Genomic DNA, 57,101 nt, shown 5'->3' on the forward strand with positions numbered 1-57,101 from the left:
CGGCACTGCGTGTCCTCACTGCCCCCCGAGGGGGTGCAAGCTTGCTTGGGGCGGCCCGGCGCGGCGCTCCGAGGCCCCCACGTTCGGCACTGCGTGTCCTCACTGCCCCCCAAGGGGGCGCAAGCTTGCTTGGGGCGGCCCGGCGCGGCGCTCATGGCCCGGTCCGCACCGCCAGCGACACGGTGAAGATGCCCCACTCGTCCACCCGCTGCGTGATCTTGCGAAAGCCCGCGGCCTCGACGAGCTGGTCCATCTCGGCCTGCGTACGGCGTCGCATCACCCAGGCCTCGCCCTGGCGATGGCTGGTGAGCGCACGCGCGATCATCTCGAGCTGCGGATGCCATGGCTGGCCGGTGTAGACGAGGTAGCCACCGTCTTCCACCGCATCGCCGACGCCCGCCAGCGAGCGGCTCACCATCTCGTTGTCGGGGAACAGTTCGTACAGACCCGAGACCACGGCGAGCGTCGGGCGCGGGCTGACCGCCGCCAGGCTCATGCGGTCGAACGCATCGGCCTGCACGAACCGGGCGATGTCCTGGAGTTCTTTTTCGGCAATGAGGACGCGGCCGTCGCGCACGTTGATGTCGCTGTAGTCGCGCAGCAGGATCGACGCGACCTTGATCGGGCTCGCCACGACGGCATCGAGCACATAGCGGCCATGCCCGGCGGCGATGTCCATGAGGCGCACGTCGCGATGCTTGTCGGCCAGCCGCTCCATGGCTTCGCGCAGCAGTTCCTCGACGTGGATCTTGCGTTGGCGAATGCCGCGCCAGCCGATGGAGTCGAGGTACGTTTTGTCGATGGACCGCCCGAACGGGCCCTTGCCTTGCGGCGTATTGCGGTAGACATAGTCCAGCGTGCTGCCGGAATCGAAGCCAGTCTTGTGACCGAGCGCGACGCCGCTGGACAGCATGCCGCCCAAGCGCAGGCCGGCGCGCGTCATGGCCCAGTAGGCACCGCGCGGCGACATCGGCGACAAAGGTTCTGCCAGCGCGCGCGATTCGTCGGCGGTTTCGCCGCGCAAGTGGGCGTCGTGCAGGTCGACGCGCATCAGGGGCTGGTCGAACAGTTGCAGCACGAAGGCCCGGATGGCGGCTACGGCCGGTGCGCGGTCCTTCTCGCCGAGCGTGTCATGGAAGAAGCCGGGCAGTTCCATCTTGGTCTTGGTGGCGCTGCCGAGCCGCTTGAAGAACTCATGCTGCGGCTTGTGGTGCACCACCCAGTCGGCGCCGGAAATCAGCAACTGCACCGGCTGCGTGATCGCATTGGCATCGGCCACCACACGGTCGGCGGCTTCATACAAGCCGAGCAGGATGTTCACCGCGATGGGCCTTGCGATCAGCGGGTCGTTGTTGTAGCTGGCGATGCGTTCCGGGTCGTGCGTCAGGAACTTGGCCTTGACGTAGCTGTTGACGAAGAACAGGCCGCGCAGCTTGTGCATCAGGCTCAGTCCGGCGCGCGCGAAGGGCACGTACAGCTTCACCTTGAACGCCGGCGAGGCCAGTGTCAGGCCGCGCACCTTCGGCGCATAGTCATGCGCCCAGGTGGCCACCAGCACGGCGCCGACGCTTTGCGCGATCACGTGGATGTCTTCGGGCGGTACGCCGTGCGCCTTGCCGATGTGGTCGATGAAGGTTTGCACGTCGCGCACCGAGGTGGCGAAGCTCGGGCTGTAGCCGCGCTGGCCCGGTGATTTGCCGTGGCCTCGTGCGTCCCAGGCGTAGAAGTCGAAATCGGGCAGGTCGAGTTCATCGACCAGGTGCGCCATGCGCGCGCCGTGCTCATGGCCACGGTGGAACAGCACGATGGCGCCGCGACGCGTCGCACTGGTGGCGGGCCAGCGACGGTAGAAGAGCGAGACACCGTCGTGTGTGAGGAAGTGCTGCTCTAGCGCAGCGCGTGGGGTGGTCATGTGGTCGTCAATTCGAGGGCTGCACCCGCACAAGACGCGCGAGGAGGCGGAATTCTCATGGATTCTCTTGCGGTGCCTGGGCCTCGGCCAGCGCACGTCGAACGCGATTGACGATCGTCCACGCAACGCCTGCCGCAAGCAAGGGAATCAGCCACGAAACGGGTTGCGGCCTCGGCCATCCGAGCGCCACGTACAGGCCCAGCGCGCCGAAGACAAACGCCCGGTCGCTCTTGCCCATCGGGCCGTCGTAGCGGCGCGAGGCGCCCACGGTCGGGCCAAGGGCGCCGGCGAATTCGCTCAGGCCGGCGAGCACGATCACCGTGCCGACCCAGAACGGGCTGAACGGGGCGACGAGCGCAAAGGGCAGGTACAGCGCCGCATCGGACAGCACATCGGTCAACTCGTTGAGGAAGGCGCCGAGCCTGCTTTGCTGGAGGTGTTCGCGAGCCAGCATGCCGTCGATGGCATTGAAGGCCATGCGAATCAGCATCCACGCCGGCACCAGCGCGAAAGCGGCCGCGGCGGGCTGCGCGAAAAAGAGCCAGAGCCCCAGCGCCAGCGAGATCGCGCAGGCGATCAGCGTGACCTGGTTGGCCGTTGCGCCCGATGCATGCAGTCGCACCACCAGTGGGCGCAGCAAGGCCTGAAATCGCGGTTTCAGTTGATAAATCGACACGCAGCCAGCCCATCCTCTCCCTTGATTGGAGCGGCATTCTGCCAGTTGGTCATCTGGCTAAACTGCCGTACCCGCCCTATGCATTATGACCATCCAGACCGATGACTTCGCCCCGGCCCCGCAACGCGTGGTCTCCGCCGCCCCGGCTTCGCCGAACGAAGAGGCGATCGAGCGGGCGCTGCGGCCCAAGCTGCTGCAGGAGTATGTCGGCCAGGCCAAGGTGCGCGAGCAGCTCGAGATCTTCATCGGCGCGGCGCGCAAGCGCGAGGAGGCGCTCGACCACGTGCTGCTGTTCGGCCCGCCCGGATTGGGCAAGACCACGCTGAGCCACATCATCGCCGCCGAACTTGGCGTCAACCTGCGCCAGACCTCCGGGCCGGTGCTGGAGAAACCCAAGGACCTGGCCGCGTTGCTGACCAACCTCGAGCGCAACGACGTGCTCTTCATCGACGAGATCCACCGCCTGAGCCCGGTGGTCGAGGAAATCCTCTACCCCGCGCTGGAGGACTACCAGATCGACATCATGATCGGCGAAGGGCCGGCCGCGCGCAGCATCAAGCTTGACCTGCAGCCCTTCACGCTGGTCGGCGCCACCACGCGCGCCGGCATGCTGACCAATCCGCTGCGCGACCGCTTCGGGATCGTGGCGCGGCTGGAGTTCTACACGGCGGAAGAACTGGCCCACATCGTGCGGCGCAGCGCTGGCCTGCTGAAGGTGGCGATGGACGAGGCCGGCGGATTCGAGATTGCACGCCGATCGCGCGGCACGCCGCGCATCGCCAACCGGCTGCTGCGGCGCGTGCGCGACTATGCCGAAGTCAAGGGCGACGGGCGCATCACCGAAGCCATTGCCCACAAGGCGCTGGCGATGCTCGACGTCGACCCGCAGGGCTTCGACCTGATGGACCGCAAGCTGCTCGAAGCCGTCATCCACCGCTTCGACGGCGGCCCGGTCGGCCTGGACAACGTGGCGGCCAGCATCGGCGAGGAGCGCGAGACCATCGAGGACGTGATCGAGCCCTACCTGATCCAGCAGGGCTACCTGCAGCGTACGCCGCGCGGGCGCATTGCCACGCTGGCGGCGTACCGGCACCTGGGCGTGGCGCCGCCTTCGCGCGATGGGGACATGTTCGCAGCCTGAGTCCATGCACACCCTCACGACCTCGGCGCCTGGCGCCATGACCACGACTTCGCCGACGACAACGTGCGCGCCGAGCGCAGCACGCGGCTGGTGATGTGGATCACCGCCGTGGCGATGGCACTCGAGATAGGTGCGGGAGGGTGGTTCAATTCGATGGCCCTGCTGGCCGACGGCTGGCACATGAACTCGCATGCGGTGGCGATCGGGCTCAGCACCTTCGCGTATGCCGCCGCACGCCGCTACGCGCACGATCCGCGCTTCGCCTTCGGCACCTGGAAGATCGAGGTGCTCGGCGGCTTCGCCAGCGCGCTGTTCCTGCTGGGGGTGGCCGTGCTGATGGTGGTCGGCTCGATCGAGCGGCTCTGGTCGCCGGCGCCGATCCACTACCGCGAGGCGATCATCGTCGGCGTGCTGGGGCTGGTCGTGAACCTCGTGTGTGCGCGCTTGCTGGGCACGGCGCACCACCACGACCACGATCACTCTCACAAGCATGGCCATGACCACTCTCATGCCCACGGCGAGGACCTGAATCCCAAGTCGGCCTACCTGCATGTGCTGGCGGATGCCGCCACCTCGGTGCTGGCGATCATCGCGCTGGCCGGCGGCTGGCTCCATGGCTGGGCCTGGCTCGATCCTTTGATGGGCATCGCCGGCGCGGTTCTGGTGGCGCTCTGGGCCAAGGGACTCCTCCTGGAAACCGGCCGCGTGCTGCTCGACCGCGAGATGGACCATCCGGTGGTCGACGACATCCGCGACGGCATCGAGCAGACGCTGGCCGCGTCCGAGACCCGCGTGGCCGACCTGCACGTCTGGCGTGTCGGCCGCGGCGCCTATGCCTGCGCCGTCGCAGTGGTCACGCACTCGCCGACCTTGAACGCCGACGAGGTGCGCGCCTGCTTCTCGAAGCACGAGGAGATCCGGCACTCCACGGTGGAAATCCAGCGCTGCAGCGCTGAGGCGCTGCTTTCCGCGCCAGGGTCGTAGCCGCTGAGTTGCCTCAGCGCCGCGCCACCCAGTAGATGGCGCCTTCGGGGCCGTACACCTCGGCGTGCGGCGTTCCCGCTGCAAGGTTGAAACGGCCGCCGGGCCGCAGGTGCTCGGTTGACCCGCCCACGGTGAGCCACATCTCGCCTTGCACCACCAGCGCGGCTGCTTCGAAGGGATGGGTGTGTTCGGCCACTACCTGGCCCGGCTCCCATCGACGCTCGAGCACCTCCTGGAAGCCCCGTGCCAGGGCGTCGGCGCGAAAGGTCGTGAAGTCGGGCAGTGTCATGGCGTCTGGTCTGGCTTGCGGCGTGGGGAACGCGTAGTGTTCATGATTCCCGTCTCGTCGTGGTCAATACCCACGACTCCATCGATAGGAACGCGCAGGCCACCCCCCGGGACGGGCCCTCCGCCGCGGCAGGCCAGGACGGCCGGCCATACCACCGGCGGCCATGCATGCCGCACGATCAGCATCTGCGCGGCGTAGTAGGTCGCCAGCACCCACAGCGAGGCCAGCGGCAGCGGCATGACGAAGCGGTTGGTGGCCAGCAGCGCGTCGCTGAGCATGAAGAAGCAGGCGCCTGCCGCAACCCAGCGCGATGACGCGTCGCCCCGGACCGCCGCGCGGCCCAGCGCCTGTGCCGCCATGCAGGCGATGACGACCACATAGAGCCCGACCGGCACGCGCAGCGCAGCGGGCAGCCCGCCGAACCACAGCATCGCGTACATCGCCGCTCCCACGCCCAGCGTGGCGGCGAGTGCGCCGCGCCGGGGAAGCAAGCCCACGCCGATGCGTAACAGCGCGATGTAGGCCAGGTGCGCGAGCAGGAAGCACACCAGCCCCGGCACGAACAGCCCCGGCCACATCAGCAGCACGTCCCCGGCGAGCGATGCGCCGAGGCCCGCCAGCAGCAGCGTGTCGAAGCGGCCGATCGCACCGGCGCGGCGCGCGCGAACCACCGCGACGCCGATCAACAGCAGCAGCGCCAGCGGCTTGCAGACGAAGTGCAGGCTGGCTGGGCCGAGCGCGCCGCTCGCCGCCGCCAGCGCTGCGGCTTCGATGAACAGCACTTCGGCGATCGACAACCGCCCCTGCAAGGCGCCGCCGATGGCCCAGAGTGCGGCCGTCAATGCGGCCAGCCAGACGCCGCTCTGTGCGAGTGGCAGCGCGTCGGCGTACCAGAGGAAAGTTGCCACGCCGCCGAGCAGCACCCCGAACTGGACACCGGCAAACCACTGCACGCGGCTCGAAACCGGCGGCTCGTAGCGCTTGACCTGCGCGATGTCGAAGGCTGGTTTCGGGAAGCGTGCCGCCACGTCGGCCGGCCGCCAGCCCGGCGGCTTGAGCCACACGCGCAACTTGTCGGTCCAACTGCGCGCGTGCCACGAATCCTTTGCCAGCACCCAGTACACCTCGGCATTGGCCCACAGCGGATCCCAGCTTTGCAGCGGACTGCGCGTGCCGTAGACACAGGGCTCGCCTTCTTCCTTGAAGCTCCCGAATATCCTGTCCCACACGATCAGGATGCCGCCGTAGTTGCGGTCCAGGTAGCCGTCGTTCACGGCATGGTGGACGCGGTGGTTCGACGGCGAGCAGAACCAGCGGTCGAACCAGCCGAGCTTGCCGACCTGCTCGGTGTGCACCCAGAACTGGTAGAGCAGGTCGACCAGCGCCACCACCCCGAACACCAGCGGCGGCACGCCGGCCACCGCCATCGGCAGGTAGAAGATCCAGCCCAGCAGCGCGCCGCTCGAGGTCTGCCGCAACGCGGTCGAGAGGTTGTAGTGCTGGCTCTGGTGGTGCACCACATGCGCCGCCCAGAGCACGGCCGACTCGTGGCCCATGCGGTGCAGCCAGTAGTAGCAGAAGTCGTAGAACACCAGCGCCAGCAGCCAGCCGTACCACTGCGTCCAGAAGTCGGTGTCGGGAAACAAGGCCACGGCCGAGTAGACGGCCGTGTAGATGCCGATGCGCAGCAGCCCGGTCAGCACGGTGGTGATCTGGCTCAGCATGCCCAGGCCGATGCTGTTGACCGCATCGGCCAGCCGGTAGGTGTCGTGTCCGGTACCGCGGCGTGCGCGCACGCGGCCCACGGCGAACTCGATCGCAATCAGCAGGAAGAAAACAGGAGTCGCGAGAACAATGATCTGGCCGGGTCGCATAGTCCGCCATTGTCGTGTTTGCCTGGGGGCGACGGTCACGTGGGTGTCACTCCATTGCCATGGCGGCGTCATGCCGTCCTGCGAGCCTATGCATCCATGCAAAGAGAAGACGCATTCCTGCGCGCATGGCGCGACACGGCCGGCCCCGACATCGATCCGGCAACGCGACCGCGCGGGCGTTACCGCTCCCTGTGGATATCGGACCTGCACCTCGGCACACCCGGGTGCCAGGCCCGCGCGCTGCTCGACTTCCTCAAGCACACCGAATGCGACACGCTGTTCCTGGTCGGCGACATCATCGACGGCTGGCAACTGCGCCGCCACTGGTACTGGCCGCAGGCGCACAACGACGTGGTGCAGAAGCTGTTGCGCAAGGCGCGCAACGGCACTCGCGTGATCTTCATACCTGGCAACCATGACGAGTTCGCGCGCAAGTACCTCAACCACAACTTCGGCGGCATCGAGGTTGCCGAAGAATGGATCCACGAAACCGCCGATGGCCGCAAGCTCTGGATCATCCACGGCGACCTGTTCGATGGCGTGATCCAATGTGCCAAATGGCTGGCCCACGTCGGCGACTCGCTCTACGAATTCACGCTCAAGCTCAACCGCCACCTGAACTCGTTGCGCGCACGCATGGGGCTGCCGTACTGGTCGCTATCGAACTACCTCAAGCAGAAGGTCAAGCGCGCGGTCAGCTACGTCGGCGACTTCGAGATGGCAGTGGCGCGAGAGGCCCGCAAGCGCGGCGTGCAGGGCGTAGTCTGCGGGCATATCCATCATGCGGAGATGCGCGACATCGACGGCATCCTGTACTGCAACGATGGCGACTGGGTCGAGAGCCTGACGGCGCTGGCAGAGCGGGCGGACGGCACGCTCGAAATCATCCACTGGGCGGAACACATGCCCGCCCTCACGCAGGTGCCCCCGAGGGCGCGGCGTCGGAGCACCGAGGTGGCTTGAGAAGCCGCCAGGCAAGTCGGCGCAAGGGCCGATGCGGTCACTGAATCCTGTTTCGGATGACCATCTGCTTGCCGTTCATCGTGATCTCGAAGTGGGACAGAAAGCTCTGACCGAGCAAGACATCGTCCCCCAGGCCGATGGTGCCGACCGCGACTGCGACACCATCCGGCACGCCAAGAGATCCGGCCATCACGTTGACGCCCTGCACCACCCGGCTGTCCCGCACCCCATTCGCGGTGCGAAACTGGACAGCCGCGCCTCCCAGCAGATTGGCCCGGCGCGCGAGTTCGTCCGAAATGCCGACGAAGGTCGCGCCGGTGTCGACGAGGAAAACCGCTGGCTGGCCGTTGACGGTGCCCCGCACGCGAAAGTGTCCGTCGTCATCGACCGGAACCGTCACCTCTGAAAGCTTCATCGAAGTCGAGCCCCCGAGCTTGCCCAGGCCGGTGTCCTTGCATCCCCTCTGCCGGGCGATGTTCACATCGTTGATGAATTCGGAGCCGCACCGCCAGATCCGATCCTGAGCGGATGCTGCGCCTGCGCACAGCAGCGCGATGACCAAAGGCAAATACTTCATGGTTCTTCTTTTGTGGCTGTCCACCGAATGCTGCTTGAATGGAGCGGCCAGCCCGCCTTGGCCGGCTGCGGTGAGTGTGTCGAACCCTGCGAGCGCGACGTCCCCTCCTGTTGCAACATTTTAATGCTGTCTGAAACATGTAATTACATTTCTTGGGTCGTGCGGTGTGACGAAAGCCCGGCCTGAGCGAGGTTCGTCGCCTATCGCGCGATGGTGTCGAACAGAACTGACCATCGCTGGCCGTCGTCGCGCCATTGCTCCGAGGCAGAATGCAATCACCAGATTACGCACTGGCTTGGGCGGGTCAGCGGCTCAGCTCAATCAAGGGAGTTTTCGTGTATGTGCCAAGAGACCATGCGCTGCCTGACATCAATGAAGCGCATGCATTGATAGAGACCTATCCATTGGGTGGCTGGGTCGCACCCAGCGAAGGCGGGCTCGTCGCCAATCACATTCCCTTTCTGCTGGACAGGTCGCGCGGCGAATTCGGGACGCTCGTCGGTCACGTCTCGCGGGTCAATCCGGTGTGGAGGCAACTCCCGGATTCCGAGCCGTCGGTCGTCATGTTTCAAGGCCCGCAGTCGTACGTCACGCCGGGGTGGTACCCGAGCAAGCTCGAGCACGGCAAAGTGGTCCCGACCTGGAACTACGCCGTTGCCCACGCGCACGGCGTTGCTCGGGCCGTCGACGACCGGGATTGGCTGTACGAGATGCTGGTCCGTCTTACGGCGGTCAATGAATCTACGCGGCCATCGCCCTGGAAGGTGACGGACGCGCCAGCGGATTACGTAAATAAGTTGATTCGTGCCGTGGTGGGCATCGAGATCCCGGTTGATCGTCTCGTCGGCAAAGTGAAGGCCAGCCAGGATGAAGCCCTGCAGGACAGGTTGGGTACCGTCACCAGGCTCGTTGCCGAGGGAAGCGATAACGCTTCAAGAATGGCCTCCCTCGTGAACAAGGCAATTGGTCGATGCGAGGGTGCCTGACAGGGTCGTACAACGTCCAGCGCTCACGCACGGACGGCGCAACAGGTCTTGCACGATGAGACGAACGCACGCGGACCAATCGAGCAAGCGCGCATGAAAAAGCCCCGAGTACTTGATTTCCTTGGGGCTTATGAACGTCAGCGATTTCTCGCGAGGCACTGTGGGTGCTATTCGCGGATTCGAACAGCGGACCTGTCGAAGCATGGATCCTCGAACAGGCAAACGTGCCGTTCAAGCCTGAGTCCGGCGGCGCGCGCCTGCAGGTTGTCGGTTGATCGAAAAAGCGTCAGTCTCTATCGTTCCAGGCGCGGCGGTCCTCGCGGTGCTCATGTTCGCGACGATCCCAATCTCGGCGCTCCCAATGGCGACCACCACCCCAGCCGGCACGATAGACCCGTCGTTCTTCATCGCGATACCGCGGCTCGTAGTAAACGGGGGCGGGAGCGTAGGCAACGGGCGGTGCAGGGCGGTAGTACACGGGCGCGGGTCGATACGCCGGAGCAGGCTGGTACACGGGCGCAGGACGCGAGTACACGGGCGCGGGCTGGTAGTAGACGGGCGCCGGGTCGGCCACGCCGACTTCCACACCGGGCAGGGAGATGCCAACGGACCAGTTGGCGCCGGCGCTTGCGGCAGCGGCACCCGTGAGTGCTGCGACGGCTACGACCCCGACAGCTGCCAACTTGACCAATACCGAGTGACTTGCGTGCATTTGAAATTTCCTATGCGAAGGCAACTGCTGCCTCGTGTCCATCAAACGCCGTTGCTGAGAACGGGGTGCACGCAGCGATTGCAAAGTTGGCGTAAACGCAGGGCGACGGTGGCATGTGAATTGAAGGAACCGGAGCTGGCGAGTCGGTCGCGGCAGTGCAGGAGCTGGCGCCAGGCGGCCGCGAAGATCAGGGGTAGAACCAACTTTCACGTCTTGATTTACGCCGCAAAAGAAAAAGCCTGCTACCAAATTGATAGCAGGCTTTCCTTATGTAGTCTGGTGGCTCTTCACGGATTCGAACCGCGGACCTGTGGATTATGATTCCATCGCTCTAACCGACTGAGCTAAAGAGCCGAGCCATAAATTATAGCCCGACTCGCAACTGTTCTCCAGTTACAAGTGTCCTTAACCCCGACCGGTGCCGCCGCCCGTAGAAGCCCGGGTGAAAATCGCTTCATGTCTCCGGTTTCCCCCGACAGTTCTGACAACCAGCCCGACGAGGGCCCTGTGCCGGACGACCAGTTGATGCTTGCCTACGCCGGCGGCGACAAGGCCGCGTTCGATGCGCTCTACACCCGCCACGAGAGCGGGCTGTACCGCTTCGTGCGGCGCCTGCTCGGCGTGCGCCTGTCGTCGGAGGTCGACGAGGTGTTCCAGGAAACCTGGGAGCGGATCGTCAAGGCGCGGGCGAGCTTCTCGCCGGAGCGGGCCAGCTGGCGGACCTGGGCCTTCACCATCGCGCACAACCTGGCCATGGACCGCCTGCGCCTGAGCGGGCGCGAGGTGTCGTTCTATGCGCACGACGAAGATGGCGATGGCCTGGAGGCGGGCGTTCTGTTCAGCCGCGGCCTGCTCCGTGCCGGCGCCGCGCAACAGCCGTCGACCGAAGAAGTCGCCTTTTGGCGTGCCGCAGGTCGCCGCCTGCTGGCCTGCCTCGACGAACTCCCGGATGAACAGCGCGCGGCCTTCCTGCTGCAGCAAGAGGAAGGCTTCACCATCGAAGCGATGTCCCTGAGCCTGGACGTCGGCTTCGAGACCGTGCGCAGCCGGCTGCGCTACGGCCTGCAGAAATTGCGCATCTGCATGGAACGCTACCTGTCGGCATTGGAACGCGTGTCATGAACGACGAACACGCCTTGCTCGAGGACGACGACCTGCCCGATCCGGCGTTGCGCCGCGCGCTGGAAAACGCGCCGGACCATGCTGCCGTGCCCAATTTCCACCTTCGCAAGACGATTCGGCAGATGGCACACCGCGCCGTGGGCCCGAGCGATGCGGAGCTGACCGAATTGCTGGACCGGTCGTGGTGGCGTCAACTGCTCGGCCTGGGTGCGCCCAAGAAATCGCGCACGCCGTGGCGCGCGGCCTTCGCGACTGTGCTGGTCGGCGTATTCGTGACTGTGTTGTGGCAACGACAACCGGTGCCGGGCCCGCAACTCGACAGCCAGGCGCCAGGGAAGTCGGCGACATCTGCGCCCACCGCACCCACCGCACCCACCGCACCCGCCGCACCCGCCGCACCATCCGCCAAGGACGCGGCATCCGCGCCAGCCAGTGCTGCGGGCGCTACTGCCGCAAACGAAAGCGCGCCGCAAATCGCGCTACCACCGACCGTGCCAGCGGCTCGGGAACTGCCACCGGCGCCACCCGAGGCTCCCACTGCACTGCCGCAGCCGACGGCGCGCGACATCGCGATCCAGGCTGCGCTGAGGAAGGCCCAGGAAGCCGAGCGGGAGGCACGAGAAGTTGCCAGCAAAGCCGTGCCGATTCCAGGTATGGGTGTTGCGCGTGCTCCGAATCCCGCAGGGGTCGCACCGCCGGCTGCTGCATCCCGGCGCGCGGACGAACGCGCGCCTGCATCCGCCTCAGCTGCCACGGCGGATCGCCGGAGTGCGCGCGCACGCGACGAGTTGGCCGCGGCTGAACCGCCGCCCATGGCAGCACCCGCTCCCGCCCCGATGATGGCCGCGCCCCAAAAGGCTGCCAATGCCACCGCCGGCGCGACTCCATCGTCGCCGGTGCGCACCGATGCAAGCGAGCCGCCGACTTTTGCGGCGCTCGGCCAATGGACGCGCATGACAGTGATCGGGCCGAACGGCCAGAGCCGGACCTATTCGCGCTCGGAAGCGACCGACCTCGGCACGTTGGTCGGGTCCGCCGCGCTCGCTGCCGTGGGACCGCAGCCCTTGCGCAACAAGGTGGAATGGCGGGTCATGCTCGAACGCAACGGCAAGCCGCTGGCGCAGTTCGAGTTGGCGCGCGGCGAGGTGCGCTGGCGCGAAGGCGGATCGACGCCCGCCACGGGCCAGCCGCCGGAAGGCGCGCTCGATGGATTGCGGGAGGCGCTTCGGGATGCCGTGGCCCCGTTGCCCGCCGCGTCGAATCAACCCGCGCCCGCCCAACCGGCCGTGCCGCCTGCCGAGGCACCGCCGCCTGCCGAACCCCAGGCGCCTCAAGGCCACGCCACCCCGCTGCGGCGGCCGTAGCAGCAGCGAGCGCGAACTCAGAGGTGCGTGAACACGGGCTCGCGCTTGTTCACGAATGCGTCCATGCCTTCCTTCTGATCGGCGGTTGCGAACAACGAATGGAACAGCCGGCGCTCGAACATCACGCCGTCGCTGAGCCCACCTTCGAAGGCGCGGTTCACCGACTCCTTGGCCGCCATCACCGCGATGCGCGAGAAGCCGGAAATCACCAGCGCTGCGCCAAGTGCCTCGTCGGCCAGCTTGTCGAACGGCACCACGCGGCTGACCAGTCCCGCGCGTTCGGCCTCGGCCGCGTCCATCATGCGGGCGGTCAGCGCCATGTCCATCGCCTTGCTCTTGCCGACCGCGCGCGGCAGGCGCTGCGTGCCGCCGGCACCGGGAATCACGCCGATCTTGATCTCGGGCTGGCCGAACTTCGCGTTGTCCGCCGCGATGATGAAGTCGCACATCATCGCCAGCTCGCAGCCGCCGCCGAGTGCAAAGCCGCTCACCGCCGCAATGACGGGCTTGCGGATCGAGCGGACGGTTTCCCAATTGCGCGTGATGTAGTCGCCCTTGTAGACGTCGGCAAAGCTGTAGTTGGCCATCGCGCGGATGTCGGCGCCGGCGGCAAATGCGCGTTCGCTGCCGGTCAGGATGATGCAGCCGATGGATTCGTCGGCATCGAAGGCCTTGAGTGCGGTGCCCAGCTCGGTCATCAACGCATCGTTCAGCGCGTTGAGCGCCTTCGGCCGGTTCAGCGTGATGATGCCGACCGTGCCGGCCTCGGTGCGGACTTCGATGTTTTCGTAGCTCATGGCTATCTCCGTTGAAGTGGGGAATGGAAGGATGGGGAAATCGGGGGTCGAACGACTATAGCGAGACGAGGCCGCCGGCCCGGTGCACACTCGGCGCCTGCAAAGGGTGTCCACGATGAGCTTCATGCCAGCTGTTCTGTTGTTTCTTCACTTGGCGTCGGCCGCTTTCTGGGTGGGCGGCATGGCGGTGATGCACTTTGCCGTGCGCCCCGCAGCAGTGGCCCTGCTGGAGCCGCCGCTGCGCCTGCCCCTCATGGGCGCGGCGCTGGGCCGCTTCTTCGTGGGGGTGAACGTGGCGATCGTGTTGTTGCTGCTGAGCGGGTTCGCGATGATCGCCATTTCAGGTGGCATGGGTGCGATGCGCTGGAACGTGCATGCGATGCTCACCGTTGGCCTCGTCATGATGGCCGTCTACGGCCACATCCGGTTTGGTGTCTATCCGAAGCTGAAGCGCGCGATCACCGCCAGGGAGTGGCCCGTCGCGGCCGGGCGGCTCAACCTGATTCGCAAGCTCGTCGCGCTGAACCTCTCGTTCGGCGTGCTGGTGTTCGCGCTGGCCGCGCTCGGTCGCGCGATTTGAGCTTCAGTTCGTCGGCGCGAGCCAGGCTGCGATCAACGCCGGGTCTTGCGCAAACAGGCGCCAGGTCGTCAAGCCCGTCGGCAGCGTGAGCGGCAACCGCAGCATGCGGCGGTCGCGCGCGACGATGGCGGTCATTATTTTCTGCGGGCCGAGGTAGAGCGCCAGGTCGTCCAGCTTGGTGATGCGCCAGGCTTGGGCGGGGTGGCCCTTCTTCGCGGGCACTTCAACGCCGATCCATTCGTCGTTGGCGGCAAAGCCGGCCTGCTCGGCCGCGCCGCCGCGCAGCACGACCTTCACTTGAACGCTGCCGTTGGTCTCGCTCACGCGCACGCCCAGTTCCTGCGCGCGCTGCGACGGGTCGTCGAGCGCGGCGACGCCATGGGCGCGCAGCAGGTCCGACAAGGGCAACTCGTCGGTGCCATGCACCCAGGCCGCAATCTCCTTGTCGTAGGTGCGCCCGCCGATCGCCAGCAATGCGCTGGCAAAGTCGGCCTCGGTGATGGGGCCTCCCGCGCTCACGTTCCACAGCAAGCGCATCACGTCGTCGAGCGAACCATTGCCTTCGCGGCGCAGCGTGAGGTCGAAGCACAGCGCGACCAGCGAGCCCTTGGTGTAGTAGCTGATGGTGCTGTTGGGCGTTTGCTCGTCTTGCCGGTAGTACTTGACCCAGGCATCGAAACTGGCCCGCGCCACCGACTGCACCAGCCGTCCCGGCGACTGCAGCACGCCGTTGATGGTCTTGTTGATGAGCTTCAGGTAGCCGGCGTTGTCGATGCGTTCGGCGCGGCGCAGCAGCAGGTCGTCGTAGTAGCTGGTGAAGCCTTCGAACAACCAGAGCAGTTCGGTGTAGTTTTCCTGCGCGTAGTCGTAGCGCGCAAACTCGGCGGGTCGAAGCCGCTTCACGTTCCAGGTATGGAAGTACTCGTGGCTGATCAGGCCCAGCAGCGTGGTGTAGCCCTCGGGCTGTTTGCGGGCGTCCAGTTGCGGCAGGTCGCGGCGGGTGCAGATCAGCGCGGTGGAATGGCGATGCTCCAGCCCGCCGTAGCCATCGTCGACCGCATTGAGCATGAACACATAGCGGTCGAACGGTGCGGCCGGGCCGCCGCGCTTGCCAACCTTGTCGCCGTGCCAGAAGCGCATCTCGGTCTCGCAGATGGCACGGGTGTCGGCGATCAGCTTGTCGCCGTCGAACGATGCCGTTGCGCCTGCGACCACGAAGCGATGCGGCACGCCGCACACGGAGAAGTCCGCACTCCAGAAGGCACCCATCTCGACGGGCGAGTCGGCCAGCTCGTCATAGTTGGCGGCCCGGTGGATGCCGAAGCCTTGGGCATCGGTATCCACGCCGTGCAAGGCCGTGGCGCAGGACCAGCGCGCATTGCCCGGGACTTGTTCGGGCGCCACGATGTCGATGCCATGCGGATCGTCCGCTTGCCCTTCGACGCGCAGGCACAGGCTGGTGCCGTTGAAGAAACCCCGGTCGGCATCGAGCCAGGCGGTGCGCACCGAATGGTCGTAGGCGCAGACCTCGTAATGCAGCACCAGCGGCCTGCCCGCGGCGCAATCGACTTGCCAGCTGTGCTTGTCGAGTTGCTGGATCGCCAGCGCGCGGCGGCTTTGCGAGGCGGTCAGTTTTTGCAGGTTCCTGGCGAATTCGCGAACCAGGTAGCTGCCCGGTATCCACACGGGCAGCGACACGCGTTGATGCGCGGCCGGATTGTCGATGGTGAGCGTGACGGCAAACAGGTGGGCATTGCGGTCGGCGCATTCGATGCGGAACCGCAGCGCCGGCGCTTTGCGGCGCTTCGTGGCAACAGCCGTCGCCATCAGTTGGCCGCGGCGAGTTGCTTTTCGACCTGGGCGGCGGGAATGGCGCCCGGTGTACGGGAGCCATCGGCAAAGATCAACGTGGGCGTGCCGGTGATGTTGTACTTGCGGCCGAATGCGATGTTGCGCTCGAGTGCGGCCGCGTCACAGCTTGCGGCGGCGGTCTCGGGCTTGACCTCGCTCGCCATCCAGTCGTTCCAGCTCTTGGCCTTGTCCTTGGCGCACCAGATGTTGCGCGCCTTGACGTTCGAATCAGGGCCCAGCACCGGGTACAGGAAGAGGTAGACGGTGACGTTGTCGACGTTCTTCATGTCGCGCTCGAAATGCTTGCAGTAGCCGCAGTTCGGGTCTTCGAACACCGCCAGCTTGCGCTTGCCGTTGCCGCGCACGATCTTGAAGGCATCGTTCATGGGCAGCTTGTTGAAGGCCACTTCGCTGAGCTTCTCGACGCGCTCCTCGGTCAGGTTGCGGCGCTCCTTCACATCGATCAGGTTGCCTTGCAGCAGGTAGTTGCCGTCGGCATCGGTGTAGAAGATCTCGAAGCCGTTGATGCGCACTTCGAAGAGGCCCGGCATCGGTGACTTGGTGACCTCGTCGATCCTGGCGAACTGCGGAATGCGCGCAGCCAGGTTCTTGCGGATTTCGGCTTCGCCGGCTTGTGCTTGCAGCGATACAGCAAGGACGCTGCCGAAGGCCAGGGTGGCGAGGAGGTTGCGAGCGAGCTTCATCATGGTCGGGATTCGTCGTAGTGATCAGCGAAGGCCCATGGCCTGCCGCGCGATCCAGTTCTTGAGGAGTTGGGTCTGGTCGAAGCCGCGCATGCCCCAATTGCGCAACGCGGGGATTGGATCCACGGTTTGCGCAAAAAGTTGCTGGAGACCGTCGGTGGTCAGGCTCATGGCCAGAACGTCGGCGCGGCGGGCGCGTTCGTAGCGGCGCAGCAGGCGCGGATCGCCCACGCTGCGCCAGTATTCGCGATCCCTCAGGACGCCGGCCAGCGCGGCCGCGTCGGCCAGGCCCAGGTTCAGGCCCTGGCCGGCGAGCGGGTGCACCGTGTGCGCGGCATCGCCCGCCAGGGCCCATGAGCTGCCGTCCGGCAGGGTGCCGGTCCAGCGGTCGGCCATGGCGCGCTGCAGCGGCCAGGCTGCGCGTTCGCTGATGAGTGCGAGTGCGCCGAGGGCTTCGTGCGTGGCCTGGGCCAACGCGGACGCAAACGGGGCAGGTTCCTGCTTCATCAGTTCCTGTGCGTGGAACTGGTCGGCCGACCACACCAGCGCAAGCTGCCGGCCGGCGGCACCGTCCAGCGGCAGCAGCGCAAGTACCTCGCCCTTGTCGTTGAACCACTGGCGGGCGATGCCATCGTGGGGTCGCTCGGCTTCCAGGCGGGCCGCGATGGCCTGCTGCGGATATCGGGTGACGTCGTAGCGCACGCCCAGTCCTTCGCGGGTTGCGCTGCCCTTGCCTTCGCACACCACGGTCAGCGGCGCAGTCACCGGCGCTTCCCGCACCTCGATCATCGGCTGGAAGCGCACGGCGTCGGCCAACTGCCTTTCGAGCGCGGGCACATCGACGATCCAGGCCAGCGCGTCGACCTTCTGGCGCTGGGCATCGAACTGCACGCGTCCGCCATCGTCGCCATGGACGTGCATCGCGCGCACCGCGGTGGCGTGCACATCGTCGGGCCAGGCGCGCAGCGACTCGAGCATCGTGCGGGAGGTGGCGTTGAGCGCGTAGGCGCGCACGTCATCGTGGGCGGACCGCGCCGCGGGCGCAACGAGCGCCACGCGCACCCGCTCCCGCGCCAGCAGCAGTGCCAGGGTGCGGCCGACGATGCCGGCGCCGCGAATGCAAACTTCGGGGGGAAGAGCCATCGCGGGATTGTAGGAGTTGGTGCCCTGCGGCGCGGGCTGCGGGACAATCCGGTTACTTCCCCAAGGACCCATTCGTGACATCTGCCTCCTTCGACCTCCAGGCCACCATCGCCCGCCTTCTTGTCTACCCGGTCAAATCGTGCGCCGCGGTCGACTTGCCGGAGGTGCTGCTGACGGAAACCGGCCTGGAGTTCGACCGCGCCTGGATGGTGGTCGATGCGCAAGGCGAGTTCGTTTCCCAGCGGGAATTGCCGCGCATGGCGCTGGTCAAGCCGCAACTCAAGCAGTTCGAGATGGTGCTGCGCGCGCCCGGCATGCTGGCGCTGCACATTGCGTATGACCGCGTCGAGCAGCCGGTGCGTGCCAAGGTGTGGGACGACGAGGTGGCGGCCTACGACATGGGTGACATCGCGGCGCAGTGGTTCAGCGATTTCCTGTCCGAACCAGGCCAGCCGCAAAAGCTGCGCATGGTGCGCTTCGACCCGGAGTACAGGCGACTGTCGAGCCTGAAGTGGACGAACGGCATCGAGGCGCAGAACCAGTTTTCCGATGGGTTTGCGCTGCTGGTCGCGAGCGAGGCGTCGCTGGCCGAACTCAACGAGAAGCTCGTGGCGGCGGGCCATGAGGCGGTCGGCATGGAACGATTCCGGCCCAACATCGTCTTGGCCGGCGTCGAGGCGCAGGACGAAGACCGTCTGGAAATCATGCACATCGCGACGGGCGAGGGCGAGGCGCAGCTGCAGCCGGTGAAACCGTGCCCGCGCTGCCCGATGCCGGACATCGATCCGAAGACGGCTGTCAGCAGTCCTGAGGTTGGCGACATGTTGCGCACCTATCGGCAGAACGCGCGGGTCGATGGCGCCGTCACGTTCGGCATGAACGCCATCGTGCTGCAGGGTGTGGAGCACACGCTGAGGGTGGGGCAGGCGGTGAGCGCCAATTACCGCTTTGAATAGCGGGAGGGAGGCCCGGAAACCCCGGCCGCTAAAATGCGCGGTTGATTCCAGAGGACCTTCATGAGTTTGCAATGCGGCATCGTCGGCCTGCCCAACGTCGGTAAATCCACCCTTTTCAATGCGTTGACAAAGGCCGGCATCGCAGCGGAAAACTATCCGTTCTGCACCATCGAGCCCAACGTCGGCGTGGTGGAGGTGCCCGACCAGCGGCTCGCGCAACTGAGCGACATCGTCAAGCCCGAGCGCGTGGTGCCAGCCATCGTCGAGTTCGTCGACATCGCGGGCCTGGTGGCCGGCGCCAGCACCGGCGAAGGCCTGGGCAACAAATTCCTCGCGCACATCCGCGAGACCGATGCGACGGTGAATGTCGTGCGCTGCTTCGACGACGACAACGTGATCCACGTGGCGGGCAAGGTCGATCCGATCTCCGACATCGAGGTGATCCAGACCGAGCTGTGCCTGGCCGATCTGGCCACGGTCGAGAAGGCGCTGCACCGTCACACCAAGGTGGCACGTTCGGGCGACAAGGATGCGCAGAAACTCGTCGGCCTGCTCGAACGCTGCCAGAAGGCGCTGAACGAGAACATCCCGGTGCGCGCACTGGAGTTCACCAAGGAAGAGATGCCGCTGGTCAAGTCGTTCACGCTGATCACCGCCAAGCCGGCGATGTTCGTGGGCAACGTGGCGGAAGACGGCTTCGAGAACAACCCCTACCTCGACCGCCTGCGTGAATACGCCGCGAAGCAGGGTGCGCCCGTCGTCGCCATCTGCGCCAAGATCGAAGCCGAACTCGCCGACATGGACGAAGACGACAAGAAGATGTTCCTGGCCGAGATCGGCCAGGAGGAGCCGGGCCTGAACCGCCTGATCCGCGCTGCTTTCCAACTGCTGGGCCTGCAGACCTACTTCACCGCAGGCGTGAAGGAAGTGCGCGCCTGGACCATTCACATCGGCGACACCGGCCCGCAGGCGGCCGGCGTGATCCACACGGACTTCGAGAAGGGCTACATCCGTGCCCAGACCATCGCCTTCGCCGACTACATTGCCTACAAGGGCGAGCAAGGCGCGAAGGACGCGGGCAAGATGCGTTCGGAAGGCAAGGAATACGTCGTCAAGGATGGCGACGTGATGAACTTCCTGTTCAGTTCCTGAACACTCGACGCGGGCACGCCTTGCTCACCGTCCACCACCTCAACAACTCGCGCTCGCAGCGCGTGCTGTGGCTGCTTGAAGAACTCGGGCTGACTTATGAGATCGTGCACTATCAGCGCGATCCGCAGACGATGCTCGCGCCGCCCGAGTTGCGCCGTGTGCATCCGCTGGGCAAGTCGCCGGTAGTGACCACCGGCGATGGCCTGGTGCTGGCCGAATCGGGCGCAATCGTCGAGACCCTCATCGAGCGCTTCGGCCAGGGCCGGCTCGCACCGCCCGCGGGTTCGGCGGAGGCCCTGCGCTACCGCTATTGGCTGCACTTCGCAGAAGGCTCGGCAATGCCGCCGCTTTTGATGAAGCTCGTGTTCGACAAGATCGAAAGCAGCAAGATGCCATTCTTCGTCAAGCCCGTTGCGAAGGCCATCGCCGGCAAGGCGAAGCGCAGCTTCATCATGCCGAACATCACGGCGCAGCTCGACTTCATGGAAGGCGAGTTGGGCAAGAGCGAATGGTTTTCCGGTGATGCGTTTACTGGCGCGGACATCCAGATGAGCTTTCCGGTCGAGGCCGCACAGGCGCGTGGCGGCCTCGATGATTCGCGGCCGAAGCTGATGGCATTCCTGTCGCGCATCCACGTTCGCCCGGCCTACCAGCGTGCCCTGGAGCGCGGCGGGCCGTATGGCCTGTTGAGCTGAAGCGGGTGCGAGGGACGAAGGACTGGTACCGCGTTCTCCAGATTGTTCAGTTCGGCCAGATGTGCAGCATGGCGACGGTCATCGTCACGTAGCGGGCGAACTTGCCGACCGCCATGTAGGCCAAGCAGGGCCAGAACGGCAGCTTGAGCCAGCCTGCCACCGCGCACAGCGGATCTCCCACCGCAGGAAGCCAACTCAACAAACAGGCCTTGGGGCCGAGCCTTTCGAGCCAACCGAGCACCCGCATGTGGTGTTTGGAGTGTGAGTACTTATCTGCAATTTGATGCGCACCATAGCCCATCCACCAATCGACGGCGCCACCCAATGTATTGCCGATGGATGCGACGCAGATGGCGGGCCAGAACAGTTCGGGGCTGAGCTTGAGCAAGCCGAATAGCGCCGGCTCCGAGCCCAGCGGAACCAACGTAGCAGAAACGAACGAAACAAAAAACAGCGTCGACAGGCCGTACTGAGGGAGCGCCAACAGCGCCATGAGTGAGTCGAACCAAGCTTGCATGTGCGCACGAGTATAGGAACCTGTCTGGACATGGCGCCAGAGAAAAGGCGATCGAAGTGTTCCAGGTGAATGCGTGAAAGCCCTCGTGTGCAAGCGCATTCTGTTTCAGCCCCTGAAATCGCACCTCGGTACAATCGTGCCTCATTTTTCAGCAGCCCTCGCTCGCTCTCGTTCTTCTCCCCATCATGCAGATCGGCCCCATCGCGCTGGAAAACCGCCTGTTCGTCGCGCCTATGGCCGGCGTGACAGACCGGCCCTTCCGCATGCTGTGCCGCGAGCTTGGCGCGGGCTATGCAGTGAGCGAGATGGTGACCTCGCGCAAGGAACTCTGGAACACGCTGAAGACCTCGCGCCGCGCCAACCACGAAGGCGAACCCGGGCCGATCGCGGTGCAGATCGCAGGCACCGACGCGGCCATGATGGCCGAGGCCGCGCACTACAACATCGACCGCGGCGCGCAGATCATCGACATCAACATGGGCTGCCCGGCCAAGAAGGTCTGCAACAAGTGGGCGGGTTCCGCGCTGATGCGCGACGAGCCACTCGCGCTGGAAATCGTCCAGGCGGTGGTCGACGCTGCCGCGCCGCATGGCGTGCCCGTCACATTGAAAATGCGGACCGGCTGGAGCCAGGACCACCGCAACGCTGTCAAGCTGGCGCGCGACTTCGAGTCGGCCGGCGTGCAGATGCTCACGGTGCACGGCCGCACGCGCGAGCAGGGCTACAAGGGCGAAGCGGAGTACGACACCATCGCTGCGGTCAAGGCCGCGGTGCGCGTGCCGGTGGTGGCCAATGGCGACGTCACGACGCCGCAAAAGGCGCGCGATGTGTTGGCGCTCACTGGCGCCGATGCGGTGATGATCGGCCGCGCCGCCCAGGGCCGGCCCTGGATCTTTCGCGAAATCGCGCATTTCCTGGCGACCGGCCTCGAACTCGCGCCGCCGCTGGTGGCCGAGGTGCGGCGACTCATGCTCGACCACCTGCAGGCGCACTACGCGCTGTACGGCGAGTTCAGCGGCGTGCGCACGGCACGCAAGCACATCGGCTGGTATGTGCGTTCGCTGCCCGATGGCGAGGCCTTCCGTGCCCGCATGAACACCCTGGACGACTGCGCGTCGCAATTGCGCGCCGTCGCCGACTTTTTTGATGCGCTTGCGGTGCACACCGACCGCATGCCCAGCCGGAGCGCAGACGCGGAGCTGCCGACGGACGAGGAAGCGGCCATTGCCGCTGGATGAGAGAGAAAAGCAAAGAAGCCCAGTATGAGCAAGAAACAAATAGAGGACTGCGTGCGCAGCAGTCTGGACAGCTACTTCCGCGATTTACGTGGCACCGAGCCCGACGGCATGTACGACATGCTGGTGAAGGTGGTCGAGAAACCGTTGCTCGACATGGTCATGACCCGTGCCGAAGGCAACCAGTCGCGCGCCGCGCAATGGCTCGGACTCAACCGCAACACGCTGCGCAAGAAGCTCGTCGAACACAAGCTCCTTAAATAAACAAGACTGCACCGAAGCAATTCATGGCACTGACCGCACTCCTTTCCGTTTCCGACAAGACCGGCATTCTCGAATTCGCGCAGGCGTTGAACGCGCTGGGCGTCAAGCTTCTTTCCACCGGCGGCACCGCCAGGCTGCTGGCCGACGCCGGCCTGCCCGTGACCGAGGTAGCCGACCACACCGGCTTTCCGGAAATGCTCGATGGCCGCGTAAAGACGCTGCATCCCAAGATCCATGGCGGCCTGCTGGCGCGTCGCGACGTGCCCGAGCACGTGGCCGCCATCCAGGCGCACGGCATCGACACCATCGACCTGCTGGTGGTCAATCTCTACCCGTTCGAGGCGACGGTGGCCAAGGCGGGCTGCACGCTCGAGGATGCCATCGAGAACATCGACATCGGCGGCCCGGCCATGGTGCGCAGCGCGGCCAAGAACTGGAAGGACGTCGGCGTACTGACCGACGCCTCGCAATATGCCGGCGCGCTGGCCGAACTCAAGGCCGACGGCAAGCTCAGCGACAAGACGCGCTTCGTCCTGTCCGTGGCCGCGTTCAACCGCATCGCCGACTACGACGGTGCCATCAGCGACTATCTTTCCGCCATCGACTTCGACGCCAGCCACGGCCGGCCGGCGCCTGCCCGCGCGCTGTTTCCGGCGCAGAGCAATGGCCGCTTCGTCAAGCTGCAGGACCTGCGCTACGGCGAGAACCCGCATCAGCAGGCCGCGTTCTACCGTGACCTCTATCCAGCGCCCGGTTCGCTCGTGAGCGCCAGGCAATTGCAGGGCAAGGAACTCAGCTACAACAACATCGCCGATGCCGATGCAGCCTGGGAATGCGTCAAGAGCTTCGACGCCCCGGCCTGCGTCATCGTCAAGCACGCCAACCCCTGCGGCGTGGCTGTCGCAGCGAATGCGCTCGAAGCGTATTCCAAGGCCTTCAAGACCGATCCGACCTCGGCCTTCGGCGGCATCATTGCGTTCAACCGCACGGTCGACGTCGCCGCCGCGCAGGAAGTCAACAAGCAGTTCGTCGAAGTGCTGATGGCGCCCGGCTACACGCCCGAGGCGCTCGAAGTGTTCAAGGCGACCAAGGCCAAGCTCAACGTTCGCATCCTCGAGATTGCGCTGCCGCCCGGTGGCGCGACCGACTGGGACAACGGCCGCAACGCGATGGACGTCAAGCGCATCGGCTCGGGCCTGCTGATGCAGACCGCGGACAACCGCGTGCTGCAGGCCAGCGAACTCAAGGTCGTGAGCAAGAAGCAGCCGACGCCGGCGCAGCTGGAAGACCTGTTGTTCGCCTGGAAGGTGGCCAAGTACGTGAAGAGCAATGCCATCGTGTTCTGCGCGGGCGGCATGACGATGGGCGTGGGCGCGGGCCAGATGAGCCGGCTCGACTCCGCACGCATCGCGAGCATCAAGGCCGAGCATGCGGGCCTGTCGCTGCAGGGTACGGCGGTGGCGAGCGATGCGTTCTTCCCGTTCCGCGACGGGCTCGACGTGGTGGTCGATGCCGGTGCCACGGCCGTGATCCAGCCGGGTGGCTCGATGCGCGACCAGGAAGTGATCGATGCCGCGGACGAACGCGGCGTGGTGATGGTGCTGAGCGGCATCCGTCACTTTCGCCACTGAAATAGAACACCCCCGATGCGCCTTCGGCGCCTCCCCCTCGAGGGGGCGCACCCGGCGGCCCGGCAAAGCCGGTTCCGCGGGTGCCCACGAACAGACTTCGCCGTGCTCGTCCTGGGTTTCATGCGTCCCGGGTCCCGCGATAGCGCGGCGGAAAACTGATATGAGGTCCTCACATAAGCAGGCGCCGGCTGCCGCTCACAAGGTGTGCGAGCGATCTCCCTGCGCGAATCCGATCGCCTCCCACGGCTCGCCGACCGCCAGGCCGATTTACCTAGAACAGCTCTCCCATCGGCCTCCCCTCGAGGGGCCTCGAGGGGGCGCACCCTGCGGCCCGGCAAAGCCGGTTCCGCGGGTGCCCACGAACAGACCTCGCAGTGCTTGCACCGGTTCATGCGTCGCAGAAGACGCTCGGTGTCGTGGAGCGCTGGAATAAAAGTGCGGCGGACTATCCGCGCGTGCCGGGTACCGGCGAGGAGTCGCCGATAGTCGTCGAGCGCGCTACAGCGTCTTGAAGATCTGGCGAGCCGCCTCGATGGTGGCCGCGATGTCCTCGTCGCTGTGCGCGGCGCTCACAAAGCCGGCTTCGTAGAGCGCGGGCGCGATGTAGACGCCTCGGTCGAGCAGGCCGTGGAACAGCGTGTTGAACTTCTTGTTGTCGGTGCTCATCACCGTGGCGTAGTTCTGCGGCAGTTCGTCGAACAGGAAGAAGCCGAACATGCCGCCTTCGCTATCGGCGCTGAACGGCACGCCCTCGGCCGCGGCGGCCGACTTGAGGCCGTCGACCAGCGAGCGCGTCCGTGTGCCCAGAGCCTCGTAGAAGCCGGGCCTTGCGATCTCCTTCAGCGTCGCGAGGCCGCAGGCCGTGGCTACCGGATTGCCTGACAAGGTGCCGGCCTGGTAGACCGGGCCCAGCGGCGCCAGCTGTTCCATGATCGCTCGCGGCCCGCCGAAGGCCGCGAGCGGCATGCCGCCGCCGATGACCTTGCCAAGCACCGTGAGGTCGGGCGTGATGCCGAGCACGCCTTGCGCGCCGTGCAGGCCGACACGGAAGCCGGTCATCACCTCGTCGAACACCAGCAGCGCGCCGTGCTGCGTACAGAGCTCGCGGCAGCGCCTGGCGAATTCGGGCGTGGCGCGCACGAAGTTCATGTTGCCCGCGATGGCCTCGATCATCAGGCAGGCCAGCTCGTGGCCGTGCAGCGCGAAGGCTTCCTCGAGTTGCGCGAGGTTGTTGTACTCGAGCACCAGCGTGTGCTGCACGACCTCGGGCGGCACGCCGGCCGAGGTCGGGTTGCCAAAGGTCGCGAGGCCGGAGCCGGCCTTGACCAGCAGTGCGTCGGCATGGCCGTGATAGCAGCCTTCGAACTTGATGATGTATTTGCGGCCGGTTGCGCCGCGCGCCAAGCGCAGCGCGCTCATCGCGGCCTCGGTGCCCGAACTCACGAGCCGCACCATTTCCATCGACGGCACCAGCGCCAGGATGGCCTCGGCCAACTCGATCTCGCGCTCGGTTGGCGCACCGTAGGAGAAGCCCTCGAGCACCGCCTTCTGCACCGCCTCGACGACGGCCGGATGGCCATGGCCCAGGATCATCGGCCCCCAGGAGCCGATGTAGTCGATGTAGCGCTTGTCGTCGGCGTCCCAGAAGTACGCGCCCTGGGCGCGCTTCACGAAGCGGGGCGTACCGCCGACGGCCTTGAAGGCGCGCACCGGCGAGTTCACGCCGCCAGGAATTACAGCGCGGGCGCGCTCGAAAAGAATATCGTTGCGATCAGTCATCGCCCGAATTGTCTTTCACGCCGCGCAAGACACCTGAGGCCGCCCCCTCCAAATCCGAGAAACACCGGAGAACCGGCTTTGCCGCGCCGTTGGTGTTGCCCCGGCAGGGGGGAGAAGCGCACGTAGCGCGCGGAGCCTGGGGGCGAGCCACAAGCCTTCCGGGTCACTGATGTTGCCCCAGGTAGGGGGAGGGAGGAGGGACACGAAGTGTCGCGGAGCCCTGGGGGCGAGTAATACTCAATGTCTCGTATCGTGTGGCGGCAATGCAAAGTCGGCCGGATCGGCATTGCTCGGATCCTCGTCTTCCGCTTCGTCTTCCTCCGTCTGCGCCCAGAAAAGCCGATCGGGCAGTACGTGGCCCATGCCGGGGCGAAAACCGGAGTCGAGGCAGCGGTCCATGTAGCTCAGCGCCTCGGCGGTGGCCGCGGTGAGGTCGGTGCCACTTGCGAGCAGCGCCGCCAGCGCGGCCGACAAGGTATCCCCGGCGCCCGAGAACACGGCTTCGAGCCTTTCATATTTCTCATTGGCCAGCACGGCCTGTGGAGAGGCCAGCACGTTGTCGAAGAACTGGTCGGGCAGTACGATGCCCGTGACGAGCGTGTAGGGGACGCCGTGTTCGCCAGCCGCCCGCGCGATGTCGCGTGCCGTGGGGCTGCGATCACCGGTCCAGTCGGGCAGCAGCCAGCGCCACAAGGTGCTGTGGTTGCCGACCAGCACCGTGGTCTGCGGCAGCAGCAGGTCGCGAAAGGCGTCGTGGTAGGGCTCGATCTGGTTTTCTTCCCACCAGGAGAGGTTGGGCATATAGGCAACCAGCGGCACGTCAGGGTAGTCGCTGGCCGTTTCGGCAATCGTGCTGAGGTTCTCGGGGGTGCCGACGAAACCGACCTTGATCAGTCGCACTTCCACATCTTCAAGAATGGCGCGGGCTTGTTCGGCCACGGCCTCCTCGTCGAAGGGGAAGTGGTCGAAGATTTCCGCGGTGTCGCGCGCATAGGCGCCGGTGACCACGGGCAGCATGTGCGCGCCGACGGATCCCATGGCCAGCGCGTCGCCAGCCAGGCCGCCGGCACCGCTGGGATCGCTGGCGTTGAAGACCAGCACGCAAGGCGGATTGAGGTCGTCTTGCGAGGCCAGGTTTTCGTCGTCCGACGCCCCGGTAAGATCAGCCGCATCACTGGCGGCGTGTGAAGGTAATAGGTAAGTTTTCATGCGCCGAAGTGAGTCACCTCGATGGTGGCATAAGTGAGACGGTTGTCACAGGGAACTGTGAAACGTCTAGATACAATCGTTGCATTCTATGAACAGGGACACTAAGCTGCGATGAACACGAAAACCTGGATGTGCCTGATTTGCGGGTGGATCTACGACGAAGCGACAGGGGTGCCGGAGGACGGTATTGCGGCTGGTACGGCCTGGGCCGATGTCCCTATGAATTGGACATGTCCCGAGTGTGGAGCTCGCAAGGAAGACTTTGAAATGGTTGAAATCTGAAGCATGGCATAACGCTGCGCTTCATCATGCGCCGAACGCAACGGCGAGGGTTTGATCGAAGTCCCTATATGAGGAGCGCGCGCCATGAGCAGCCATGCATCCGGTTACAAAGTGCTTGTCATTGACGACAGCAATACGATTCGGCGCAGCGCCGAAATCTTCCTCAAGCAGGGCGGCCATGAGGTGCTCCTCGCCGAAGACGGCTTCGATGCACTCTCCAAGGTCAACGACCACAAGCCGCACCTGATCTTCTGCGACATCCTGATGCCGCGCCTCGACGGTTATCAAACCTGCGCCATCATCAAGCGCAACGCGCAGTTTTCTTCCGTTCCGGTCGTCATGTTGTCTTCGAAGGACGGCGTGTTCGACAAGGCGCGCGGGCGCATGGTCGGTTCGCAGGACTATCTCACCAAGCCTTTCACCAAAGACCAGTTGCTGCAGGCTGTGCAGCAGTTCGGCATTGTTCAATCGGAAGTCTCCTGATGGCCATTCACAAAGTACTCGTTGTCGACGACTCGAAGACGGAATTGATGTTCCTCTCCGACATGCTGCAGAAAAACGGCTTTGCCGTGAAGACGGCGGAGAACGCCGACGATGCCATGCGGCGCCTCGAAGAAGAATGTCCCGACCTGATCCTGATGGACGTGGTGATGCCGGGCCAGAATGGCTTCCAACTCACGCGTGCGATTGCCCGCAATCCGAAGTACGAGCAGGTGCCGATCATCTTGTGCACGAGCAAGAACCAGGAAACCGATCGCGTGTGGGGCATGCGACAAGGCGCGCGGGACTACATCGTCAAGCCCGTGGTTGCGGCAGAGTTGATGTCGAAGATCAGCGCGCTCGCATGACCAAGGCATTTTTCAGCGTCACAGACATGAAGGGCTGAAAAATGGCCAATCGCGACGCCTTGCGCGCATTCCAGTCCCGCCTTGCGGGTCGCCTGCAGGCGGCGCGCAGCACCGGCGTTTCGGCCTCCTGGCTCGCGGTCGAGGCGGGGGACGTCAAATATCTCTTTCCGCTCGGGCATGCGGGTGAAATCTTTCCATGGACGCAGCCGCAGCCGGTGCCTTACACCGAGCCGTGGTTCCTGGGCGTCGCGAACCTGCGTGGCGGGCTTTACGGCGTGGTGCAGTTGTCGACGTTCGCGACCGGCCAGCGCAGCGCCGTGGCGGTGACAGACGCGACCCGCGCGCAGTCTCGGCTGGTTGCGCTCAACGAACTGCTCGAAGTCAATTGCGCGCTGCAGATCGATCGCCTGATCGGCCTGCGCGGCGTGGAGGCCTTTACCGATGCAAGGGCGCCCGCTGCCGACTCGCCGGGGTGGATGGGCCATTCATACGCTGACGCCGAAGGCGGCCAGTGGCAGGAAGTCAACCTGCAGGCGCTCTCGCAACAAACCGAATTCCTGAGCATCGGTACTGCCTGAGGGCTGGCCGGAAATTGAATACACAGAAGGACTGACCGTGAGCCCCATCGCCGAAAAGTTCAAGAAATTCCTGCCCGCCCGCGATGAAAGCGTGGCGATTCGCGCCGATGGCGCCGCAGCCCTGATGCTCGACGAGGTCGAGACCGTACAGCCGTTGGAGGAAAAAACCGTGCAAGTGCAACGTGAATCCTTTACCCCGAAAACGCACGATGCAGTGGACGGGTCGATGGTGGCCGCCAATGACGCGCCCGTGACCGATGAGCCGGCGCAGATCGAGCCGACGATGGAGCCACGGGTGGAGGCAGCCCCGGTCAGCGCGCCGGTCGCAGTCGCTGCTGCTGGCGCTGCTGCCGGCGCTGCCGCAGCGGGCGAACCGCCGCGTTCCAACTCGGCGCGGCAGCAGCGCATTCTTGCCGCGGCGCTCGCCGCAGTGGTGCTGTTGCTGCTGCTGGTTGCGGGATCCTCGATTCTTCGCGCCGAACGGCTGGCGCAGCAGGTGGCTGCCACGGGCCAGTCGCTGATGCAGTCGCAGCGTCTTGCCAAGTCGGTGTCGCAGGCGCTGGTGGGCAGCGTGCCGGCCTTTGCTGAAGTGAAGGACAGCGCCGACGACTTGTCACGGCGCGTGCAGGGTCTGTCCAACGGTGACGAGGCGCTCAAGCTGGAGCGCGTGGGCAGCCAGTACGACGAAGAACTCGCCAAGATCACGCCGCTGGTGCAGCGCGCCGATGCCAGTGCCAAGTCGGTGCTGGCCCAGCAACAGATCCTGACCCAGGTGGGCACCGCGCTGCGCGGCATCAATCGCCAATCGTCCGATCTGCTGGAAATGGCCGAGACGGTGGCGTCGCTCAAGATGCAGCAAAACGCGAGCATTCCCGAGATCTCGGCCGCCGGCCAACTCGTGATGCTGACGCAGCGCATCGGCAAGTCGGCCAACGAATTCCTGACGGTCGAAGGCGTGAGCCCCGACGCGGTGTTCCTGCTCGGCAAGGACCTGAACACCTTCCAGGAAGTGACCAAGGGCCTGCTCGACGGCAATTCGCAACAGCGCCTGCCTGCCACACGCGACGCACAAACGCGCCAGCAACTCGAGCAGATCCTCAAGACCTTCGAACAGACGCGTGCCCAGGCCGGTTCCATCCTCGGTAACCTGCAAGGCCTGGTGACGGCGCGTGAAGCGCAAACGGCGATCCTGAACGACAGCGAGCCACTGCGCGCCCAACTCGGCGAACTGCAAGACAAGCTGTCGGCCCGCACCGGCCTCGGCGCGGGCACCATCGTGATGCTGCTGGTGTTGTCGGTCGCTGCGCTGGCACTGGCTGGCGCCATCGGTTTCGTTCAGGTGCGCGAAGGCCGCGAGCGCGCTGCCATCGCCGAACAGGAGCGCATCGCCGCCGACTTGCAGCGCGAGGAAGCCAGCCGCGTGAACACCGCCAACCAGGCGGCCATCTTGCGCCTGATGAACGAACTGCAGACTGTGGCGGAAGGCGACCTGACCCAGGAAGCGACGGTGACCGAAGACATCACCGGCGCCATCGCCGACTCGGTGAACTACACGGTGGAAGAACTGCGCCTGCTGGTGGGCAACGTGCAGAACACGGCCACCCGTGTGGCCTCCACGACGTCGCAGGTGGAAAACACCTCGACCGAACTGCTGGCCGCATCGACTGAACAGCTGCGCGAGATCCGCGACACCGGCCAGTCGGTGCTGACGATGGCGGAGCGCATCAATGGCGTGTCGTCGCAAGCGCAAGAGTCCGCCTTGGTGGCGCGCCAGTCGCTGGAGGCCGCATCGTCGGGTCTGCAGGCCGTGCAGAACGCCATCGGCGGCATGAACTCGATCCGCGACCAGATCCAGGAAACCTCCAAGCGCATCAAGCGCCTGGGCGAATCGTCGCAGGAGATCGGCGAAATCACCGAGCTGATCTCGGATATTACCGAACAGACCAACGTGCTGGCCCTGAACGCCGCCATCCAGGCCGCGTCCGCCGGTGAAGCCGGCCGCGGCTTCTCGGTGGTGGCGGAAGAAGTGCAACGTCTGGCCGAACGGTCCGCGGACGCGACGCGCCAGATCTCGGCGCTGGTGAAGGCGATTCAGACCGACACGCAGGATGCGGTGGGCGCCATGGAGCGATCCACGCAGGGTGTGGTCGAAGGGGCCAAGCTCTCCGACAACGCGGGTACGGCCCTGTCGGAGATCGACCGCGTCTCGCGCCGTCTTGCAGAACTCATCGAGCAGATTTCGCAGTCGGCGTCCCGCGAGGCCAATTCGGCCAACGTGGTGGCGGCCAACATCCAGCATATTTTCGCGGTGACGGAACAGACCGGCGAAGGCACGCGGACCACGGCTGCCCAGGTGCGCGAGTTGTCGCACATGGCCGAGGAGTTGCGCCAATCGGTGTCCCGCTTCAAGATCGCCTGATTCACTGCCCAGGGTCCAATCCGTGCCGACCTCCCTTGCCACCGCCCCCGTTGCCGGCATCGCGCCGGCCACCGAAGACCTGGGGCCGTTGGCCTGGGTGCTCGAAGAGATCCAGAAATCGGTCGACGCCACGAGCAAATCGCTGCGGCGGTTCCTGCGGGAGTCCAATGGCGCTCCTGACGTCGACATTGGTCCGTTGCGCGTTGCACGACAGCAACTGCACCAGGCCGTCGGCGCCTTGCAGATGGTTGACCAGCGCACGTCGGCGCTGGTGCTGGGCGCGATGGAATTCGCCGTTCAGAGCTTTGTGCAGGAGCCGTCGCGGTGCAGCGAGGCCGCCGTCCTCAAGATGGACCGTGCGGGCTTTGCCGTCTCGGACTTCTTGAACGCGATGCTCTCGGGCAAGACGGTGTCGTCCGTGGCGCTGTTCCCGCAGTACCGCGACGTGCTGGAACTGGTCGGCAACGAGCGCGTGCATCCCGCCGACCTGTGGGACATGTCCTGGCACTGGGCCAACATCTCCCTGCAGAGCCACAAGCCGGCGCTCGTGTACGACCCGGCCGTGCGCTCGCGGCTCGATCGCGAGGTGCTCAAGGTCGTCAAGACGGGAGACGACGAATCCGCACGCCGGCTGCAGGAAATCTGCGTCGGCCTGTCGCGGGGTTCGGGGGTGCCGCATGTGGCCGACTTCTGGGCGATTGCCGCCGGTTTCTTCGAGGCGTTGGGCCTGGCGCTGTTGCCGGCGGACGTCTACGTCAAGCGCGCGGCGTCGCGCGTGCTGCTGCAATACGCCACGCTGGCACGCAGTGACAACGCCGTATCGGAGCGGCTGGCGAACGACCTGCTGTTCTTCTGCGCGCAGGCCGTGCCCGGTCCGCGCGATGAAGCCAGGACATTGCGTGCCGTGCGCGCGGCATGGGGCATCGCCGGCGAGCGCGCGGTCGACTACACCACCGAGCAATTCGGCCGCTTCGACCCGGTCGTGCTGGCGCAGGCGCGCAAGCGCATCGAGTCGGCCAAGGAAATGTGGTCGGCACTCTCGGGTGGCGATGTGGGCCGCCTGCGGCAGGTTGCGGACACCTTTGCCCAACTGGCCGAGTCGCTGCAGAAGTTGCATCCGCCTAGCCTGCCGATGGCGCAGGCGTTGACCAATGCGGTCGAGGCTTCCATCAAGTCCGGCAAGCCGCCGAAGACCGAGCTGGCGATGGAAGTCGCGACCTCGGTGCTGTACCTCGAGGCCGCGTTCGAGGATCTCGATCCGCACGACCGGCAGCTCACCGCACGCACCGTGCAGTTGGCTGGCCGCATCGAGCGCGCACGCGAGAGCGGTCAGTCGGAGCCGCTCGAGCCGTGGATGGAGGAGCTGTATCGGCGAGTGAGCGATCGCCAAACCATGGGCACCGTGGTCGACGAACTGCGTGCCCACCTCGGCGAACTGGAAAAATCGCTCGACCAGTTTTTCCGCAGGCCCACGGACAAGGGCCTGCTGCGCACCGTGCCGACGCAATTGATGCAGATGCGCGGCGTGTTTTCCGTGCTGGGCCTGGACCAGGCTGCGCAGACCGTGCAGCGCATGCGCGACAACGTCGAGCACCTCATGGCCGGCAATGCGCCGGCCGATGAGTCGCGTGCCTTCGACTCGTTGGGCAACAACCTTGGCGCGCTCGGTTTCCTGATCGACATGCTGGGTTACCAGCCGGCGCTGGCCAAGCGACTGTTCGTGTTCGAAGAAGCCGTGGGCGAGCTGAAGCCGCTGATGGGGCGCCAGGCCGTCGAGCCCGATGCGGTGGAGGAGCCGGTCGCGCCTGTTGCGCCAGTGCCTGCTCCAGCAGTCGTCGCGCAGCCATCGCCCGCGATCACGCCGCCGCGTGCCGAATCCATCCTGAGCGCCAAGGAAATCGACGAACAGATTGCGGCGCGCCTCGCTGCGCTGGCTGCGCCGAAGAACAAGCCCGCTTCCCCGATCGAGGAGTTCAGCCGCGCCACCGACAGCTGGACGTCGAAGATTACCGGGCCGGCAGCGCTCGAACCGCTGCCTGACACCGAAGTCACCGAGCTGGACGAAGACGACCTGCAGAGCATCTTCCTCGACGAAGCGCGCGAAGTGCTGCACAACGGTCTCGCGGCCATCTCGGCGCTGAAGCGCAACGCGTCGGACATTGGCGAGCTGACGGTGCTGCGCCGCGCTTTCCATACGCTCAAGGGCAGTTCGCGCATGGTCGGTCTGACCGAGTTCGGCGAAGCCGCCTGGTCCTTCGAGCAGGTGCTCAACACCTGGTTGGCCGACCAGCGGCCGGCCACGCCGGACTTGGTCGAAGGCGCTGGTACGGCAATGCGCGACTTCGCCATCTGGGTCGAGGCCATCGCGTCGGGCGAACCTCACAGCTGGCACGCCGAGCCGTTCCGGACCCTGGCGGACGCGCTGAGCAGCGGCCAGCCGATCGCGGCGCCGGTGCCGCTGCCGAGCGCCGATCAGCTGGCCGTGGCCGCCCGTCGCATTGCGGACGAGCCGCCCTCACCCGCGGCCGAGCCGATGCATGTGTCCAATCCGCTGCCCGACAGCGCCTACGCCCGGCCGCCCGAGTTGCCCGAGCTACCCGACCTGGACATGGATTTTGCGTCGACCGATTTCGGCACGCCGTCGTTCGACGTGCCGATGGTGTCCAAGGCCGACGTTTCTCCGTTTGCACAGCCCGCTGCGCCTGCCGACGCTCCCTCCGCGGACTTGCCTGCGCCAGCTGTGGATCAAGCCACCGAGTGGGCAGGCCTGTACTCGCGCGGCACGGTCGACGAGCCGCCGGCACGCAAGGAAAGCTACGACGAATTCGTCGATTCGTTTGCGTCGACAGGCTTCGTCGATTTCAATGAGCCGCCGCAGCAAGCCAAGCCCGGGACTGCCCCGATTGCCGGCGCCGAGGAAATAGATTTCTTTGCGGCCGAGCCAGCGTCGCCGGCGCACGACTTCGCATTCGAGTCGACCGACCTGCAACCCCTGCGCGAACGCGCAGCCGCCCAGTCGGTCGAGCCGGTCGAGTCGTTGGAGTCGATGATGGATTTCCCGTTGGAAATCACGTCGAAGGCGGAAGTCGCCGCGGAGCAGCCCATCGGGCCCGTGATGGAGGTCGATTTCAATCCGCTGCTGGCGGCCGAACCGGAGCCGCTGCCGGAAGCCGCGGCCGTGCCGGAAGCCGCAGCCGTGCCGGTAGCCGCAGCCGTGCCGGTAGCCGCAGCCGTGCCGGTAGCCGAGACGTGGGCCGAGGCGCCGTCATTCGAGCCCATGGCAGCGCAAGCTGAAGCCGAACCGGAAGCGCCGGTTGAAGCCGCCGCCGAGCCCGAATCCGTGGCGGTTGCCACCGAGCAGGAGCAGGAGCCGGAGCCTGAGGCCGCCGCAGCGTCGGCAGAACTGGAGCCAGAACAGTCGACCACGCCCGGCGCGGACGACGCGATCAAGGCAATCGGTCCGCTGCGCATTGGCATTGCCCTGTACAACGTCTACCTCAACGAAGCCGACGAATGGTCGCGCCAACTGGCGCATGACGTCGGTGAATGGGCGATCGAGCCGCACGTGCCAATGCCCGATTCGGCGGTCGCGCTGGCGCATTCGTTGGCGGGGAGTTCCGCCACGGTCGGCTTCCAGAGCATGTCGGGGATGGCGCGCCTGCTCGAGTCTGCACTGCAGCACCTGCACATGCAGGGCGGCGGCACGCCGGAGCAGGGCAACGTGCTCATCGCGGCCACGGATGAGGTGCGCCGCTTACTGCATCAGTTCGCGGCTGGCTTCCTGAAGGAGCCCGCACCCGAGACGCTGCAGGCGCTGCGCGACGTAGCCGCTGCTCCGATGCCGGGCGAAGCCGGCGAGGCGGTCGCTGCGATGGTTGAACCTGAAGTGGCGGAGGCTGCGGTTGCTGAGGCCGATGCGATTGAGGCCGACGCGGTTGAAGCCGACGCGATCGAAGTCGACGCTATCGAAGCCGACGCGATTGAAGTCGACGCGATCGAGGCCGACGCGATCGAGGCCGACGCGATCGAGGCCGACGCGGTTGAAGCCGAGGCGATCGGGGGGCCCATCGAAGCGGACGCGATCGAAGCCAGGGCCGTTGAAGTCGATCTTGCTGGAACCGAAATCACTGAGGCCAGGCATGTTGAAGCAGAGCCCGTCGAAGCCGGCTACGCCAACGCTGAACCCGCAGCGGCCTGGCACCCCGAGCCCGAATCCGAGGAAGGTGCGACTGCCGGACCTGCGACTGCGAGACCTGCAACTGCCGAACCTGCGACCGTCGAGGCCGCGACCGAAGAAGCCGAGTTCATCGAAGCAAAGGCGGCCGAGCCCGAATTGCTCATCGAGCCAGTCATCGAGCCAGTCATCGAGCAAGTTGCCGCCGCGCCCGTCGCTGCCACGCCGTTCACGGAATCCCGAACGGTGGTGTCGATGCCCGCCTTCGTGGTCGTCGAGCCCGCTGTCTACGACGACAGCGAAGACCCGATCGACCTGGTCGATGCGGTGGATGCCGACCTGTTCCCGATCTTCGAGGAAGAGGCGGCCGAGTTGTTGCCGCAGCTCGGCACGGCGTTGCGGGCCTGGCACGAGCAGCCTGAAAACATGGCGCCACGCGCGTCGATCCTGCGCACGCTGCACACGCTCAAGGGCAGCGCGCGGCTCGCGGGTGCCATGCGCCTGGGCGAACGTGCGCACCGCATGGAGTCCGAGATCGAGCTGCTCGGCAACGAAGGCGTGGAGCGCGCGGCCATCGGTCGCCTGCTGGCGCGCCATGACGTGCTGCAGGCCACTTTCGACGATCTGCGTGCGGCCGACGATGCTGGCCAGGCCGAGATTGCGCGGCGCGCGGCGGACGCCGCTGCGGCCACCCGCCAGGCACTGATGGAGGAAGCGCCGCCCGCCGTGATGGCACTCGCCGAACCGGACGAGTCTGCCAACGAGCCGGTGGCCGAACCGCTGGAGGCGCTTGAAGCGGCCGAGTCATTCGCGCCCCCCGCGCCGGCCGACAAGCCGGCCTTGCCGACCCCTGCGGCGCTCGCGACGTCGCGCCTGGCTTCGAGCCAGGCCGTGCGCGTGCGCACCCAGTTGCTCGACCGGCTGGTGGCGCAGACCGGCGAAGTGATCATTACGCGCTCGCGCCTGGAGGTCGAGATCGGCCAACTGCGCAGTTCGCTGACCGACCTGACCGGCAACCTCGACCGCCTGCGCCAGCAACTGCGCGACATCGAGGTGCAGGCGGAAAGCCAGATGCAATCGCGCCTGGCCCAGGCCAAGGATTCGCAACAGGGCTTCGACCCGCTGGAATTCGACCGCTTCACCCGCGTGCAGGAACTGACGCGCATGATGGCCGAGTCGGTGAACGACGTTGCCACCGTGCAGCGCACGTTGCAGAAGACGGTGCAGTCGGCGGAAGACGACCTGAGCGCCCAGGCGCGACAGACGCGCGAATTGCAGCGCGGCTTGCTGCGCACGCGCATGGTCCAGTTCGAGGATCTGTCGGAACGGCTCTACCGTGTGGTTCGCCAGGCGTCGAAGGACGCCGGCAAGCAGGTTCGGCTCGACATCACCGGCGGCAACATCGAAATGGACCGCGGCGTGCTGGACCGCATGACGCCGGCGTTCGAGCACCTGCTGCGCAATTGCGTGGCGCACGGTATCGAGGACGTCGAGGTGCGCGAGAGGGCGGGCAAGGACGCCAACGGCTTCATCGGCATCGAACTGCATCACGAAGGCAACGATGTGTCGGTGAGCTTCCGTGACGATGGCGCCGGCCTCGACTATCGGCGCATCGCCGAACGGGCGAGGTCGCTCGGCCTCGTTGCCTGGGACCATGAGCCGACCGAACAGGAAGCAGCCGAGTTCATCTTCCAACCGGGCTTCTCGACCGCATCCCAAGTGTCCGAACTGGCCGGCCGCGGCATCGGCATGGACGTGGTGCGCTCGCATGTGGCGGCGCTCGGCGGCCGCATCGAGACCCAATCGACGCGTGGCCAGGGCACCACCTTCAAGCTGGTGCTGCCGCTGACCACCGCGGTGACGCACGTGGTCATGCTGCGCGCAGGCAACGTGTCGTTCGGCGTGCCGTCGGGCCTGGTCGAACTGGTGCAACGTGCCAGTGCGGCGGACCTTGAAGCGGCCTACGTGAACCAGCACTACAGCTACGGCGGCGAGCAGGTGCCGTACTTCTGGAGCGGTGCGCTGCTGCAGTCGAGTGCGCGCAGCGAGCGCGGCCTGGCCAAGAACAATGTAGTGGTGGTGGTGCGAAGCGCGGCCCAGCGGGTGGCGCTGCACGTCGACGAAGTGCTGGGCAACCAGGAAGTCGTGGTAAAGAACCTCGGCCCGCAGCTGGCCCGGCTGCCCGGCATGGCCGGCATCTCGGTGCTGGCGTCCGGTGCGGTGGCGCTCATCTACAACCCGGTGGCATTGGCTGCGGTGCATGGCAACCAGGCGCGCGACTTGCAGGCAACGGGCATTCCGTCGCTGCTGAAGGCCGGCACGGGCAGCCATGCCGACGTGCCGGTCGTGCTGGACGCGCAGTCGCCACCGCAGGTGCCGCTGGTGCTGGTGGTCGACGACTCGATCACGGTGCGCCGCGTGACGCAGCGCCTGCTGCAGCGTGAAGGCTATCGCGTCGCCTTGGCGGCGGACGGCCTGCAGGCGCTCGAACGGCTGCAGCAGGAGCGGCCCGCCGTGGTGCTGTCGGACATCGAGATGCCGCGCATGGACGGCTTCGACCTGGCGCGCAATATTCGCGCTGACGAGTCGCTGGCCGGCCTGCCGATCATCATGATCACCTCTCGTATCGCCGAGAAGCATCGCGAGCATGCCAAGCAACTGGGCGTGAACCACTACCTGGGCAAGCCGTACTCGGAAGAAGAGCTGTTGCGCCTGGTGCGCGCGTTTACCAACGAGACGCTATTGGCTGCGGCGGCCTGATCTCCGGTCGGCGAAGCGGAAGCGGTCGAGTGGCCGCTTCGCCGTGCGCGACAAGGCGCATCACGCGAGCCGGAGCATCCTGACCAGTACGCTGGTCTCCCTGCCGAAGCGCAGATGGGCATCGGCACAGGCAAGGTCCAGCAGCATTCCGTCCAATTTCCGATGGCCGGGAACGGCGAGCCGCTCCGGCCTGCCGTTCAGGACAACGCGGTCCAGCGCCTCGAGCAGCCGCGTACGGAAGGCTTCGAGCGGGTGCCACAGCCGGCCGCGGCGCAGGCGCAAGGCAGCGTCTTCTCCGAGCCATGACTCGGCCTTGGGCGACATCCGCAGCACGGCGCCGTTGTTGTTGACCATGCAAATGGCCTCGTCAAACGCATCGAAGGCAGATTCGGCGGATGCAAACCACTGGTAGGCGATCTTGCGCCGCTGTGCCAGCGCATCCTGCAGCGTGCTTGCGAGTGTGCGAACAGGTTGGCTTTCGAACTGCCACCGCGCGTGGTCGCGGGGATTGCTGCGCTGCACCGTGACCCCACCGCGGCGCCGCGGATTCTCCTCGACGATGTAGGTGAGCATCTGCCGCATGCGGTGGCGGCACATGAAGTCCACGTAGTAGCCGTTGTGCGACAAGGTGCTGGGCGAAAAGAGTTCCTGTGTGTCCAACCAGGCGCCTTCGCCGGCGCCGATGGTCGCAGGCGTCACGATGTCGTGCGCATGGTAGTGGCAGGCATATTCGAGCTCCGCCAGCGGGTCGACGTTGATTTGTTCCAGCGTCAGCAGCGCGCCGGTGCCGTCGAACATGATGAAACTGGCACTGTCGCCACCGATGACTTGTCGCACCCCTTCGAGGACGTCCGTCCAGGGCGGCTCCGGGTTGGACAGTTGCTGTGCCGCATCGACGGCGCGACGGAGCGCGAGATCGGTGGTAGTCATCATGGGATGCCTCTCTTCCGAAACGGTTTGCCGGGATGAAATCCGCCTGTGACGATACGCCGTTGCGGCGGCCCGTCAACCGCCGCAACGGGCCGTCCCGGCACGCGTGGCGACGGCGCGGTGCGCGGCTACTTGTGCGAAGTCCTGGCGTCGACAGCGCCGCGTACCAGGCCGTAGCGCTGCAGGGTGCGCTCGCGTGCCTCGGCATGGTCGACCACCGGCTTCGGGTAGTTCTCGCCGAGCTTGACGCCGGCCGCCTCCAGCTCGACGGGGGAGGCTGTCCACGGCGCGTGGATCGCCGCATTGGGTAGCCTTGCCAGTTGCGGCAGATAGCGCCGGATGAACTTGCCTTCCGGATCGAAGCGCTCGCTTTGCGTGACCGGGTTGAAGATGCGGAAATACGGCTGCGCATCGCATCCGCTGGAACTGGCCCATTGCCAGCCGCCGTTGTTCGATGCCAGTTCGAAGTCGTTCAGGTGCTCGGCAAAGTACGCCTCCCCGCGGCGCCAGTCCAGGCCCAGGTCCTTGCAGAGAAAGCTCGCGACAACCATGCGCAGGCGGTTGTGCATGTAGCCGCTCTGGTTGATCTGGGCCATGGCGGCGTCGACGAGCGGGTAGCCGGTCTGGCCCTTGCACCAGGCGTCGAACAGGCCGTCGGCATGCTTGCCGTGGTGCCACTGGATCTTGTCGTACTCGGAGCGGAAGCTCTTGCCTTGCGCCACGCGCGGGTGGTGCGACAGCACCTGGAAGTAGAAGTCGCGCCAGATCAGTTCGCTGAGCCAGGTGGCCGCGCCGCTGTCGCCTTGCAGCATGAGCTGGTGCGCGACGCCGGCCAATTGGCGGATGGAGACGGTGCCGAAGCGCAGGTGTACGCCGAGATAGCTCGGGCCGCGCACCGCCGGGTAGTTGCGTGCGGCCTGGTAGCGTTCGATGCGCTGGAAGAAGTCGTCGAACAGCGCGGCGCCACCCAGCGCGCCGGTGGGCATCTCCAGTTGGCCCAGGTTGGTCGGCTCGAAACCGATCTGGCGCAGCGTCGGCACCGGCGCGCGAAAGGCTTCGGGCGGCGGCCCCAGCGCGTCGGCGTAGCCGCGTGTCGGATAGGGCTTCAGGTAGAACGCGTCGAGCTTTGCGAGCCAGGCGCGCTTGTAGGGCGTGAACACGGAGTAGGGCGCGCCGGCTTGCGTCACCACCTCGTCGCGCTCGAAGATCGTGTGGTCCTTGAAAGTCCTGAACACGATGCCCGCATTGGCGAGGGCGCCGCGCACCATGGCGTCGCGCGAGAGGGCGAAGGGCTCGTCGTCGCGGTTGGCGAACACGGCCTGCACGTCGAGCGTTTGGGCCAGCGATGCGATTTCCTCCTCGGCCACGGCGTGCCGAACGATCAGGCCGCCGCCGAGCCGGCGCAATTCCGTGTCGAGTTCCACCAGCGATTCCCGGATGAATTCGACGCGCCGGTCCGCGCGCGGCAGCGCGTCGAGGATGCGCTTGTCGAACACGAAAGCACACATCACTTGCCGGCAGCTACGCAACGCGTGATACAGCGCTGCATTGTCGTCCACGCGCAAGTCGCGACGAAACCACATCAATCCCCTGGGATAGGTCTTGTCAACGGCCAGTAAAATCGGAGGCATGTCCTCTGATTCTGCCCCGATGAACTTGACGCATCACTTCCTGATTGCGATGCCGGGCATGCAGGATGAGACCTTCAGCCGCAGCGTGGTGTACCTGTGCGAGCACAGCGAGCGCGGCGCCCTGGGGCTCATGATCAACAAGCCCAGCGACATCAACCTGCGGGTGCTGTTCGAGAAGGTCGAGCTGCATCTGTCGAACCCGGCCTTCGGCGAGGGGCCGGTGTTCCAGGGCGGGCCGGTGCAGACCGAGCGCGGCTTCGTGCTGCACGAGCCGGTGACGGCCAATGCGCCGGACAGCAACGAGTCGGTCTACGCGTCGACCATGACCATTCCTGGCGGACTGGAGATGACCACGTCGAAGGATGTTCTCGAAGCCATCGCCACGGGCGCCGGGCCGCGCAAGGTGCTGGTGTCGCTGGGATATTCGGCGTGGGAGCACGGGCAACTGGAGTCGGAGCTGGCCGAGAACAGCTGGCTGACGGTGGCTGCCGATCCGGCGGTGATTTTCGACACGCCGGTGGCACAGCGCTACGACCGGGCGCTGGCGTTGCTCGGGCTCGAGGCCTGGAAGCTGTCGCCCGATGCGGGGCACGCATGACGGTCGCCCGCCGGGTGCGTCGATGATCGATCCGGCGGCTCCTGCCGAGAAGGCTGCCGCTTCCGTCGTTCCTTCCCATTTCCAGAGTTTCCTGGCCTTCGACTTCGGCCTGAAGCGCACCGGCGTTGCGAGCGGCAACCGGCTGCTGCGCAGCGCGACCCCGCAATCGACGATCAAGGCCGAGGGCGATGCGCGCTTTGCACAGGTCGAGGCGCGCATCCGCGAATGGCAGCCCGATGCGCTGGTGGTGGGCGTGCCGTATCACCCCGATGGCGCCCCGCACGAAAACACCGCGAAGGCGAAACGTTTCGCGCGCCAGTTGCATGGTCGTTTCAACCTGCCGGTGTATGAAGTCGACGAGCGCTACAGCACGACCGAGGCGCTTGCCGCCGGCGCGAAAGACGCCGACGCGGCATCGGCCTGCGTCATCCTCGAACAATTTCTAAGGAGCCTGCCTTGAGTTCCATCCCTGACGCAGAAGCGCTCTACGTCGACCTGCTGGCCGGCGTGAAGGCGCTGATGCGCACCGACACCAAGCTGGTCGGCGTGACCTCCGGCGGCGCCTGGCTGGTCGAGCGCCTGCAAAAAGACCTGGGCCTGGCAGGCGCGCCCGGCATCATCTCATCGGCCATGCACCGCGACGACTTTGCGCGTCGCGGGCTGTCGTCGAGCGCGCAAACCGTGCTGCCCTTCGACGTGAACGGTGCCGACGTGCTGATGCTCGACGACGTGCTCTACACCGGCCGCACGATTCGCGCGGTGCTCAACGAGCTGTTCGACTTCGGCCGGCCGGCCCGTGTGCGGCTCGCGGTGCTGGTCGATCGTGGCGGCCGGCAATTGCCGGTGGCGGCGGACTTCGCGGCGACGCAACTTGCGTTGCCGGACACGCAGCTACTGGCGCTGGCCCGCAGCGCCGACGGCGCGTTCAGCCTGAAGATCGAGGAGAACAAGTGACTCCCCCACGCTCATCGCTTCATGTATTCACTGCCCCGCGAGGTAGCGCATGCCCCGTTGGGGCGACCCGGCGAAAGGCCTGATTGATGCTCTACAAACGCAACCCGCAACTCAACAAGCACGGCGAACTGCTGCACCTGCTGTCCATCGAAGGCCTGCCGAAGGACACCCTCACGCACATCCTGGACACGGCCGCGAACTTCACGAGCGTAAGCGACCGGGAGGTGAAGAAGGTGCCGCTGCTGCGCGGCAAGAGCGTGTTCAACCTGTTCTTCGAGAACTCGACGCGCACGCGCACCACCTTCGAGATCGCGGCCAAGCGGCTGTCGGCGGACGTGATCAACCTCGACATCGCGCGCTCGTCGGCGACCAAGGGCGAGTCGCTGCTCGACACCATTGCCAACCTGAGTGCGATGGCGGCGGACGTCTTCGTGGTGCGGCACAGCGAGTCGGGCGCACCGTACCTGATCGCCCAGCACGTCGCGCCGCACGTGCACGTGGTGAACGCGGGCGACGGGCGGCATTCGCACCCGACGCAGGGCCTGCTCGACATGTACACGATCAGGCATTACAAGAAGGATTTTTCGAACCTCACCGTGGCCATCGTCGGCGACGTGCTGCATTCGCGCGTGGCACGCTCCGACATCCATGCGCTGACCACGCTGGGCTGCGCCGAAGTGCGTGTGGTCGGGCCGAAGACCCTCGTGCCCGCCGACATGGCGCCGATGGGCGTGCGCGTGTGCCATACGCTGGAGGAAGGCATCAAGGGCTGCGACGTCATCATCATGTTGCGCCTGCAGAACGAGCGCATGAGCGGCGCGCTGCTGCCGTCGTCGCAGGAGTTCTTCAAGACTTACGGGCTGACGCCGGAGAAGCTGCAGCTTGCGAAGCCGGACTGCATCGTGATGCATCCGGGGCCGATCAACCGGGGCGTGGAAATCGACTCGGCCGTGGTCGACGGGCAGCAGAGCGTGATCCTTCCGCAAGTGACTTTCGGCATTGCCGTGCGCATGGCCGTCATGAGCATCGTCGCTGGCAATGAAGCATAAGGATGTTGCTCGCCTGCAGGCTCCACGCAATTCGTGCGCTCCTCCTATCCCCTGCCGGGGGCAACGCCAGCGGCCCGGCAGGCTTGTTGCTCGCCCCCAGGCTCCTCGACACTGCGTGTCGTTCCTCCCTCCCCCTGCAGGGGGCAACACCAGCGGCCCGGCAAAGCCGGTTCCGCGGTGTTTCACGATCACGTCGCGCTTCGCTTGCCGCTTGAAGAATTAAGAAAGACATGAACATCCTCATTACCAACGGCCGCGTGCTTGATCCGGCTTCCGGCTTTGACGGACAGGCGGACATCGCCATCGCGGCGGGCGGGATCGAATCCGTCGGGGACATCGCCACCGACTTTCGGCCCGACCGCATCGTCGACGCGCAAGGCTGCATCGTGGTGCCGGGGCTCGTCGATCTGGCGGCCCGGCTGCGCGAGCCGGGCTACGAGCATGAAGGCATGCTCGCCAGCGAGATGGCCGCGGCCGTTGCGGGCGGCGTCACCAGCCTGGTGTGCCCGCCGGATACCGACCCGGTGCTCGATGAATCTGGCCTGGTCGAGATGCTGAAGTACCGCGCCCAGAAGCTCCAGTGCGCTCGGCTCTTTCCGCTCGGCGCGATCACGCGCGGGCTGGCGGGCGAAGTGCTGACCGAGATGAACGAACTCACCGAGGCCGGCTGCGTCGGCTTCGGCCAGGCCGACGTGCCGCTGACCAGCACGCTGGTGCTGCAGCGCGCGCTGCAGTATGCGAGCACCTTCGGCTACACGCTGTGGCTGCGTCCGCAAGAGCGCGATCTCGGCAAGGGCGTGGCGGCGAGCGGTCCGCTGGCCACGCGGCTCGGGCTTGCGGGCGTGCCGGTCGCGGCGGAGACGATTGCGATCTTCACCATCATCGAGTTGATGCGCAGCACCGGCGCGCGCGTGCACCTGTGCCGCCTGTCGAGCGCCGCGGGCGTAGCGCTGGTACGTTCGGCCAGGTCCGAGGGCCTGCCGCTGACCTGCGATGTCAGCATCAACTCGTTGCACCTGTGCGACACCGACATCGGCTATTTCGACAGCCGTGCGCGGCTGAATCCGCCGCTGCGCCAACAGCGCGACCGCGATGCGCTGTCCGCGGCGCTGGCCGACGGCACGATCGACGCGCTGGTGTCCGATCACACGCCGGTCGAGACCGATGCCAAGACGCTGCCCTTCGCGGAAAGCGAAGCTGGCGCGACCGGGCTCGAACTGCTGTTGCCACTCGCACTGCAATGGGGCGAGCAAAGCGGCGCCGGCATGAAGCGCGCCATCGAGGTCGTCACCTCGGCACCGGCACGGATGCTTGGCGCAGGCGCCGCGGCCCGCATCGCCGTGGGCGCGGCGGCCGACCTGTGCGTCTTCAACCCCACCGACGAATGGCAGGTGACGCCTGACATGTTGAAGAGCCAGGGCAAGCACACGCCCTTTGCCGGCTACGCCATGCGCGGGCGGGTGCGCCTCACGCTGGTGGGCGGGCGCATCGTCCACGGCGGCTGAAGGCGGGGTCGCCCATGCGTTCCATGGTCGCCTGCTGGAAGCTGCTGTACGCCATCGCCTATGCGTTCAAAGGTTGGTGCACGATCCGATTCAGCTTCGCGCGCCTCACGCCCGACCAGCGCGCCGCATGCGTGCAGGACTGGGCGCGCGGCATGCTTGGCGTCTTCGGCATCCAGGTGGTGGTGCAGGGCACGCCGCCGGGGCACGGGCCGCTGCTGGTGGTCATCAACCACCTCTCGTGGCTCGATATCCTGGCGGTGCATGCGGCGCGACACGTGCGCTTCGTCGCCAAGTCGAACATCCGGCATTGGCCGATGCTGGGGATGATGTCGACTGGCGCCGGCACGCTCTACATCGAGCGCGAACGGCCGCGCGATGCGCTGCGCGTCGTCCACCACATGGCCGAGGCGATGCGCGGGGGCGACATGATCGCCGTCTTTCCCGAGGGCACGACGGGCGACGGAAGGGAACTGCTGCCCTTCCACGCCAACTTGCTGCAGGCAGCCATCTCGTCGGGAGCGCCGGTGCTGCCCGCTGCCTTGCGCTTTGCCGAGACGGCCACTGGCGAGACGAGCTACGCGCCCAGCTACATCGGCGACGAAAGCCTGCTGGGCTCTGTGTGGCGCACCCTGTGCGCGCCGCCGCTGACGGCCTTCGTGCGCTTCGGCGAGCCGCAGAGTCCGCAAGGCCGTGACCGCCGTCGGTGGGCGGAGAGCCTGCACTGCGACATCGACGCGCTTCGCAGCCAGACCCGTTCCTGAGCGACAAAAAAGCAGCGCCCCGAAGGGCGCTGATGAACGACGCCGAGGGGCGCCGGGAGGAGGGTAACAGTATCCCCGAAGGGACAATTGAACATTAGGCCCGCCGCCGCGCGGGACGTGCCGGAAAAATGCGCATGAAGGCCGTGGGCCTGGGACTACAACCACCTCCTCGAAGCAAATATCGCCCGGGCAGGCGCGGAAATCTTCGCCCGATCGGGCCTGCAAAATATGCGGGAATGCGTTCTGCCATAGCCTGACGCCCCATGAATTCCAGCGCTCCGCTTGCCGCCTTCGTGCGGCGGCACCCCCGGCTTTTCGTGCTCACTGGCGCGGGGTGCAGCACGGAGTCCGGCATTCCGGATTACCGCGACGGCAATGGCGAGTGGAAGCGCCCGGCGCCGGTCACCTACCAGGCCTTCATGGGCGACGAGCTGACGCGTCGGCGTTACTGGGCACGCAGCATGATCGGGTTTCCGGTGATGTCGGGTGCGCGGCCCGGCGCGGCGCATCTGGCGTTGGCGAAACTGGAATGCGCGGGCAAGGTCGGCTTGCTGCTGACGCAGAACGTCGATGGCCTGCACAGCGCCGCGGGCAGCCGTAGCACCATCGACCTGCATGGCCGCATCGACACCGTTCGCTGCATGGCTTGCGGCATCCATAGTCCGCGTGCCGCATTGCAGGCGGACTTGCTGCGGCGCAATCCGCGGTGGGCGGGATTCGAGGCGCGTATCGCGCCCGATGGCGATGCCGACCTCGACGGCCGCGATTTCGCAAGCTTCGACGTGCCCGCCTGCGCGCACTGCGGCGGCGTACTCAAGCCCGACGTCGTGTTTTTCGGCGAAAGTGTTCCGCCGCAGCGCGTGGCGGATGCGCGCAGCGCGCTTGCCGAATGCGACGCCGTGCTGGTGGCCGGGTCCTCGCTGATGGTGTATTCGGGCTTCCGCTTCGTGCAGGCGGCGGTGACCGCGGGCAAGCCGGTGGCGGCGGTGAACCTGGGGCGCACAAGGGCAGATGACCTGCTGACGCTCAAGGTGCAGCAGCCGGTCGGCGAGGCGCTCGCGGAGCTGGTTGCGGGCCTTTCCTGACGATGGGTGTTCTCATGAAAAAAGGCCCACCCGATTCGTTGCGGGCGGCCTCTTGCGGTTACGGATGCGTCAAGCAGAGCGCTTGCGATTGGCCTCTTGCAGTTCGGTCTTCTCTTCCACTTCGCGCTCCAGGAAATAGTTCAGGAACGTCCGTATCACCGCAATTGCGCCGAGGTGTCCCAATTCTTCCCAAGTGGGTGAGAACGAGGTGTTGACGATGTCCGCCGCGAGTTGGAACGTGAGGCCCGCCACCAGCCAGCGCGCGAACGTCAGCCACACCGCGCGGCGTTGGTAGTCCGAAGACTTCGACCGCATCCCCGTGCGCGCGATCCTGTACAGGGCCCCCAGCGCACCCAGCGCAATGAACAGCACCGCGCACGCCTCGATGGCAAGCGAGACGATGTGCGCCATGTGGTGCAGCGTGCTTTCCAGGGTTTCCAGCTCCATCGACGAGTCCTCGCTTTGACGTGTTCTAGTTGCTGCTGTGCGGCGGGTCGAGCTTGACCAGCGCCAACTCGATGTTCTTCTTCATGCTCTGCAGGTCCGTGGCGCGCACAGAAATGCTTCGAAAGATGGATTCGGGTTGTTTCTTGTTCTAACGGAACGGCCCGATATTGAGCGTCATGCTGGCGATCGCAAGGACGCCAAGACCCAGCAACAGGATTGCGACGATCAACGTCATCGAGACTGGAAAATGGCTTTCTGCATGAAGCAGCCCTTGCGCATGCAGTTGCATGCGCTCCTTGCGAAGGCCGATCATGAAATTGACGTGATAGACGATGCCAAGCACCAGCATCGCGATGCCGAGCCACACCAGCGCATCGCCGAAGTAGCGCGGTGCGCTGCTGCTGTGAAGCACGTCGGCGTCGTGCAGTTTCTGGAACACCTGGAAGATGGTGAAGCCGAAGCCGATCAGCGAGAGCGACGTGCGAATCACCGACATCAGCGTGCGGTCCGCGCTCAGGCGCGTGCGCTGGAATGACATGCCGGTGCGGCGTGACGACAGTTCGGTGGATGGGTCCTCGAACTGGCGCCCGACAGCGTGGCTCCTCGTTGAATCGGTTGGGGTCGCGTCGACCATCGCGTGGACCTCAGTGGCTGCCGGCAGCGGAGCCCGGTCCGTCGGGACCCGCCGTGCGGGAGATGCAGCGAAAGCCGAGGTGGCAGGTCGACGTATCGATCTCCTGCGGCATGCGCGCCGCGGGCCGATAGCGACGACAGTAGTTGGGCGCGCAGAGGTACGAGCCGCCCTTCATCACCTTGCGCGGAATGCGCAGGTCGGCGGCAGCGCGCGGGTTGTGGCTGTCCTCGACGGCGGCGCCGCGCGGATTGTTCAACGTGCAGCACGCGTGCTGGATCTTGTCGTGGTCCTGGTACCAGTCGGTGGTCCATTCCCAGACGTTGCCGGTCATGTCGTACAGGCCGAAGCCGTTGGCCGGATAGGAGCCGACAGGAGCCGTCCATTCGTAGCCGTCTTCAAGCTGGTTCTGCCACGGGAATTCGCCCTGCCACGTGTTGGCCATGTGGCGGCGTCCCGGCGTGAATTCGCCGCCCCATGCGTACTCGGCGCCGTCGAGTCCGCCGCGCGCCGCGAACTCCCATTCCGCTTCGGTGGGCAACGCCTTGCCGGCCCACGTCGCGTAAGCCTCCGCATCCGCGAACGCGACGTGCACGACAGGGTGCTTCCACAGTCCCTGAAGGCCGCTCTTGGGGCCGCGGGGATGGCGCCAGTTTGCCCCCGGCACGTAGGTCCACCAGTTGTAGTGATCCGTCAGGTCGATGCGTTGCGCGGCCTTCTTGAACACCACGGACGATGGAACCAGCATTCCCGGATCCGCGCCGGGATAGTCAGCCGCATTGGCCGGCCGCTCGGCCACCGTGACGTAGCCGGTCTCATCGACGAAGCGCTTGAATTCGGCATTGGTGACCGTGTGCCGGTCGATCCAGAAGCCATCGACTGCCACGCGATGCGCCGGGGCTTCTTCCGGGTAGTGGTCGTTCGATCCCATCAGGAACGTACCGCCGGGGATCCAGGCCATGTTCTCGCTTGCCGGGTCGCGCGCCTGTGCGGTCGACCGTTCCGTTTGCACGATATCGTTCACATCGGATCCTATGACGGTGAGGGGAGTGGGCAGGCTGGCGTAGATTGCCGCCTGCCATTCGCATCGTCAATACTAAAACGCCGACAGTTTTTACCGCAGGGCTTGCTGCCGGCTACTGGTCTTTGGTTTAGCTTCGGCCTGCACCCGCGGGCGAGTCCCTGAAGCGAAAGCGGGGACCTGAGCCTTTCGGCCCAGATCCCCGACATTCATCAGCGTGACAGCAGACAACTCTTTTGTGCGAATGACCAGCGCAGACGACGTCGACCATAGTCGAAATGCTCGATGCCCATGAGAGCCCGGCGCTTGCCTTTGAGTGCTTCGTTACTTGTGCGTTGCGTTGTTGGCTGCGGGAGCGGTAACGCTCGAGTCCGCGTGACCCAGGAAGAACCCCACCGCGAGCTTTTGAATGGCGGTGCCATAGGGTGGGTAGAAAAGATCGATCGGGAAAAAGCGCTGGCGCTGGAACACCGTGCGCGCGTGGGAGAGTTCGCGGAACCCCTCTTCGCCGTGGTAGTTGCCCATGCCGGAATTGCCGATGCCGCCGAAGGGTGCGTCGTGGTTGACGACCTGCCAGCCCCAGTCGTTGACGGCAACGCTGCCCGAATGCGTGCGGCGCAGCAATTCGTCGCGTTCGCTGCCGTCGTGGCTGAAGCAATAGAGCGCCAGCGGACGCGGCCGGTCGTTGATGAAGGCGACGGCTTCATCCATCGTGTCGTAGGGCACGACCGGCAGGATCGGGCCGAACAGTTCCTCATGCATGATCCGCATGTCGGAGGTGAGGTTGGTCACGATCTGCAGCGGCATCTTGCGGCTGTCGCCCACCGGTGCGGGACCGCAGCCTTCGATGCGTGCACCCTTGGCGCGCGCGTCATCGAGCAGCGCACAGATGCGCTTGTACTGGCGCGCGTCGACCACCGAGGTGTAGTTGGGGTTGTCGGCGACGTTGTTGTCGAAGAACTTCCTGAACGTGTCCTTCACGCCGGTGATGAAGTCGTTCATGCTTTCGCGCGGCACGAGCGCGTAGTCGGGCGACACGCAGATCTGACCGGAGTTGGTCGCCTTGCCATGGGTGATGCGCTTGGCGGCATCGGCCACGCCATAGTTGCGCGTCACGACCGCGGGCGACTTGCCGCCCAGTTCCAGCGTGACGGGCGTCAGGTTTTCGGCCGCGGTGCGCATCACGATGCGGCCCACGCCCGGCGAACCTGTGAACACGATGTGGTCGAAGGGCAGCGAGGTGAAGACGTTGGGGTCGACCAGCTCTTCGCCCACCACCGCCACCAGGTTCTCCGGAAAGACTTCCCCGAGCATCTTCCTGAGCACGGCGTTGGTCTGCACCGTGACCTCGGGCATCTTGATCATCACGCGGTTGCCAGCGGCGAGCGCGGTGATCGTGGGGCCCAGCGCCAGGTAGATCGGGAAGTTCCACGGGACGATGACGCCGACCACGCCCTTGGGTTGATAGGTGACCTTGACGCTGTTCGTGAGGAACAGCAGCTCGGTGCTGCGGCGGCTGGGCTTCATCCAGCGGCGCACGTGCGATATCGCATGGTTGGCTTCCATCACCGAACCCAGCAGATCCAGCATCTTGGATTCGGAGTGCGAGCGGAAGCCAAAGTCATTGCTCATTGCCTCGGCCAGCACGTCCTGGTAGCGGGAGACCTGGCGCTTGATGGCCTTCAGGCGGTCGCGGCGCACTTCGGCACTGGGGATTCGGTCAGCCGCGAAGGCTTCTTGCTGCGCCGCAAAGAGGCTGGCGGTACGTTCGGTGGCGGTGTTTGCCGCTGACCATTGCAGCGGATCGGTGGTGGTGTTCACGAATTGACTCCTCGTCCGCGGATCGCCCGGTTTGGCGTCTCGTCGGTAATCGTATGAATGTAGGCCCTACCCAGGGGTCGCGCCTAGGTCAAACTCCGACACTTTTGGGGTGAAAATCCGCCAAACACCACCTCTCCACATGACCTTGCTCCAGGATTTGCCTGCCCGGCCCGCATCTCGGCGGGCCGTGGGCCGCTATGGCAGCGACATGGACGCGCCCGTGCACAACGCGCTCGGTCTGACGGCGTTGACGGACGCCATGGCCGCGCATGGCATTGGCGCTGATGCCCTGTTTGCAGGGACCGGCATCGCGCCCCAGGCACCTTCCGACCCCGAGGCCCGGATTTCGCACCGGCAGAAGATCGCGCTGTTCGGCAACGTCATGAAACTGTCGCCCGACCCTGCGATCGGGCTGCTGGCGGGCCAGCGCCAGCGTATCTCGGACTTCGGCGTGTTCGGCTACGCGCTTCTGAGCAGCGCGACCTTCGGCGACGCGGTCGATTTCGGCATCAAGCACATCCGGCTGGCCGGTCCGGTGCTGGAGAAAAGTTTTCGCGTCGAGGGCGACGTCGCCATCTTCGAAGGGCACGACGTGATCAACCTGGGCCCTGCGCTGCCGCTGGCAACCGAGTTCTGGTTCAGTTCGGCGCACGCGCTGATCAGTCGCGTACTCGAGCGCCCCTTCCAGCCGCAGCGCCTGCTGCTGCCGTATCCCGCGCCCAGCTTCGCGCGGCAATACGAAGAGATTCTCCTGTGCCCGGTGGAATTCGACGCACCCGCGATGCAGTGGGAGTTCGATGCCGAACTGCTGACGCTGCCCCTGCCCAACGCCAATCCGATCACGGCCGAACTGTCGTCCGCCTTTTGCGTGCGCATGCTGGAATCCATCGGCGGAGAAAACGAGCTGGTCAAGGCAATCAAGGAGACCTGTCTCAATGCGGCGGGCGGCTTGCCGCGCGCGGAGCAAATGGCCGAGAAGCTTCACCTGTCGACCCGCACCCTGCATCGGCGCCTGTTCGAGGCCGGGACGACCTATCAGGACATCATCGACGGCGTGCGCAAGCGGCTGGCCATCGAGTTCCTTGAACACACTGAATTGCCGGTGAGCGAGATCGCGGAGCGCACCGGTTTTTCCGACGTATCGAACTTTCGCAAGGCATTCAGGAAGTGGACCAACCAGACGACGGTCCACTATCGCGAGAGACGCCGCTGAGGGTCATGGCGCCGGGACGGCCAGCCGGGCTGCGATGTGCATCAGCTCGGCAACGGTGCGCGCCTGCATGCGCTCCATGATGCGCGCGCGGTGGAACTTGACCGTCTGCTCGACGATGCCCAGGTCGCCGGCGATCTGCTTGTTGAGCCGGCCCTTGACGACGGCGGCCAGCACCTCGCGTTCGCGCGCGGTCAATGTGGCAAGCCGCGCCTCGTAGGCGACGATTTCCGCCGTGGCCCGGCGCGTCGATGCATCGTGCGCCATGGCCGTCCTTACCGCGCCCAGTAACGCCTCCGAGCAGACCGGCTTGGTGAGGAAATCGGCCGCGCCCGCCTTGATGGCCTGCACGGTCATCGGGATGTTGCCGTGCCCCGTGAGGAAGACGATGGGCAGCAACTGTCCGGTCTCGGCCAGGCGTTGCTGAAGCTGGAGCCCGTCGAGGCCCGGCATGCTCACGTCCAGCACGAGGCAGCCGCGCGTCGTCGGGTCCGGGCGCGTGAGGAACGCCTCCGCCGACTCGAAGCTGTCCACGCGCCATCCCTCTTCGCGCAGCATGCGCGAGAGCGACTTGCGCACCGCGGGGTCATCGTCCACGAGAAAGATGGTTGCCACTTCGGCCATGATCAGTCCCTGCGCCCTAAGGGCAAGATGACAAGGAAGGTCGCGCCGCCCTGCGCATTGTTGGCGGCCGAGAGCGTGCCACGGTGTGCCTGGACGATCGACTTGCAGATCGCCAGGCCGATGCCGGTGCCGCCCGCCTTGGTGCTCCAGAACGCATCGAACACGTGCCGGATATCCGCCGCCGCGATACCGGTTCCGTGGTCGATGACATGGAGGTGCACGTTGTTGTCGTCGCATTCGGTCCGAATGATCAGCCGGCGCTGTTTCGCATCGACGTCGCTCATGGCGTCCGCCGCATTCAGGATCAGGTTCAGCAACACCTGCTGCAGCTGAACCCGGCCGCCGTCGACCATCGGCAGCCACGGCGCCAGCTCGGTGGTGGCCGTGATCTGGCGGCGCGTCAGTTCCGTGCGAACCAGCTCCAGCGTTTCCGACGCGAGTTCGTTCAGGTTGGTCGGCGCGAATTGCATCTGGCCATGCTTGAAGAGCGCGCCCAGGCGCCGGATGATTTCGGCGGCGCGCTTGTCCTCGGTGACGATGTCGTCGCAGATCTCGCGCAGTTCGGCCAGATCCGGATGCTCGCGGCCCAGCATCTTGCGCGCAGCTTCGGCATTGCCGAGGATGGCCGCCAACGGCTGGTTCAACTGGTGCGCGATCGAGGCCGACATCTGGCCCATCATCGACACGCGCGTCATATGGGTGAGTGCGGCGCGGTCTTTCTCGGCCTGCAGTTCGGCCTGCTTGCGCGCGGTGATGTCGAGCGCAACGCCGGTCACGCGGTCGCTCGTGGCGCTCTCGGCCCGGCCGCGCGCCGCCATCCAGCGCACGGCGCCGCCTCGCTCCAGCACGCGGTACTCGACGTCGACTTCCTCATTGCGCGCCACCGCCAGCCGCACCGCGCGGTCGACGCCCTCGCGGTCGGCCGGATGTACGTTGTCCAGCACCCGTTCGAAACGGACGGGCCTCGTCGGCGACAGGCCGGCGTACTTGCGCAGCTCGGCGAGCGGCCAGATCGCGTCGCGGCCGACATCCCAGATCCACATCGACAACCTGGCGGCGCGTGCGGCCAGGCTCATGCGCCTTTCGCTTTCCTCCAGCGCCGAGGCGGTGCGCCGGCGCAAGCGCGATTGGATGAGCAGGGCGACGATCAGGATCGCCTGCAGCAACAGCACCGCGGACAAGACCAGCGCCTGGTTGCGGTACGTCTCCCAGAACGTCGGCGTCCTGAACTGGACGATGGTGTCGGGCGGAAGCTGGTCTGCGCCGATGCCCCACCTGCGCGCCTGGCGCCAGTCGATCTGCGCATGCGCCGGCAGACGGCTCGGCAGGTCGAGCGCCTCGGGCCGCGTGCCGTCGAGCAGGCCGTTGACGGCCTTCGCGGCCTGCCGGCCCATTTCCAGGAAGGAGGGCATGTGCCCGCCCACGACGCCGGTGCCGAGGAAGGTGCTGTAGGGGCCGTAGACCGGGGCACGGGAGGCTGCGGCGATGAGCGCCGCCGATTCGCGCGGCATGAAAACCCGTCCGCCGCCGTCCTGGAAGTAGCCCGGCGTGTACACCACCGCATCCGTACCGAGTTGCTGCAGGCGCTTCCCCACGGCATCGCTCGGAAGACCCGCGATGTACTCCACGGGGATCTGCAGATCGAGCCCCGCAATGATGGCGCGCGTGTCGCCCGCCATCCGCCGATCGGTCGCACTGGCGCCCGTGACGACCACGAGGCGCCGTGTCGAGGGGTGCCAGCGCAGCGCCTGTTGAATGGTCCCGCCGAAGTCGTAGTCGACCGGCACGCCCACGATGTCGGCGGGCAGCGGTTGCGCCGCCGCGATCACGCTCCGGCTCACGGCGAAGTGCACGACGGGTACGTCCGGAAACAGCTCGGCGCGATGGCGCAGCAGGAAGTCCAGCGCGGGCCGCCCCGCAATGGCGATGGCCGCAGGCTTGCGCGCGGCGTACTTGTCGTGCAGGTAAGCGGTGAAGGTTTGCTCGTAGGCTGCGCCGCTGAAGGTAGGGTCGTTGAGGTATTCGGTGAAGATGTCGATGGCGCGGTCGGTCGGCTCGGTGAAGCCTTCCTGCAATCCGCGATCGGCCTCCATGTTGGCCGGCAGCAGCCTGTCGTTGGAATAGATCACCAGCACGTTGCGCGCCGGCGCAGGCTCGGCGCTGATGGCGATGGCCGGGAGCAGGCAGCACGCCAGCAGCACGAGGGCGCGCGAAGTGGCACCTCGAGGCGATTCGATCCGAAGCGGGTCCTGGCGCAGAAACGAACTGATCATTGTTCCCGTTGAATGCTTGGCATGCTCGCCCGGAATCCTTGCAATTCCGGTAGCCGGCGGGAGCGGTGATTCATTTGATGCCCTCTGGCAGAACGCGCACCCGCATGGCATCGAGTGCGTAATGTAGCCGCTCGACATGACAGCCAATGGCGACTATTCAAGTGTGAGGAAATGTCATTGCCGTGTGTTGGCACGAGCGAATTCCGTCGAACGTCGGTGGCGTGATCCGGGTTGGCGGGCCAGGCGACGGGAATGAAGTCCGGATCGAGTGCCAGCGCCGAAGCCCCTCTTTTGAAATGACGAACCACGTTCGTGGACGCGCTGGCATTCTCCGAGCGCTATCCCGCACGCAAGCTTATGGAGTGTTCCGATGGTTGAAGGAAAAGTAGTGGTCGTCACCGGAGCGGGTGGCGGCATAGGCCGTGACATCGCGCTCGCGATGGCAGGCAACGGCGCCAAGGTCGTGGTCAACGACTTGGGCGCGGCGCTCGACGGCGAAGGCCGCAACGCGGGGCCGGCGCAGCAGGTGGTCGACGAGATCCGGGCCCTGGGCGGCGAGGCCGTTGCCAATGCCGACAGCGTGTCGGATGCCGCGAGCGCCGCGAGGATCGTGCAGTGCGCGGTCGACACCTTTGGCCGCATCGATGCCGTGGTCAACAACGCCGGCATCCTGCGCGACCGTTTCTTTCACAAGATGTCGGTCGACGAATGGGATTCCGTTCTCAAGGTACACCTCTACGGCGCGTACTTCGTGAGCCGTGCCGCCGCCGTGTTCTTCAAGGAGCAGGAAAGCGGCGCGATGGTCCACATGACCTCCACGTCCGGCCTGATCGGCAACTTCGGCCAGGCCAACTATTCGGCCGCCAAGCTCGGCGTGACGGCGCTGTCCAAGTCGATCGCGCTGGACATGCTCAAGTTCAACGTGCGCTCCAACTGCATCGCACCCTTTGCGTGGAGCCGCATGATCGGCGCCATCCCGACCGACACCGACGAGCAGCGTGCGCGCGTGGCCAAGATCCAGCAGATGACGCCGGCCAAGATCGCGCCGCTCGCGGTGTACCTGGCCAGCGACGCGGCAAAGGAAGTCAACGGGCAGATCTTCTCGGTACGCAACAACGAGATCTCGCTGATCAGCCAGCCGCGCCCGGTGCGCTCGATCCATCGGTCGGAGGGATGGACGCCGCAGACCATAGCCGAGCATGCGATGCCGGCGATGCGCGCGAGCTTCTTTCCGCTCGACCGCTCGGCCGACGTGTTCAGCTGGGACCCGGTCTGATCCGTCCGGCTTTCGCCGCACAATCGACGCCTCGTGATCCAGCGGCCCGGCACGCCCGCGCCTGTCCACAGCGTGAACCTGCACTTTGACCTGTTCGACCTGAAGCTGTTCGCCTATGTGGCAGACGCCAGGAGCCTGACGCGCGGCGCCGACAAGGCCTGCATTTCGCTCGCTGCCGCGTCCACGCGCATCAAGCAGATGGAGGAGGCCGTTGGCGGCAAGCTGCTGCATCGTACGGCGCAGGGCGTCACCATGACGGCGGCTGGCGAGGCGCTGCTGTACCACGCCAAGCGCGTGATGCAGCAGATGGAGCACCTGCGCATCGACATGCAGGACTTCGGCAAGGGCATCAAGGGCCACGTGCGCGTGTTCGCCAATACCACGTCCATCACCGAATACCTGCCCGAGAAGCTGGCCGGCTTTCTCACGCGGCATCCGGCCGTGCAGGTCGATCTGCGCGAGTTCCTCAGCGAGGAGATCGTGCGCTCGGTGGCCGACGGCGGCGCCGACATCGGCATTCTGGCGGGCGACGTGCACACCGGCGATTTCGACGCGCGCCCGTTTGGCCGCAACGAACTCGTGCTGGTCGTGCCGGTCGCGCACCGGCTGGCGGGTTCCGACTCCGTGTCGTTCGTCGATACGCTCGAGGAACAGCACGTGGGACTGATTGACGGGAGCGCGATCTTTCGATTCCTGCGGCTCAAGGCCGAGCTGGCGGGGCGCGGCTACCACCCGCGAATCCAGGTGAGCAGCTTCGAGGCGATCTGCCTGATGATCGAAGCCGGCGTGGGGGTGGGCGTGCTGCCGGCCTCGTCGGCGCGGCGCCATGCGAAGGCGCTGCGGATCACGACGGTGCCGCTCGCCGATGCGTGGGCCGAGCGGGATCTCAAGATCGTCGCGCGCAATCGCGAGCAACTGCCGGCGTCGGCGCGCGAGTTGTTCGACTACCTGGCACAGCCCGCGTCCTCGTCGGGCGAGTGAGCCCAAGCCATGTCCCTTGCCATTCGTGAAATGGCAATGGGAGCCTGGCAGCAGGCGAGCTTCAACGCCGCGCCGCGCGCAGCAGCGACTGCGCCTTGAGCACCACCGGCCTGTCCACCATCTTGCCGTC

At 66.0% G+C, this 57,101-nt stretch carries 50 protein-coding genes, 1 tRNA gene and 1 pseudogene (1 of these 52 running past the window's edge); 29 read left to right on the plus strand and 23 right to left on the minus strand.

Annotated features, from left to right (window positions below; all coding sequences use genetic code 11):
- Positions 1-151: 151 nt before the first annotated feature.
- Together WKW80_RS30805 and WKW80_RS30810 are read right to left on the minus strand one after the other, a co-directional pair.
- Complete coding sequence (locus WKW80_RS30805) at positions 152-1,912, minus strand: bifunctional alpha/beta hydrolase/class I SAM-dependent methyltransferase (protein ID WP_340367400.1); 1,761 nt, start codon at positions 1,910-1,912, stop codon at positions 152-154.
- A gap of 55 nt (positions 1,913-1,967) precedes the next feature.
- A complete protein-coding gene (locus WKW80_RS30810; protein WP_340367401.1) occupies positions 1,968-2,588 on the minus strand; it encodes a CDP-alcohol phosphatidyltransferase family protein in 621 nt (206 codons plus the stop codon).
- Between the two features lie 85 nt (positions 2,589-2,673).
- Here WKW80_RS30810 and ruvB point away from each other — a divergent pair, with 85 nt between their 5' ends.
- Both ruvB and dmeF read left to right on the plus strand, forming a co-directional pair.
- Positions 2,674-3,729: a Holliday junction branch migration DNA helicase RuvB gene (gene ruvB, locus WKW80_RS30815; protein WP_340367402.1), complete on the plus strand. Its 1,056-nt coding sequence runs from the start codon at positions 2,674-2,676 to the stop codon at positions 3,727-3,729.
- 9 nt (positions 3,730-3,738) lie between these two features.
- A pseudogene (dmeF, locus tag WKW80_RS30820) lies at positions 3,739-4,713 on the plus strand (CDF family Co(II)/Ni(II) efflux transporter DmeF); the annotation flags it as partial.
- A gap of 13 nt (positions 4,714-4,726) precedes the next feature.
- On the opposite strand, the gene WKW80_RS30825 reads toward dmeF, so the two are convergent.
- Both WKW80_RS30825 and WKW80_RS30830 read right to left on the minus strand, forming a co-directional pair.
- Complete coding sequence (locus WKW80_RS30825; RefSeq protein ID WP_340367403.1) at positions 4,727-5,002, minus strand: cupin domain-containing protein; 276 nt, start codon at positions 5,000-5,002, stop codon at positions 4,727-4,729.
- Positions 4,999-6,876, minus strand: a complete 1,878-nt coding sequence (locus WKW80_RS30830) for a lysoplasmalogenase family protein (protein ID WP_340367404.1) — start codon at positions 6,874-6,876, stop codon at positions 4,999-5,001. The genes WKW80_RS30825 and WKW80_RS30830 overlap by 4 nt, the downstream gene beginning before the upstream one ends.
- 96 nt (positions 6,877-6,972) lie before the next feature.
- Here WKW80_RS30830 and WKW80_RS30835 point away from each other — a divergent pair, with 96 nt between their 5' ends.
- The gene (locus WKW80_RS30835) at positions 6,973-7,839 is read left to right on the plus strand and encodes a UDP-2,3-diacylglucosamine diphosphatase (RefSeq protein WP_340367405.1); all 867 of its coding nucleotides are present in this window, start codon (positions 6,973-6,975) and stop codon (positions 7,837-7,839) included.
- 37 nt (positions 7,840-7,876) lie between these two features.
- Here the strand turns inward: WKW80_RS30835 and WKW80_RS30840 are convergent, their stop codons facing one another.
- Positions 7,877-8,440 (minus strand): retropepsin-like aspartic protease family protein, encoded by a 564-nt coding sequence (locus tag WKW80_RS30840; protein ID WP_340367406.1) that lies wholly within the window; start codon positions 8,438-8,440, stop codon positions 7,877-7,879.
- Between the two features lie 245 nt (positions 8,441-8,685).
- Here WKW80_RS30840 and WKW80_RS30845 point away from each other — a divergent pair, with 245 nt between their 5' ends.
- On the plus strand, positions 8,686-9,402 hold the full coding sequence (locus WKW80_RS30845; protein WP_340367407.1) for an FMN-binding negative transcriptional regulator: 717 nt from the start codon (positions 8,686-8,688) through the stop codon (positions 9,400-9,402).
- Between the two features lie 286 nt (positions 9,403-9,688).
- On the opposite strand, the gene WKW80_RS30850 is transcribed toward WKW80_RS30845, so the two are convergent.
- Positions 9,689-10,114, minus strand: a complete 426-nt coding sequence (locus WKW80_RS30850; RefSeq protein ID WP_340367408.1) for a hypothetical protein — start codon at positions 10,112-10,114, stop codon at positions 9,689-9,691.
- A gap of 277 nt (positions 10,115-10,391) precedes the next feature.
- Positions 10,392-10,468 (minus strand) — tRNA-Met (locus tag WKW80_RS30855).
- A 102-nt stretch (positions 10,469-10,570) separates the two neighbouring features.
- Between WKW80_RS30855 and WKW80_RS30860 the strand changes: the two genes are divergently transcribed.
- Positions 10,571-11,236 (plus strand): sigma-70 family RNA polymerase sigma factor, encoded by a 666-nt coding sequence (locus tag WKW80_RS30860; protein ID WP_340367409.1) that lies wholly within the window; start codon positions 10,571-10,573, stop codon positions 11,234-11,236.
- Complete coding sequence (locus WKW80_RS30865) at positions 11,233-12,600, plus strand: hypothetical protein (protein WP_340367410.1); 1,368 nt, start codon at positions 11,233-11,235, stop codon at positions 12,598-12,600. Before WKW80_RS30860 ends, WKW80_RS30865 begins: the two co-directional genes overlap by 4 nt.
- A gap of 17 nt (positions 12,601-12,617) precedes the next feature.
- On the opposite strand, the gene WKW80_RS30870 is transcribed toward WKW80_RS30865, so the two are convergent.
- Positions 12,618-13,397 (minus strand): enoyl-CoA hydratase, encoded by a 780-nt coding sequence (locus tag WKW80_RS30870; RefSeq protein WP_340367411.1) that lies wholly within the window; start codon positions 13,395-13,397, stop codon positions 12,618-12,620.
- Positions 13,398-13,521: 124 nt separating this feature from the next.
- Between WKW80_RS30870 and WKW80_RS30875 the strand changes: the two genes are divergently transcribed.
- Positions 13,522-13,977, plus strand: a complete 456-nt coding sequence (locus tag WKW80_RS30875; RefSeq protein WP_340367413.1) for a CopD family protein — start codon at positions 13,522-13,524, stop codon at positions 13,975-13,977.
- Positions 13,978-13,980: 3 nt separating this feature from the next.
- Here the strand turns inward: WKW80_RS30875 and WKW80_RS30880 are convergent, their stop codons facing one another.
- Genes WKW80_RS30880 through WKW80_RS30890 form a run of 3 tightly spaced genes read right to left on the minus strand, consistent with a single transcriptional unit; the run spans position 13,981 to position 17,675 of the window.
- Complete coding sequence (locus tag WKW80_RS30880) at positions 13,981-15,804, minus strand: M61 family metallopeptidase (protein WP_340367414.1); 1,824 nt, start codon at positions 15,802-15,804, stop codon at positions 13,981-13,983.
- Positions 15,804-16,532 carry a DsbC family protein gene (locus WKW80_RS30885; protein ID WP_340367457.1) on the minus strand — a complete coding sequence of 243 codons (729 nt, stop codon included), beginning with the start codon at positions 16,530-16,532 and terminating at the stop codon, positions 15,804-15,806. The genes WKW80_RS30880 and WKW80_RS30885 overlap by 1 nt, the downstream gene beginning before the upstream one ends.
- Positions 16,533-16,556: 24 nt before the next feature.
- Positions 16,557-17,675, minus strand: coding sequence for an FAD-dependent monooxygenase (locus WKW80_RS30890; protein WP_340367415.1), 1,119 nt, complete (start codon positions 17,673-17,675; stop codon positions 16,557-16,559).
- Between the two features lie 74 nt (positions 17,676-17,749).
- On the opposite strand from WKW80_RS30890, the gene WKW80_RS30895 reads away from it, so the two are divergent.
- From WKW80_RS30895 to WKW80_RS30905, 3 genes are read left to right on the plus strand one after another with little or no spacing between them, the layout of a single operon-like run.
- Complete coding sequence (locus WKW80_RS30895) at positions 17,750-18,631, plus strand: MOSC domain-containing protein (RefSeq protein ID WP_340367416.1); 882 nt, start codon at positions 17,750-17,752, stop codon at positions 18,629-18,631.
- Between the two features lie 60 nt (positions 18,632-18,691).
- Positions 18,692-19,783, plus strand: coding sequence for a redox-regulated ATPase YchF (gene ychF / locus WKW80_RS30900; RefSeq protein WP_340367417.1), 1,092 nt, complete (start codon positions 18,692-18,694; stop codon positions 19,781-19,783).
- Between the two features lie 20 nt (positions 19,784-19,803).
- Positions 19,804-20,478 carry a glutathione S-transferase gene (locus WKW80_RS30905; protein ID WP_340367418.1) on the plus strand — a complete coding sequence of 225 codons (675 nt, stop codon included), beginning with the start codon at positions 19,804-19,806 and terminating at the stop codon, positions 20,476-20,478.
- 46 nt (positions 20,479-20,524) lie between these two features.
- On the opposite strand, the gene WKW80_RS30910 is transcribed toward WKW80_RS30905, so the two are convergent.
- Positions 20,525-20,995, minus strand: a complete 471-nt coding sequence (locus WKW80_RS30910; protein ID WP_340367419.1) for a YqaA family protein — start codon at positions 20,993-20,995, stop codon at positions 20,525-20,527.
- A gap of 185 nt (positions 20,996-21,180) precedes the next feature.
- On the opposite strand from WKW80_RS30910, the gene dusB reads away from it, so the two are divergent.
- From dusB to purH, 3 genes are read left to right on the plus strand one after another with little or no spacing between them, the layout of a single operon-like run.
- Positions 21,181-22,233: a tRNA dihydrouridine synthase DusB gene (gene dusB, locus WKW80_RS30915; RefSeq protein ID WP_340367420.1), complete on the plus strand. Its 1,053-nt coding sequence runs from the start codon at positions 21,181-21,183 to the stop codon at positions 22,231-22,233.
- Positions 22,234-22,257: 24 nt separating this feature from the next.
- Positions 22,258-22,494 (plus strand): Fis family transcriptional regulator, encoded by a 237-nt coding sequence (locus tag WKW80_RS30920; RefSeq protein WP_340367421.1) that lies wholly within the window; start codon positions 22,258-22,260, stop codon positions 22,492-22,494.
- A 23-nt stretch (positions 22,495-22,517) separates the two neighbouring features.
- Positions 22,518-24,125, plus strand: coding sequence for a bifunctional phosphoribosylaminoimidazolecarboxamide formyltransferase/IMP cyclohydrolase (gene purH, locus WKW80_RS30925; protein WP_340367422.1), 1,608 nt, complete (start codon positions 22,518-22,520; stop codon positions 24,123-24,125).
- A 498-nt stretch (positions 24,126-24,623) separates the two neighbouring features.
- Here purH and hemL read toward each other — a convergent pair whose 3' ends face one another.
- Together hemL and thiD are read right to left on the minus strand one after the other, a co-directional pair.
- A complete protein-coding gene (hemL, locus tag WKW80_RS30930; RefSeq protein WP_340367423.1) occupies positions 24,624-25,904 on the minus strand; it encodes a glutamate-1-semialdehyde 2,1-aminomutase in 1,281 nt (426 codons plus the stop codon).
- A 237-nt stretch (positions 25,905-26,141) separates the two neighbouring features.
- Positions 26,142-27,113: a bifunctional hydroxymethylpyrimidine kinase/phosphomethylpyrimidine kinase gene (gene thiD, locus WKW80_RS30935; RefSeq protein WP_340367424.1), complete on the minus strand. Its 972-nt coding sequence runs from the start codon at positions 27,111-27,113 to the stop codon at positions 26,142-26,144.
- A gap of 111 nt (positions 27,114-27,224) precedes the next feature.
- On the opposite strand from thiD, the gene WKW80_RS30940 reads away from it, so the two are divergent.
- From WKW80_RS30940 to WKW80_RS30965, 6 genes are all read left to right on the plus strand, one after another.
- Positions 27,225-27,395: a rubredoxin gene (locus WKW80_RS30940; protein ID WP_340335923.1), complete on the plus strand. Its 171-nt coding sequence runs from the start codon at positions 27,225-27,227 to the stop codon at positions 27,393-27,395.
- An 84-nt stretch (positions 27,396-27,479) separates the two neighbouring features.
- Complete coding sequence (locus tag WKW80_RS30945; protein ID WP_340367425.1) at positions 27,480-27,878, plus strand: response regulator; 399 nt, start codon at positions 27,480-27,482, stop codon at positions 27,876-27,878.
- Positions 27,878-28,243 (plus strand): response regulator, encoded by a 366-nt coding sequence (locus WKW80_RS30950; protein WP_340367426.1) that lies wholly within the window; start codon positions 27,878-27,880, stop codon positions 28,241-28,243. Before WKW80_RS30945 ends, WKW80_RS30950 begins: the two co-directional genes overlap by 1 nt.
- Positions 28,244-28,284: 41 nt before the next feature.
- Positions 28,285-28,821, plus strand: coding sequence for a chemotaxis protein CheW (locus tag WKW80_RS30955; RefSeq protein ID WP_340367427.1), 537 nt, complete (start codon positions 28,285-28,287; stop codon positions 28,819-28,821).
- Between the two features lie 283 nt (positions 28,822-29,104).
- Entirely contained in the window at positions 29,105-31,240 is a 2,136-nt protein-coding gene (locus WKW80_RS30960) for a methyl-accepting chemotaxis protein (RefSeq protein WP_422822996.1), read from the plus strand.
- A gap of 22 nt (positions 31,241-31,262) precedes the next feature.
- Complete coding sequence (locus WKW80_RS30965) at positions 31,263-38,174, plus strand: hybrid sensor histidine kinase/response regulator (RefSeq protein ID WP_340367429.1); 6,912 nt, start codon at positions 31,263-31,265, stop codon at positions 38,172-38,174.
- A 60-nt stretch (positions 38,175-38,234) separates the two neighbouring features.
- Here WKW80_RS30965 and WKW80_RS30970 read toward each other — a convergent pair whose 3' ends face one another.
- Positions 38,235-39,107 (minus strand): helix-turn-helix transcriptional regulator, encoded by an 873-nt coding sequence (locus WKW80_RS30970; protein WP_340367430.1) that lies wholly within the window; start codon positions 39,105-39,107, stop codon positions 38,235-38,237.
- Between the two features lie 125 nt (positions 39,108-39,232).
- Complete coding sequence (locus WKW80_RS30975) at positions 39,233-40,735, minus strand: cryptochrome/photolyase family protein (RefSeq protein WP_340367431.1); 1,503 nt, start codon at positions 40,733-40,735, stop codon at positions 39,233-39,235.
- Here WKW80_RS30975 and WKW80_RS30980 point away from each other — a divergent pair.
- The 7 genes from WKW80_RS30980 to WKW80_RS31010 all read left to right on the plus strand — a co-directional run bounded on the left by WKW80_RS30980 (position 40,734) and on the right by WKW80_RS31010 (position 46,687).
- Complete coding sequence (locus tag WKW80_RS30980; RefSeq protein WP_340367432.1) at positions 40,734-41,333, plus strand: YqgE/AlgH family protein; 600 nt, start codon at positions 40,734-40,736, stop codon at positions 41,331-41,333. The genes WKW80_RS30975 and WKW80_RS30980 overlap by 2 nt on opposite strands.
- A 22-nt stretch (positions 41,334-41,355) precedes the next feature.
- Positions 41,356-41,793, plus strand: a complete 438-nt coding sequence (gene ruvX / locus WKW80_RS30985; RefSeq protein WP_340367458.1) for a Holliday junction resolvase RuvX — start codon at positions 41,356-41,358, stop codon at positions 41,791-41,793.
- Positions 41,790-42,287, plus strand: a complete 498-nt coding sequence (pyrR, locus tag WKW80_RS30990; protein WP_340367433.1) for a bifunctional pyr operon transcriptional regulator/uracil phosphoribosyltransferase PyrR — start codon at positions 41,790-41,792, stop codon at positions 42,285-42,287. The genes ruvX and pyrR overlap by 4 nt, the downstream gene beginning before the upstream one ends.
- An 86-nt stretch (positions 42,288-42,373) precedes the next feature.
- A complete protein-coding gene (locus WKW80_RS30995) occupies positions 42,374-43,336 on the plus strand; it encodes an aspartate carbamoyltransferase catalytic subunit (protein WP_340367434.1) in 963 nt (320 codons plus the stop codon).
- A 230-nt stretch (positions 43,337-43,566) separates the two neighbouring features.
- Positions 43,567-44,841 (plus strand): dihydroorotase, encoded by a 1,275-nt coding sequence (locus tag WKW80_RS31000; RefSeq protein ID WP_340367435.1) that lies wholly within the window; start codon positions 43,567-43,569, stop codon positions 44,839-44,841.
- A gap of 14 nt (positions 44,842-44,855) precedes the next feature.
- The gene (locus WKW80_RS31005) at positions 44,856-45,602 is read left to right on the plus strand and encodes a lysophospholipid acyltransferase family protein (RefSeq protein WP_340367436.1); all 747 of its coding nucleotides are present in this window, start codon (positions 44,856-44,858) and stop codon (positions 45,600-45,602) included.
- 263 nt (positions 45,603-45,865) lie between these two features.
- Positions 45,866-46,687, plus strand: coding sequence for an NAD-dependent protein deacetylase (locus WKW80_RS31010; protein WP_340367437.1), 822 nt, complete (start codon positions 45,866-45,868; stop codon positions 46,685-46,687).
- A 69-nt stretch (positions 46,688-46,756) separates the two neighbouring features.
- Here the strand turns inward: WKW80_RS31010 and WKW80_RS31015 are convergent, their stop codons facing one another.
- The 4 genes from WKW80_RS31015 to WKW80_RS31030 all read right to left on the minus strand — a co-directional run bounded on the left by WKW80_RS31015 (position 46,757) and on the right by WKW80_RS31030 (position 50,607).
- Positions 46,757-47,098: a DUF1622 domain-containing protein gene (locus WKW80_RS31015; RefSeq protein ID WP_340367438.1), complete on the minus strand. Its 342-nt coding sequence runs from the start codon at positions 47,096-47,098 to the stop codon at positions 46,757-46,759.
- A gap of 184 nt (positions 47,099-47,282) precedes the next feature.
- Entirely contained in the window at positions 47,283-47,768 is a 486-nt protein-coding gene (locus WKW80_RS31020) for a YidH family protein (RefSeq protein WP_340367439.1), read from the minus strand.
- A 10-nt stretch (positions 47,769-47,778) separates the two neighbouring features.
- Positions 47,779-48,789, minus strand: a complete 1,011-nt coding sequence (locus WKW80_RS31025; RefSeq protein ID WP_340367440.1) for a formylglycine-generating enzyme family protein — start codon at positions 48,787-48,789, stop codon at positions 47,779-47,781.
- A 321-nt stretch (positions 48,790-49,110) separates the two neighbouring features.
- Positions 49,111-50,607: a coniferyl aldehyde dehydrogenase gene (locus tag WKW80_RS31030; protein WP_340367441.1), complete on the minus strand. Its 1,497-nt coding sequence runs from the start codon at positions 50,605-50,607 to the stop codon at positions 49,111-49,113.
- A gap of 139 nt (positions 50,608-50,746) precedes the next feature.
- Between WKW80_RS31030 and WKW80_RS31035 the strand changes: the two genes are divergently transcribed.
- Complete coding sequence (locus tag WKW80_RS31035) at positions 50,747-51,820, plus strand: AraC family transcriptional regulator (protein ID WP_340367442.1); 1,074 nt, start codon at positions 50,747-50,749, stop codon at positions 51,818-51,820.
- A 3-nt stretch (positions 51,821-51,823) separates the two neighbouring features.
- On the opposite strand, the gene WKW80_RS31040 is transcribed toward WKW80_RS31035, so the two are convergent.
- Complete coding sequence (locus WKW80_RS31040) at positions 51,824-52,441, minus strand: response regulator transcription factor (RefSeq protein WP_340367443.1); 618 nt, start codon at positions 52,439-52,441, stop codon at positions 51,824-51,826.
- Between the two features lie 2 nt (positions 52,442-52,443).
- Entirely contained in the window at positions 52,444-54,714 is a 2,271-nt protein-coding gene (locus WKW80_RS31045; protein ID WP_340367444.1) for a sensor histidine kinase, read from the minus strand.
- A gap of 370 nt (positions 54,715-55,084) precedes the next feature.
- Here WKW80_RS31045 and WKW80_RS31050 point away from each other — a divergent pair, with 370 nt between their 5' ends.
- Together WKW80_RS31050 and WKW80_RS31055 are read left to right on the plus strand one after the other, a co-directional pair.
- Positions 55,085-55,990, plus strand: coding sequence for an SDR family NAD(P)-dependent oxidoreductase (locus WKW80_RS31050; protein ID WP_340367445.1), 906 nt, complete (start codon positions 55,085-55,087; stop codon positions 55,988-55,990).
- A 72-nt stretch (positions 55,991-56,062) separates the two neighbouring features.
- Positions 56,063-56,971 carry a LysR family transcriptional regulator gene (locus tag WKW80_RS31055; RefSeq protein WP_340367447.1) on the plus strand — a complete coding sequence of 303 codons (909 nt, stop codon included), beginning with the start codon at positions 56,063-56,065 and terminating at the stop codon, positions 56,969-56,971.
- Between the two features lie 61 nt (positions 56,972-57,032).
- Here WKW80_RS31055 and WKW80_RS31060 read toward each other — a convergent pair whose 3' ends face one another.
- Positions 57,033-57,101, minus strand: the 3' end of a protein-coding gene (locus WKW80_RS31060; RefSeq protein WP_340367448.1) for an HpcH/HpaI aldolase/citrate lyase family protein. It continues 783 nt past the right edge of the window; 69 of the gene's 852 nt are visible here — the last part of the coding sequence; its start codon lies off the right edge, out of view; its stop codon occupies positions 57,033-57,035.

It is taken from the genome of Variovorax humicola, assembly GCF_037889915.1.
Taxonomy (GTDB): Bacteria; Pseudomonadota; Gammaproteobacteria; order Burkholderiales; family Burkholderiaceae_C; genus Variovorax; species Variovorax humicola.

Coding starts and splice junctions, on each gene's coding strand:
- WKW80_RS31045 (WP_340367444.1), bottom strand. CDS start 54,714: ATGATCAGTTCGTTTCTGCGCCAGGACCCGCTTCGGATCGAATCGCCT.
- dusB (WP_340367420.1), top strand. CDS start 21,181: ATGCAGATCGGCCCCATCGCGCTGGAAAACCGCCTGTTCGTCGCGCCT.
- WKW80_RS30890 (WP_340367415.1), bottom strand. CDS start 17,675: ATGGCTCTTCCCCCCGAAGTTTGCATTCGCGGCGCCGGCATCGTCGGC.
- WKW80_RS30950 (WP_340367426.1), top strand. CDS start 27,878: ATGGCCATTCACAAAGTACTCGTTGTCGACGACTCGAAGACGGAATTG.
- ruvX (WP_340367458.1), top strand. CDS start 41,356: ATGATCGATCCGGCGGCTCCTGCCGAGAAGGCTGCCGCTTCCGTCGTT.
- WKW80_RS30980 (WP_340367432.1), top strand. CDS start 40,734: ATGTCCTCTGATTCTGCCCCGATGAACTTGACGCATCACTTCCTGATT.
- WKW80_RS30995 (WP_340367434.1), top strand. CDS start 42,374: ATGCTCTACAAACGCAACCCGCAACTCAACAAGCACGGCGAACTGCTG.
- WKW80_RS30805 (WP_340367400.1), bottom strand. CDS start 1,912: ATGACCACCCCACGCGCTGCGCTAGAGCAGCACTTCCTCACACACGAC.
- WKW80_RS30870 (WP_340367411.1), bottom strand. CDS start 13,397: ATGAGCTACGAAAACATCGAAGTCCGCACCGAGGCCGGCACGGTCGGC.
- WKW80_RS30825 (WP_340367403.1), bottom strand. CDS start 5,002: ATGACACTGCCCGACTTCACGACCTTTCGCGCCGACGCCCTGGCACGG.
- purH (WP_340367422.1), top strand. CDS start 22,518: ATGGCACTGACCGCACTCCTTTCCGTTTCCGACAAGACCGGCATTCTC.
- thiD (WP_340367424.1), bottom strand. CDS start 27,113: ATGAAAACTTACCTATTACCTTCACACGCCGCCAGTGATGCGGCTGAT.
- WKW80_RS30910 (WP_340367419.1), bottom strand. CDS start 20,995: ATGCAAGCTTGGTTCGACTCACTCATGGCGCTGTTGGCGCTCCCTCAG.
- WKW80_RS31050 (WP_340367445.1), top strand. CDS start 55,085: ATGGTTGAAGGAAAAGTAGTGGTCGTCACCGGAGCGGGTGGCGGCATA.
- WKW80_RS31040 (WP_340367443.1), bottom strand. CDS start 52,441: ATGGCCGAAGTGGCAACCATCTTTCTCGTGGACGATGACCCCGCGGTG.
- WKW80_RS30880 (WP_340367414.1), bottom strand. CDS start 15,804: ATGGCGACGGCTGTTGCCACGAAGCGCCGCAAAGCGCCGGCGCTGCGG.
- WKW80_RS31005 (WP_340367436.1), top strand. CDS start 44,856: ATGCGTTCCATGGTCGCCTGCTGGAAGCTGCTGTACGCCATCGCCTAT.
- WKW80_RS30955 (WP_340367427.1), top strand. CDS start 28,285: ATGGCCAATCGCGACGCCTTGCGCGCATTCCAGTCCCGCCTTGCGGGT.
- WKW80_RS30835 (WP_340367405.1), top strand. CDS start 6,973: ATGCAAAGAGAAGACGCATTCCTGCGCGCATGGCGCGACACGGCCGGC.
- WKW80_RS31015 (WP_340367438.1), bottom strand. CDS start 47,098: ATGGCGCACATCGTCTCGCTTGCCATCGAGGCGTGCGCGGTGCTGTTC.
- WKW80_RS30945 (WP_340367425.1), top strand. CDS start 27,480: ATGAGCAGCCATGCATCCGGTTACAAAGTGCTTGTCATTGACGACAGC.
- WKW80_RS31020 (WP_340367439.1), bottom strand. CDS start 47,768: ATGGTCGACGCGACCCCAACCGATTCAACGAGGAGCCACGCTGTCGGG.
- WKW80_RS30845 (WP_340367407.1), top strand. CDS start 8,686: ATGCAATCACCAGATTACGCACTGGCTTGGGCGGGTCAGCGGCTCAGC.
- WKW80_RS30920 (WP_340367421.1), top strand. CDS start 22,258: ATGAGCAAGAAACAAATAGAGGACTGCGTGCGCAGCAGTCTGGACAGC.
- WKW80_RS31035 (WP_340367442.1), top strand. CDS start 50,747: ATGACCTTGCTCCAGGATTTGCCTGCCCGGCCCGCATCTCGGCGGGCC.
- WKW80_RS31010 (WP_340367437.1), top strand. CDS start 45,866: ATGAATTCCAGCGCTCCGCTTGCCGCCTTCGTGCGGCGGCACCCCCGG.
- WKW80_RS30875 (WP_340367413.1), top strand. CDS start 13,522: ATGCCAGCTGTTCTGTTGTTTCTTCACTTGGCGTCGGCCGCTTTCTGG.
- WKW80_RS30885 (WP_340367457.1), bottom strand. CDS start 16,532: ATGAAGCTCGCTCGCAACCTCCTCGCCACCCTGGCCTTCGGCAGCGTC.
- ychF (WP_340367417.1), top strand. CDS start 18,692: ATGAGTTTGCAATGCGGCATCGTCGGCCTGCCCAACGTCGGTAAATCC.
- WKW80_RS30865 (WP_340367410.1), top strand. CDS start 11,233: ATGAACGACGAACACGCCTTGCTCGAGGACGACGACCTGCCCGATCCG.
- ruvB (WP_340367402.1), top strand. CDS start 2,674: ATGACCATCCAGACCGATGACTTCGCCCCGGCCCCGCAACGCGTGGTC.
- WKW80_RS30975 (WP_340367431.1), bottom strand. CDS start 40,735: ATGCCTCCGATTTTACTGGCCGTTGACAAGACCTATCCCAGGGGATTG.
- WKW80_RS30860 (WP_340367409.1), top strand. CDS start 10,571: ATGTCTCCGGTTTCCCCCGACAGTTCTGACAACCAGCCCGACGAGGGC.
- hemL (WP_340367423.1), bottom strand. CDS start 25,904: ATGACTGATCGCAACGATATTCTTTTCGAGCGCGCCCGCGCTGTAATT.
- WKW80_RS31000 (WP_340367435.1), top strand. CDS start 43,567: ATGAACATCCTCATTACCAACGGCCGCGTGCTTGATCCGGCTTCCGGC.
- WKW80_RS30940 (WP_340335923.1), top strand. CDS start 27,225: ATGAACACGAAAACCTGGATGTGCCTGATTTGCGGGTGGATCTACGAC.
- WKW80_RS30830 (WP_340367404.1), bottom strand. CDS start 6,876: ATGCGACCCGGCCAGATCATTGTTCTCGCGACTCCTGTTTTCTTCCTG.
- WKW80_RS30960 (WP_422822996.1), top strand. CDS start 29,105: ATGGAGCCACGGGTGGAGGCAGCCCCGGTCAGCGCGCCGGTCGCAGTC.
- WKW80_RS30850 (WP_340367408.1), bottom strand. CDS start 10,114: ATGCACGCAAGTCACTCGGTATTGGTCAAGTTGGCAGCTGTCGGGGTC.
- WKW80_RS30970 (WP_340367430.1), bottom strand. CDS start 39,107: ATGATGACTACCACCGATCTCGCGCTCCGTCGCGCCGTCGATGCGGCA.